Source organism: Neorhizobium sp. AL 9.2.2 (genome assembly GCF_013317225.1).
In the GTDB taxonomy this organism is placed as follows: Bacteria; Pseudomonadota; Alphaproteobacteria; order Rhizobiales; family Rhizobiaceae; genus Neorhizobium; species Neorhizobium soli.
Window position 1 is genome coordinate 1 of the sequence record NZ_JAALXU010000003.1, and the last position, 55,698, is coordinate 55,698.

At 61.3% G+C, this 55,698-nt stretch carries 55 protein-coding genes and 2 pseudogenes (1 of these 57 only partly in view); 40 read left to right on the forward strand and 17 right to left on the reverse strand.

The annotated features are described in order from the left end of the window. Positions 1–234 (reverse strand): annotated as a pseudogene (locus tag G6K99_RS06550) (endonuclease III); the annotation flags it as partial. Positions 235–255: 21 nt separating this feature from the next. Between G6K99_RS06550 and G6K99_RS06555 the strand changes: the two are divergent. From G6K99_RS06555 to G6K99_RS06575, 5 genes are all read left to right on the forward strand, one after another. Next, positions 256–753 carry a DUF2244 domain-containing protein gene (locus G6K99_RS06555; RefSeq protein ID WP_113167014.1) on the forward strand — a complete coding sequence of 166 codons (498 nt, stop codon included), beginning with the start codon at positions 256–258 and terminating at the stop codon, positions 751–753. Between the two features lie 66 nt (positions 754–819). Further along, entirely contained in the window at positions 820–1,716 is an 897-nt protein-coding gene (locus tag G6K99_RS06560; protein WP_174196071.1) for a bifunctional helix-turn-helix domain-containing protein/methylated-DNA--[protein]-cysteine S-methyltransferase, read from the forward strand. 94 nt (positions 1,717–1,810) lie between these two features. Then, entirely contained in the window at positions 1,811–2,419 is a 609-nt protein-coding gene (locus G6K99_RS06565; protein ID WP_244631401.1) for a dual specificity protein phosphatase family protein, read from the forward strand. Positions 2,420–2,509: 90 nt separating this feature from the next. After that, positions 2,510–2,668 carry a type II toxin-antitoxin system ParD family antitoxin gene (locus G6K99_RS06570; RefSeq protein ID WP_082471984.1) on the forward strand — a complete coding sequence of 53 codons (159 nt, stop codon included), beginning with the start codon at positions 2,510–2,512 and terminating at the stop codon, positions 2,666–2,668. Beyond that, a complete protein-coding gene (locus tag G6K99_RS06575) occupies positions 2,610–2,981 on the forward strand; it encodes a type II toxin-antitoxin system RelE/ParE family toxin (protein ID WP_174196072.1) in 372 nt (123 codons plus the stop codon). The genes G6K99_RS06570 and G6K99_RS06575 overlap by 59 nt, the downstream gene beginning before the upstream one ends. Here G6K99_RS06575 and G6K99_RS06580 read toward each other — a convergent pair. Continuing rightward, positions 2,978–3,961 (reverse strand): sugar-binding transcriptional regulator, encoded by a 984-nt coding sequence (locus tag G6K99_RS06580; RefSeq protein WP_174196073.1) that lies wholly within the window; start codon positions 3,959–3,961, stop codon positions 2,978–2,980. The two genes, G6K99_RS06575 and G6K99_RS06580, sit on opposite strands and share 4 nt — an antisense overlap. Before the next feature lie 173 nt (positions 3,962–4,134). Between G6K99_RS06580 and tal the strand changes: the two genes are divergently transcribed. The 3 genes from tal to G6K99_RS06595 all read left to right on the forward strand — a co-directional run bounded on the left by tal (position 4,135) and on the right by G6K99_RS06595 (position 8,654). After that, positions 4,135–5,100: a transaldolase gene (gene tal, locus G6K99_RS06585; protein WP_062461231.1), complete on the forward strand. Its 966-nt coding sequence runs from the start codon at positions 4,135–4,137 to the stop codon at positions 5,098–5,100. Positions 5,101–5,252: 152 nt separating this feature from the next. After that, positions 5,253–6,959 carry a PAS domain-containing methyl-accepting chemotaxis protein gene (locus G6K99_RS06590; protein ID WP_174196074.1) on the forward strand — a complete coding sequence of 569 codons (1,707 nt, stop codon included), beginning with the start codon at positions 5,253–5,255 and terminating at the stop codon, positions 6,957–6,959. A gap of 246 nt (positions 6,960–7,205) precedes the next feature. Beyond that, complete coding sequence (locus G6K99_RS06595) at positions 7,206–8,654, forward strand: hypothetical protein (RefSeq protein WP_174196075.1); 1,449 nt, start codon at positions 7,206–7,208, stop codon at positions 8,652–8,654. 442 nt (positions 8,655–9,096) lie between these two features. Here the strand turns inward: G6K99_RS06595 and lysS are convergent, their stop codons facing one another. From lysS to G6K99_RS06610, 3 genes are all read right to left on the reverse strand, one after another. After that, positions 9,097–10,596: a lysine--tRNA ligase gene (gene lysS / locus G6K99_RS06600; RefSeq protein WP_174196076.1), complete on the reverse strand. Its 1,500-nt coding sequence runs from the start codon at positions 10,594–10,596 to the stop codon at positions 9,097–9,099. Positions 10,597–10,771: 175 nt separating this feature from the next. Then, entirely contained in the window at positions 10,772–12,229 is a 1,458-nt protein-coding gene (gene gltX, locus G6K99_RS06605; RefSeq protein ID WP_174196077.1) for a glutamate--tRNA ligase, read from the reverse strand. Positions 12,230–12,406: 177 nt separating this feature from the next. Then, the gene (locus tag G6K99_RS06610) at positions 12,407–14,179 is read right to left on the reverse strand and encodes an SLC13 family permease (RefSeq protein ID WP_113111912.1); all 1,773 of its coding nucleotides are present in this window, start codon (positions 14,177–14,179) and stop codon (positions 12,407–12,409) included. A gap of 240 nt (positions 14,180–14,419) precedes the next feature. Between G6K99_RS06610 and G6K99_RS06615 the strand changes: the two genes are divergently transcribed. After that, on the forward strand, positions 14,420–14,962 hold the full coding sequence (locus tag G6K99_RS06615) for a glutathione peroxidase (protein ID WP_174196078.1): 543 nt from the start codon (positions 14,420–14,422) through the stop codon (positions 14,960–14,962). An 82-nt stretch (positions 14,963–15,044) separates the two neighbouring features. Here G6K99_RS06615 and G6K99_RS06620 read toward each other — a convergent pair whose 3' ends face one another. Both G6K99_RS06620 and G6K99_RS06625 read right to left on the reverse strand, forming a co-directional pair. Next, on the reverse strand, positions 15,045–15,806 hold the full coding sequence (locus G6K99_RS06620; RefSeq protein ID WP_062461215.1) for a TerC family protein: 762 nt from the start codon (positions 15,804–15,806) through the stop codon (positions 15,045–15,047). Positions 15,807–15,904: 98 nt separating this feature from the next. Then, complete coding sequence (locus tag G6K99_RS06625) at positions 15,905–16,609, reverse strand: TetR/AcrR family transcriptional regulator (RefSeq protein ID WP_062461212.1); 705 nt, start codon at positions 16,607–16,609, stop codon at positions 15,905–15,907. A gap of 134 nt (positions 16,610–16,743) precedes the next feature. Here G6K99_RS06625 and G6K99_RS06630 point away from each other — a divergent pair, with 134 nt between their 5' ends. From G6K99_RS06630 to G6K99_RS06735, 22 genes are all read left to right on the forward strand, one after another. Then, positions 16,744–17,943 carry an HlyD family secretion protein gene (locus tag G6K99_RS06630; protein ID WP_174196079.1) on the forward strand — a complete coding sequence of 400 codons (1,200 nt, stop codon included), beginning with the start codon at positions 16,744–16,746 and terminating at the stop codon, positions 17,941–17,943. A 43-nt stretch (positions 17,944–17,986) separates the two neighbouring features. After that, positions 17,987–19,600 carry a DHA2 family efflux MFS transporter permease subunit gene (locus G6K99_RS06635; protein WP_174196080.1) on the forward strand — a complete coding sequence of 538 codons (1,614 nt, stop codon included), beginning with the start codon at positions 17,987–17,989 and terminating at the stop codon, positions 19,598–19,600. Between the two features lie 158 nt (positions 19,601–19,758). Next, positions 19,759–20,784: a LacI family DNA-binding transcriptional regulator gene (locus G6K99_RS06640; protein ID WP_062582080.1), complete on the forward strand. Its 1,026-nt coding sequence runs from the start codon at positions 19,759–19,761 to the stop codon at positions 20,782–20,784. 97 nt (positions 20,785–20,881) lie between these two features. After that, a complete protein-coding gene (gene xylB, locus G6K99_RS06645) occupies positions 20,882–22,336 on the forward strand; it encodes a xylulokinase (RefSeq protein ID WP_174196081.1) in 1,455 nt (484 codons plus the stop codon). A gap of 133 nt (positions 22,337–22,469) precedes the next feature. After that, the gene (gene xylA, locus G6K99_RS06650; RefSeq protein ID WP_174196082.1) at positions 22,470–23,780 is read left to right on the forward strand and encodes a xylose isomerase; all 1,311 of its coding nucleotides are present in this window, start codon (positions 22,470–22,472) and stop codon (positions 23,778–23,780) included. A 216-nt stretch (positions 23,781–23,996) separates the two neighbouring features. Then, the gene (gene pqqA / locus G6K99_RS06655) at positions 23,997–24,092 is read left to right on the forward strand and encodes a pyrroloquinoline quinone precursor peptide PqqA (protein WP_062461193.1); all 96 of its coding nucleotides are present in this window, start codon (positions 23,997–23,999) and stop codon (positions 24,090–24,092) included. A 20-nt stretch (positions 24,093–24,112) separates the two neighbouring features. Continuing rightward, entirely contained in the window at positions 24,113–25,030 is a 918-nt protein-coding gene (pqqB, locus tag G6K99_RS06660) for a pyrroloquinoline quinone biosynthesis protein PqqB (RefSeq protein ID WP_244631402.1), read from the forward strand. Next, positions 25,002–25,826, forward strand: a complete 825-nt coding sequence (pqqC, locus tag G6K99_RS06665; RefSeq protein WP_371816141.1) for a pyrroloquinoline-quinone synthase PqqC — start codon at positions 25,002–25,004, stop codon at positions 25,824–25,826. The genes pqqB and pqqC overlap by 29 nt, the downstream gene beginning before the upstream one ends. Further along, positions 25,823–26,122, forward strand: coding sequence for a pyrroloquinoline quinone biosynthesis peptide chaperone PqqD (gene pqqD, locus G6K99_RS06670; RefSeq protein WP_062582089.1), 300 nt, complete (start codon positions 25,823–25,825; stop codon positions 26,120–26,122). Before pqqC ends, pqqD begins: the two co-directional genes overlap by 4 nt. A 74-nt stretch (positions 26,123–26,196) precedes the next feature. After that, positions 26,197–27,288: a pyrroloquinoline quinone biosynthesis protein PqqE gene (pqqE, locus tag G6K99_RS06675; RefSeq protein ID WP_325263582.1), complete on the forward strand. Its 1,092-nt coding sequence runs from the start codon at positions 26,197–26,199 to the stop codon at positions 27,286–27,288. A gap of 191 nt (positions 27,289–27,479) precedes the next feature. Then, complete coding sequence (locus G6K99_RS06680) at positions 27,480–29,009, forward strand: sugar ABC transporter ATP-binding protein (protein WP_174196084.1); 1,530 nt, start codon at positions 27,480–27,482, stop codon at positions 29,007–29,009. Further along, a complete protein-coding gene (locus tag G6K99_RS06685; protein WP_062461179.1) occupies positions 29,006–30,004 on the forward strand; it encodes an ABC transporter permease in 999 nt (332 codons plus the stop codon). The genes G6K99_RS06680 and G6K99_RS06685 overlap by 4 nt, the downstream gene beginning before the upstream one ends. A 234-nt stretch (positions 30,005–30,238) precedes the next feature. Continuing rightward, on the forward strand, positions 30,239–31,204 hold the full coding sequence (locus G6K99_RS06690; RefSeq protein ID WP_062582095.1) for a substrate-binding domain-containing protein: 966 nt from the start codon (positions 30,239–30,241) through the stop codon (positions 31,202–31,204). A 229-nt stretch (positions 31,205–31,433) separates the two neighbouring features. Beyond that, positions 31,434–32,489: a sugar phosphate isomerase/epimerase gene (locus G6K99_RS06695; RefSeq protein ID WP_174196085.1), complete on the forward strand. Its 1,056-nt coding sequence runs from the start codon at positions 31,434–31,436 to the stop codon at positions 32,487–32,489. A 151-nt stretch (positions 32,490–32,640) separates the two neighbouring features. Beyond that, complete coding sequence (locus tag G6K99_RS06700) at positions 32,641–33,828, forward strand: Gfo/Idh/MocA family protein (RefSeq protein ID WP_174196086.1); 1,188 nt, start codon at positions 32,641–32,643, stop codon at positions 33,826–33,828. 290 nt (positions 33,829–34,118) lie between these two features. Then, positions 34,119–34,370: a type II toxin-antitoxin system Phd/YefM family antitoxin gene (locus G6K99_RS06705; RefSeq protein ID WP_174196087.1), complete on the forward strand. Its 252-nt coding sequence runs from the start codon at positions 34,119–34,121 to the stop codon at positions 34,368–34,370. Between the two features lies 1 nt (position 34,371). Next, positions 34,372–34,644, forward strand: coding sequence for a Txe/YoeB family addiction module toxin (locus tag G6K99_RS06710; protein ID WP_062461172.1), 273 nt, complete (start codon positions 34,372–34,374; stop codon positions 34,642–34,644). 159 nt (positions 34,645–34,803) lie between these two features. Beyond that, a complete protein-coding gene (locus G6K99_RS06715) occupies positions 34,804–36,180 on the forward strand; it encodes a GH1 family beta-glucosidase (protein WP_174196088.1) in 1,377 nt (458 codons plus the stop codon). A gap of 296 nt (positions 36,181–36,476) precedes the next feature. Further along, entirely contained in the window at positions 36,477–37,511 is a 1,035-nt protein-coding gene (locus G6K99_RS06720; RefSeq protein ID WP_062583085.1) for a methionine ABC transporter ATP-binding protein, read from the forward strand. Then, complete coding sequence (locus G6K99_RS06725; protein ID WP_062461169.1) at positions 37,501–38,169, forward strand: methionine ABC transporter permease; 669 nt, start codon at positions 37,501–37,503, stop codon at positions 38,167–38,169. Before G6K99_RS06720 ends, G6K99_RS06725 begins: the two co-directional genes overlap by 11 nt. Before the next feature lie 43 nt (positions 38,170–38,212). Next, positions 38,213–38,989, forward strand: a complete 777-nt coding sequence (locus G6K99_RS06730; protein ID WP_174196089.1) for a MetQ/NlpA family ABC transporter substrate-binding protein — start codon at positions 38,213–38,215, stop codon at positions 38,987–38,989. Between the two features lie 150 nt (positions 38,990–39,139). Continuing rightward, entirely contained in the window at positions 39,140–41,329 is a 2,190-nt protein-coding gene (locus G6K99_RS06735) for an EAL domain-containing protein (protein ID WP_244631403.1), read from the forward strand. 12 nt (positions 41,330–41,341) lie between these two features. Here the strand turns inward: G6K99_RS06735 and G6K99_RS06740 are convergent, their stop codons facing one another. From G6K99_RS06740 to G6K99_RS06755, 4 genes are read right to left on the reverse strand one after another with little or no spacing between them, the layout of a single operon-like run. Then, the gene (locus tag G6K99_RS06740) at positions 41,342–41,662 is read right to left on the reverse strand and encodes a low molecular weight protein tyrosine phosphatase family protein (protein WP_174196782.1); all 321 of its coding nucleotides are present in this window, start codon (positions 41,660–41,662) and stop codon (positions 41,342–41,344) included. A gap of 26 nt (positions 41,663–41,688) precedes the next feature. Further along, a complete protein-coding gene (locus G6K99_RS06745; protein WP_062461160.1) occupies positions 41,689–42,633 on the reverse strand; it encodes a rhodanese-related sulfurtransferase in 945 nt (314 codons plus the stop codon). 55 nt (positions 42,634–42,688) lie between these two features. Continuing rightward, the gene (locus tag G6K99_RS06750) at positions 42,689–43,597 is read right to left on the reverse strand and encodes a CHAD domain-containing protein (protein ID WP_062461157.1); all 909 of its coding nucleotides are present in this window, start codon (positions 43,595–43,597) and stop codon (positions 42,689–42,691) included. Beyond that, a complete protein-coding gene (locus G6K99_RS06755) occupies positions 43,572–44,069 on the reverse strand; it encodes a CYTH domain-containing protein (RefSeq protein ID WP_113109712.1) in 498 nt (165 codons plus the stop codon). The genes G6K99_RS06750 and G6K99_RS06755 overlap by 26 nt, the downstream gene beginning before the upstream one ends. Positions 44,070–44,286: 217 nt before the next feature. Here G6K99_RS06755 and G6K99_RS06760 point away from each other — a divergent pair, with 217 nt between their 5' ends. The 5 genes from G6K99_RS06760 to G6K99_RS06780 all read left to right on the forward strand — a co-directional run bounded on the left by G6K99_RS06760 (position 44,287) and on the right by G6K99_RS06780 (position 47,162). Further along, on the forward strand, positions 44,287–44,949 hold the full coding sequence (locus G6K99_RS06760; RefSeq protein ID WP_113109713.1) for a 2-dehydro-3-deoxy-phosphogluconate aldolase: 663 nt from the start codon (positions 44,287–44,289) through the stop codon (positions 44,947–44,949). Between the two features lie 98 nt (positions 44,950–45,047). Next, a complete protein-coding gene (locus tag G6K99_RS06765) occupies positions 45,048–45,761 on the forward strand; it encodes a tellurite resistance TerB family protein (RefSeq protein ID WP_113167542.1) in 714 nt (237 codons plus the stop codon). 11 nt (positions 45,762–45,772) lie between these two features. Further along, positions 45,773–46,156 carry an ester cyclase gene (locus G6K99_RS06770; protein ID WP_174196091.1) on the forward strand — a complete coding sequence of 128 codons (384 nt, stop codon included), beginning with the start codon at positions 45,773–45,775 and terminating at the stop codon, positions 46,154–46,156. Between the two features lie 113 nt (positions 46,157–46,269). Further along, on the forward strand, positions 46,270–46,965 hold the full coding sequence (locus G6K99_RS06775; protein ID WP_174196092.1) for a GNAT family N-acetyltransferase: 696 nt from the start codon (positions 46,270–46,272) through the stop codon (positions 46,963–46,965). Further along, positions 46,962–47,162, forward strand: a complete 201-nt coding sequence (locus tag G6K99_RS06780) for a hypothetical protein (RefSeq protein ID WP_062582124.1) — start codon at positions 46,962–46,964, stop codon at positions 47,160–47,162. Before G6K99_RS06775 ends, G6K99_RS06780 begins: the two co-directional genes overlap by 4 nt. An 88-nt stretch (positions 47,163–47,250) precedes the next feature. On the opposite strand, the gene G6K99_RS06785 is transcribed toward G6K99_RS06780, so the two are convergent. Further along, a complete protein-coding gene (locus tag G6K99_RS06785) occupies positions 47,251–48,126 on the reverse strand; it encodes an aldo/keto reductase family oxidoreductase (protein WP_174196093.1) in 876 nt (291 codons plus the stop codon). A gap of 94 nt (positions 48,127–48,220) precedes the next feature. Between G6K99_RS06785 and G6K99_RS06790 the strand changes: the two genes are divergently transcribed. Beyond that, positions 48,221–49,129, forward strand: coding sequence for a LysR family transcriptional regulator (locus G6K99_RS06790; RefSeq protein WP_092659729.1), 909 nt, complete (start codon positions 48,221–48,223; stop codon positions 49,127–49,129). Between the two features lie 4 nt (positions 49,130–49,133). Here G6K99_RS06790 and G6K99_RS06795 read toward each other — a convergent pair whose 3' ends face one another. The 5 genes and pseudogenes from G6K99_RS06795 to G6K99_RS06815 form a co-directional block, all read right to left on the reverse strand. Next, positions 49,134–50,219, reverse strand: a complete 1,086-nt coding sequence (locus G6K99_RS06795; protein WP_174196094.1) for a nickel/cobalt transporter — start codon at positions 50,217–50,219, stop codon at positions 49,134–49,136. Then, on the reverse strand, positions 50,213–50,869 hold the full coding sequence (locus G6K99_RS06800) for a DUF1007 family protein (RefSeq protein WP_174196095.1): 657 nt from the start codon (positions 50,867–50,869) through the stop codon (positions 50,213–50,215). The genes G6K99_RS06795 and G6K99_RS06800 overlap by 7 nt, the downstream gene beginning before the upstream one ends. A 141-nt stretch (positions 50,870–51,010) precedes the next feature. Then, positions 51,011–51,904 (reverse strand): LysR family transcriptional regulator, encoded by an 894-nt coding sequence (locus G6K99_RS06805; protein WP_174196096.1) that lies wholly within the window; start codon positions 51,902–51,904, stop codon positions 51,011–51,013. Positions 51,905–52,094: 190 nt separating this feature from the next. Continuing rightward, positions 52,095–52,262: pseudogene (locus G6K99_RS23250) on the reverse strand (type II toxin-antitoxin system PemK/MazF family toxin); the annotation flags it as partial. Next, positions 52,259–52,483 (reverse strand): hypothetical protein, encoded by a 225-nt coding sequence (locus G6K99_RS06815; RefSeq protein ID WP_062461120.1) that lies wholly within the window; start codon positions 52,481–52,483, stop codon positions 52,259–52,261. The pseudogene G6K99_RS23250 and the gene G6K99_RS06815, both read right to left, overlap by 4 nt. A gap of 553 nt (positions 52,484–53,036) precedes the next feature. On the opposite strand from G6K99_RS06815, the gene odc2 reads away from it, so the two are divergent. The 3 genes from odc2 to G6K99_RS06830 all read left to right on the forward strand — a co-directional run. Continuing rightward, positions 53,037–54,170: an ornithine/lysine decarboxylase gene (gene odc2, locus G6K99_RS06820; RefSeq protein ID WP_174196097.1), complete on the forward strand. Its 1,134-nt coding sequence runs from the start codon at positions 53,037–53,039 to the stop codon at positions 54,168–54,170. Positions 54,171–54,280: 110 nt separating this feature from the next. Beyond that, a complete protein-coding gene (locus G6K99_RS06825; protein ID WP_174196098.1) occupies positions 54,281–54,850 on the forward strand; it encodes a GNAT family N-acetyltransferase in 570 nt (189 codons plus the stop codon). A 172-nt stretch (positions 54,851–55,022) separates the two neighbouring features. Continuing rightward, a protein-coding gene (locus G6K99_RS06830) for a serine hydrolase (protein ID WP_174196099.1) crosses the window boundary here: on the forward strand, positions 55,023–55,698 show its 5' portion. It continues 356 nt past the right edge of the window; 676 of the gene's 1,032 nt are visible here — the first part of the coding sequence; it begins with the start codon at positions 55,023–55,025; its stop codon lies beyond the right edge, outside the window.

The window sequence follows — 55,698 nt, forward strand, 5'->3', positions numbered from 1 at the left end:
GTTGACGCCGATATCGGTTGCCTGCGCCGACAGCGCCACGGCAACGACGAGCGTAAACGGGTTCACGTGCTCGAGCTCGCCCTTCGGCTCCGGCCGCTGCACCGAGAAGCGGCGGAAGATCTCCACCATTTCGTCAGGCGTATAGGCCGGCTTGAAGCGTTTCGGCTTCTGGCTTTTGGCGGTGCTGCTTTTTGTCGCCGGGGTTTTCGTGGATTTGATTTTCGCAAGGGCCATGACACTGTATAGTCTCGCCCCATGACGGAAATCAACGCGCAGCCGATCGATGAGAAACCGGTCTTTGCAGCCGAACTGACGCCCTATCGGTCGCTTGGCCGACGCGGGTTTTTCGTCGTGCTGTCGATATCGGGTGCCGTCTGCCTGTTCTACGGCCTTTTCTTCCTGGCGACCGGCGCCTGGCCGATCGGCTTGTTTCTCGGTTTCGATTTCCTGCTTCTCTATGGCGCGCTGAAACTCAGCTACCGTTCCGGCCGGCAGCGCGAGGAAGTCACGGTGTCGAGGACCAATCTGTCGATCCGGAAATTTTCTCCAACGGGGCGGATGGTGGAGCATCGCTACAACCCGTTTTGGGCGCGATTCAATGTCAGCAGGCACGAGGAATTCGGGATTACGGCGATGCAGGTCTCGGGTGAGGGACGGCAGACCGAAATCGGTTCGTTTCTGAACCCGGACGATCGTGAGAGCTTTGCGAGGGCATTTCGCGGAGCGCTTGCGACCGTCACGAGACGGTTGTGATCCTGTCAAGAAACGGGTGGCTCTGATGGGATCGAGCGTGCATCTATAGGGCACAGGGAGATTGCCATGAACGCTCTTGCTTCGCTTTCCAGGCCCGACATGTCCGCACCCGGCATCGACGTGACGCCTGATGGCTCCGACTACGAGACGGTGCGGCGTGTCATCGAGATGCTGACGCTCGATTATCGCGCGCAGCCTTCGCTCGAAACGATCGCTGCCGAACTTGGCCAGTCGCCGACACAGTTGCAAAAGGTGTTCACCCGCTGGGCGGGTCTGTCGCCCAAGGCCTTCCTGCAGGCGGTGACGCTCGATCATGCCAAGCGGCTGCTCGGCCAGGAAGGTCTGCCGCTTCTGGAGACGTCCTATGAACTCGGTCTCTCGGGACCCGGCCGCCTGCACGATCTGTTCGTGACCCATGAGGCGATGTCGCCGGGCGAATGGAAGGGAAGGGGCGCGGGTCTGACGATCCGCTACGGGTTCCACCCGTCGCCATTCGGCATGGCGCTTGTCATGGCGACGGAGCGTGGGCTTTCTGGCCTGGCGTTTTCCGATCTCGGCGGCGAAAAGCCGGCCTTCGAGGACATGGTGCGGCGCTGGCCGAATGCGGCCTATGTCGAGGACAGTGAAGCGACGGCGCCTTATATCGGCCGCATCTTCGACCGGGGCCAATGGACGGCCGACCGGCCGCTCAATGTCGTTCTGATCGGCACTGATTTTCAGCTCAAGGTGTGGCAAAGCCTGTTGAAGATCCCGTTCGGCAAGGCGGTCACCTATTCCGCCGTCGCCTCCGATATCGGCCAGCCGACGGCAAGCCGGGCAGTGGGTGCCGCAATCGGCGCCAACCCGATCTCCTTCGTCGTGCCCTGCCACCGGGCTGTGGCGAAGAACGGGGCTTTGACCGGGTATCACTGGGGTCTGACCCGCAAGCGGGCGATCCTGGGCTGGGAGACAGGCAACGCCTGAGCCGCACAGTCCGCCCGACAACCTGCCGTCCTTCAGGTGCGTGTCAGCAAACAGGCCGAAATGATTGCCATCCTGCACTTCAACGGACGGCAGCATGGAACAGTCACGCGTCAGAAGCTGGTTTCGCATGGGAGCCTCGGCGATTTTCGCTGCCGCTCTGGGTTTGGGGGCCTATCTCGGGTATCTGCAGCTCAGCGGCAATTTCCATACGGTGATCGACGGCGAGCTCTACCGGTCTGCCCAGCCGGGTGCCGCCGATATCGAGACCTATGCAAAGACCTACGGCATCCGCACCATCGTCAACTTGCGCGGTGAGGACGACAAGGCCGGATGGTATGCCGAGGAGGTCTCTGCCGCAAAAAGGCTTGGCCTGATGCATCTCGATTTCCGGATGTCGGCTTCCAGGCAGTTGAGCGAAGCGGAGGCGGACCGGCTTGTCACGATGATGCGGGACGCACCGAAGCCGATCCTGATCCATTGCCGCTCGGGTTCCGACCGCACCGGCCTTGCCGCCGGACTTTACAGCAGCGAGATCGCCGGCATGTCCGAAGAGATCGCCGAGCGCCAGCTTTCCCTCTACTTCGGCCATATCGGTATTCCGGTCATCTCGTCGGCCTATGCCATGGATAGGACATGGGAGCGGCTCGAGCACCATTCCTGGCGCGACAGGATTGCATTGCTGACAACGGATATCGATCTCTGACGTCGTTGCGGCCGAGGCTGGGAAACTCTGCCGGCAGTTGGCGGGTCGTGCCCAATGCGCTGGGATCTCGGCCAGTTCCAAGGAGCCAACATGCCAACATGCAACGTCGTTCTGACAGAGCACCACCAGCAGGTGATCGCGCGGCTTCTGGAAACGGGACGCTATCAGAACGCCAGCGAAATCGTGGGCGATGCACTGCGGCTTATCTGCCCAGGCCGACATCACCAAGATCATTGCCTATACGGATGAGAACTTCGGACGCGGCGCAAGGCGCCGTGACGAACAGCTTCTCGTGACTGCCTTTCGCGATTTGTCGCAAGACCCGACCCGGCCGGACTCAATCGATAGGGCGGAGCTTGGGGCAGGCATACGCAGCTTCCATCTCAGGCATAGCCGGACGAGGGCTAAGCACGCAAGCGGACCGGTCGTGCAGCCTCGCCACTTCATTCTCTATCGGTATCTTGAACCGTCGCTTGCCGGGATCGGTCGCGTGCTTCATGACGCTGTCGATCTCGAAAGGCACCTCACGTCAGCATTCGGCGATGAAAGCGAGCGGTCCTAATCCACATCCGCCAGCCGCAGCAGCTCCACTGCGGCGGTTTCGTCGGTGATGAGGGTGTTGCAGCCGATGCGTCGGATGGTGGCGCGGATGGCGATGGCGCGGTGTGTGCCGCCGGAGGAGAGGACGATGTGCTTTGCCTTGGCGAGCGTATCGAGATCGACAGACATCACCCGCTCGTTGAGCTTCTGATCGACGGACCGGCCTTCCTCGTCGAGGAAATTGAACATCGTGTCGCAGACACAGCCGGCGGCGATCAGCCGCTCGAGTTCGGTGGCTGAAATGAAGCCTTCCGACAGCGAGGTCGAATGCGGGCCGATATCACCGCAGCTGACGACGGCGAGATCGAGGCTCTCGGCGAGGTCATAGACGGCATCGAGGCCGCATTTCTCGATCAGCGCCCGTTTGGTGGCGACGCTGTCGACCAGAAGCGGGGCAAGGAACATGAAGCATTCGGCGCCCAGCTGACCGGCAAAGCGCCAGGTGAAGTCGATCGGGTTGGTCTGGTGGACGGCGACGATGCCGCCGAGCAGCGAGACGACCTTGCAGCGTTCGCGACGGGGCGGGCGGAAGCTCGAAAGCGCCGCGGTCATCGTGCGGCCCCAGCCGACGCCGATCGTCATGTCGTTCTGGATCGCTTCCGACAGGAACTGGCCAAGCGCCAGACCGACGGCGCCGGCCAGCGCATCGGCGCTGTTGTCACGCGGGGCAGGCACCACGACTGCCTCGTCCAGTCCGTAGGCGCGTTCCAGCTTGGTCGCCAGCTCGACACAGGTGTCGATGCCTTCCGAGATCCAGATCTGTACTTCGGAGCGTTTCATTGCCTCGTCGAGCAGGCGGATGACGGTCGAGCGACTGATGCCGAGCCGCTCGGCTACCTCCTTCTGCGTCAGGCCCTGGTTGTAGTAGAGCCAGGCAGCGCGAAGCCGCAGGGAGGACGCTTCCGAATATGCGGTGTGGGTATCGCGTCTCAGCTTGGCCAAATTCTGATGTCCTTTTTCATTCAGGACCATAGGGCTGACGTGAAACATATGTCAATTGTGAAGGACAAATGTCTTGACTTCTTTACCCTGAAGGGTTGTTATCCGGTCAACAGCGATCCAGAAACCATACGACGCCCCGAGCGTTTGTATTCGCTTAACAAGGATTTATTCGGATGACGTCGAAACTAGAGCAGCTTCGTTCCATGACAACGGTCGTCGCCGACACGGGCGACATCGAGGCGGTGACCCGCCTCAAGCCGGTCGATTGCACCACCAACCCGTCGATCGTTCTGAAGGCGATCGGTTCGCCGGCATTTGCCGACACGTTCCAGGAAACGGTTGCCTGGGGCCGCAAACAGGGCGGCAGCGACGACGCGATCACGGTTGCCATAGCTGACAAGCTCGCCATCGACGTGGGCGCGGCGCTTGCTGGAATTGTCCCCGGCCGCGTTTCGACCGAAGTGGATGCCGACCTTTCCTTCGATACCGAAGGTTCGATTACCAAGGCGCACAAGATCATTGCAGCCTACAAGGATCGCGGCATCGAGCGCGAACGCATCCTGATCAAGCTTGCCTCCACCTGGGAAGGCATCAAGGCTGCCGAAGTCCTGCAGGCCGAAGGCATCGACTGCAATCTGACGCTTCTGTTCAGCCATGCCCAGGCCGTTGCCTGCGCGGACGCCAAGGCGTTCCTGATCTCACCTTTCGTTGGGCGCATTCTCGATTGGTACAAGAAGTCGACCGGTGAAGACTACACGTCCGAGACCGATCCGGGCGTCGTCTCGGTGCGTTCGATCTACAATTACTACAAGGCGAACGGCATCTCGACGATCGTCATGGGCGCCTCGTTCCGCAATGTCGGCGAGATCGAAGCTCTTGCCGGTTGCGACCGCCTGACGATTTCGCCGAACCTGCTCGACGAGCTCGACAAGGCTGAAGGCACGCTCGAGCGCAAGCTTTCGCCTGAAAAGTTCGAGCCGGCCGCGCCGATCAAGATGGACGAAAAGACCTTCCGCTGGATGCTCAACGAAGACCAGATGGCGACCGAAAAGCTTTCGGACGGCATCCGGGCGTTCAACAAGGATCTCGGCGCGCTCCGCGAGCTCGTGAAGAAGGAACTGGTCCGCGCCGCGGCCTGATTTCCTCAACGTTTTCCAATGACAAGGCCCGCCTCGTGCGGGTCTTTTTCGTTTTCCTAATGTGCACGGCCGAGGCACAGGGTTAACCGAACGTTTAGCCGGAACTCCTAGATCTTTCAGCCTACAAATCACTTTGAAGCTGGAGCGCATCGATGGCTGGGATTTCTTTTGGCCGTATCTTGTCCAACGCCGCCGTGATCAAGGCCCTCAACCGGTCGCAGGCGATCATCGAATTCGACCTGAAGGGCATCATACTCGATGCCAACGAAAACTTCTGCAATGCGCTCGGCTACCGCCTGGACGAAATCGTCGGCAGGCATCACAGCATGTTCGTCGATCCGGCCGATGCAGCTTCCTCAGATTACTCGGCGTTCTGGGCACGGCTTTCCACAGGCGCGTTCGATCAGGGCAAATACAAACGCGTGGGCAAAGGCGGCCGCGAGATCTGGATCGAAGCCACCTACAATCCGATTCTGAAAGGCGGCAAGCCTTACAAGGTCGTGAAGTTTGCGACCGACATCACGGAAGCGCGCAAGCGGGCGCTCGAGGACCGGGGCAAGCTTGAGGCACTGTCGCGGGCGCAGGCGATCATCGAATTTTCGCCGACAGGCGAGATCCTCAACGCCAACGACAATTTCTGTGCCGCCGTCGGCTACCGTCTCGATGAGATCGTAGGCAAGCACCATTCTATCTTCTGCGAACCCGACTATGCGCGCTCGTCGGACTATCAGGAGTTCTGGAGGAAGCTCGGACGCGGCACCTTTTCGGCCGATCAGTTCACCCGCATCACCAAGACCGGCGAGAAGATCTATATCCAGGCATCCTACAACCCGATCATCGACGACAGCGGACGGGTGTTCAAGGTCGTCAAGTTCGCAACGGATGTGAGCGAACGGGTAAGGGTGGTCAACGATCTCGGCACCGGACTTGCACGTCTCGCCGATTGCAATATCCAGCAGACGCTGGATACGCCCTTCATCGTGGAATTCGAGCCGCTGCGCCGGGACTTCAACGCCTCGATCGGGGCGTTCCAACAGACGCTGATGGGGGTCCTGCAGCAGACTTCCAGCCTCAACGACAGCAGCCAGGACATGCAGGTGGCGGCCGACCAGCTGTCCGCCCGCACCAAGGAGCAGGCAGCGTCGCTTCGAGAAACGACGGCGGCGCTGGAGCAGGTGACGGAGACGGTAAGGTCCTCCAACACCAATGCGGAGGAAACCCGCAAGCTGGTCAAGGGCGCGCTGCAATCTGCGACCACGTCCTCCTGCGTGGTGCAGGAAACCATCACGGCGATGAAGCGGATCGAAGGCGCATCGTCCGAGATTACCAAGATCATCAGCGTGATCGACGAGATCGCGTTCCAGACCAATCTTCTGGCGCTCAATGCCGGCGTCGAGGCGGCCCGTGCGGGCGAGGCGGGCAAGGGCTTTGCGGTTGTGGCACAGGAGGTGCGTGAACTGGCGCAGCGTTCCGCCAAAGCCGCCAAGGAGATCAAGGGACTGATCGAGAATTCCGGCCGGCAGGTCACGGAGGGCGTGCGCCTTGTCGACGCGACGGGCGCCGCGCTGCACGAGATCGAACGGTTTGTCGCCTCGATCGACCAGAATGTCCAGTCGCTGGCCACTGCGGCGCAGGAACAGTCGGGTGGCCTGTCCGACATCAACCAGACGGTTTCGCAGCTGGACCGGATGACGCAGCAGAACGCGGCGATGGTGGAGCACACGACCGGCATCAGCCGCCAGCTTGCAAGCGGCGCGGCTCTGTTGTCGGAACTGGTCGGACATTTCAAGCTCAACAGGCGCGGCGAAATGCGCGAAACGGGTTCACCGCGTGCCGGCGGCGGCCGCAGGGCCGCCTGACGCAACAGCGAGCGGACCGGTGGAGAGGCCCGCGTCATGCGGGCCTTTTGTCGTCTGAAGGTCAAGCATGATGGGCGATGGGCCGGCCGGAGCGTGGATGCGCCTCGTGAGCCTCATTCCGGGACAGGCGTTGGGCGAAGGAAAAGCCCAGGCTTAAAGCTTCTTCAATCAGAGTAGCGCAGACTGCGGCTTGAGTATTCCATGTCTTGTTGTGCGTGATGGGGTGAAGATGCCGGAGTTCGGCGCGTGAAGATACGGCTATCGAAGAAGCTGCTCGCGGTCGTCGGCGGTGTTTCCGTGCTCTGCGCCGGCAGCGGCGCGGCGGCCGTGTTCGTGGGCAAGGAAAAGTTTTTCGGCCCGTCCTACGCCGATCTCAACGGCCTGACCTGTTCTGTGTTGCAGACGTTCACGACCAAGCGCGACGGACGCACCTGGGTGCGCCGCTATGTGAATGCCGACGAGGTTGCCTCGGCGGATGGCGCCGGTGACGGCATGGCCCGCATCCGCACCGCGTTGCGCGTGGCAAAATCCATCCAGGAAAAGGAAAAGGCCGACATCGTCCAGGTGGCGATGGTCTCCAAGGCAGGTCCGAAGGACCGTGCCGAAATGCGCGGCCGCATGATTGGCGCGCAGGTCGTCTACATTCCAGATGTTTCCAAGGCACCTGATGGCGCAGCGCGGGAACCCTATTCCGCATTTTATGTCGAGGGTGCTGCGACATCCAAGGGCGAGTATTACGGCCAGCGCATCGACATGCCGCTCGCCGATATCGAGCATCTCGAAGCAAGTCTCACCGACAAGACCGATTGTATCGACCCCGTGGCGATCGCCGCGGCCGAGGCTGCAGCCGCAGGGGGACACGGCGCCACCAAGGGGCATGACAAGAAGCCTGCCAAGGGTCATGAACCTGCCGGACATGGCGAAGCCTCCGGTGGGCATGACGCACCTGCAGCTGACGGAGAGGCGTCGGCAGCCGAGCACGGCAGCGCGCCTGCCGAAGGACATGGCGAGGCAGCGGCCTCGGGCCATGGCGAGGGCGGGGAACCTGCCGCCAAGGAAAGCGGCGGTCTCCTGAGTTCGGTTACTGGCATGCTCTTCGGTTCGAAAGAGGAAGCAGCGCCTGCCGCCGCCGCGCATGCGCCGGACGGCGAGGGGCACGCTGCACCGCAAGGCGGCGAGCATCCAATCGACGCGAAGTCGGATGGTCATGCACCAGCTCCAGCCGCAGCGGGGGATGACACAGCCGACGGTTCGAAAGAGCATGCCGCAAAGGTTGAGCCTATCTCTGCGCCGGCAGAAACACCTGCACCGACCGAACAGAAGAGTTTTGTCTCTTCCATGAAGGAGATGCTCTTCGGTTCCAGTGACAAGGCTCCGGACGCGGCGCCGGATGCCACACATGACGAAGCCTCGGCTGAGCCGGCTTCGCCAAAGACCGAGCCCGCGCCAGAGCCCCGCACCTCTGCCGAGGGCGGCAAGCGCTGGTCGAAGCAGGATGGCAACGACGAGATCCGTTCCGGCCGGCCTTCGGCTGCCGACGCCGTGCATGACGACAAGGCCGCCGAGCCAGCCGCTACGGTCGCGTCGGATCAGCCGGGCGCGGCAGCAGGCGGGTCCAATGCCGCGGATGCGGCCGGTGCCGCGTGGCTTGAGAAGCTGCGGGCGCAACAGGCTGGTTCGGCCAGCAAGCCCTAGTCAAAAAACAACCTATCGGTTGCTCCATCGTCCAGAGAGGCCCTTGCCATCGAGCCCCGTTGGCGCGGCGGGGCGGGGACAGCATGTTGGCTGTTGCTGCGTATGGTCGGAACTTGCGAGAAGATCCACTAATCCTCTGCCCGTTTCAGGGAGAGGAGTCAGGCTGCTGACAAAGGTTTTATCAAACAACTCTTGATGTCACTTTGGAACCGATGCGGTTCGCAACCTCCCCTCATCCTCGCCCTTTTGGCGGGGATCCCGTCAGCTCAAGTCCTTGAGCTAAGAGAGTCTTTGACCCGACGGACGTCGTGTCGCTGGCTCCCCGCCACAAGGGCGGGGATGAGGGAGAGTGTGGTGTCCCTCTCGCCAAACAAGCTTATTCAGCGTTTGTCGGCAGTCTGACCCTCTCCCTGTTTCAGGGGAGAGGAGCAGGTCTGTCTGATCAATCCGCCTTGGCGCGGCGCGCCGGGAAGAGGATGACGTCGCGGATGGACGGGGCGTTGGTGAGCAGCATGATCAGGCGGTCGACGCCGATGCCGAGGCCGCCGGCGGGGGGCATGCCCTGGTCGATGGCGTCGAGGAATTCGTCGTCGAGCTGCTTGTCCTTCTCGCCGCGGGCATGGGCCTGCTCGAGCTGCTCGACCATGCGCTTGCGCTGCTCTTCAGGGTCGTTCAGTTCCGAGAAGGCATTGCCCAGTTCCCAGGCGTTGCAATAGGTCTCGAAACGCTCGACCAGACGCGGTTCGCCCGGAACTTCCTTGGCAAAGGGCGAGATGTCCTTCGGGAAGTGGGTGACGTGGCTCGGCTGGATCAGCGTGGCCTCGACCTTTTCCTCGAAGATGAAGGCGAGGCATTCGCCCCAGGTCCAGTCCTTCTCGACTTCGAAGCCGGCGGCCTTGGCTGCAGTGCGGGCTTCCTCGTCGGTCTTCATGGCGAGGAAGTCGATGCCGGTGACTTCCTTGACGGCGTCTGGCATCGGCACGCGCTTGAACGGGCCCTTGAACGACAGTTGCTTGTCGCCATAGGCGAACTCGGTCGAGCCGTGGATCTTCATGGCAAGGTCGGCGAACAGGCGTTCGACGAGGTCCATGATGTCCTCGTAGTCGGCATAGGCCCAGTAGCATTCCATCATCGTGAATTCAGGATTGTGCCGGGTGGAGACGCCTTCGTTGCGGAAGTTGCGGTTGATCTCGAACACCTTGTCGGTCAGGCCCGACACAAGCGTGCGCTTCAAGAACAGTTCCGGCGCGATGCGCAGGTACATGTCGAGCTTCAGCGTGTTGTGGTGGGTCTTGAAGGGTTCGGCCGTGGCGCCGCCATAGACGGAATGCAGCATCGGCGTTTCGACTTCCATGAAGCCGTCGTCTTCCATGAAGCGGCGGATGCCCGACACGATCTTCGAGCGCTGCTGGAAGCGCAGCTTGCTTTCCTCGTTGCTGAGGATGTCGAGGTGGCGCTTGCGGTAGCGGATCTCGACATCGGCAATGCCGTTCCACTTTTCCGGCATCGGCAAAAGCGACTTGGTCAGCATGGTGATTTCGCGGGCGCTGATCGACAGCTCGCCGCGCTTGGTGCGGCGCACGATGCCGGTGACGCCGATGATGTCGCCGATGTCGATCAACGCCAGCATCGCCCGGGCTTCCTCGGGCGTCACGTCCTTGTGGGAGAAGATCTGAATCTTGCCGCCGGCGTCATGGATGTCCATGAACATGCCGGAATTGCGCGAGGAAAAGACGCGGCCGGCAACCGTGACGACATCGGTGGTTTCGACGTCAGCCTCGAGATCCTTGTACTTTTCCGCCAGTTCCGCATTGGTCATCGTGCGGTGGAAATGGGCCGGATAGACGTCGCCGACGGTTTCGCGCAGCTTTGCCAGTTTCTGGGCGCGCACTTCTGTCGCGTCGGAGGAGAGGGCGGTTTCGGTCTTGGTGTTCTCGGTCATGGTTTTTGCCTTCGAGGCTGGTTGTTCTGGTTCGCCGATGCGGCGGGCTCGGCTAACCCTCCCCCTTGTGGGGAGGGTCGGAGCGCAGCGACGGGGAGGGGTATCCCGGCTTGCGTAAGAAAAGGCCCCTCCCTAACCCTCCCCACAAGGGGGAGGGAAGCTGTCGCCGCAGGTATTACTTCTGCGCACCCACCATGGATGACACCACGGCGGCGGCGATTTTCAGGCGCTGGCGTACGACCGAGCGGCCGAGGATTGCCATGCTGTCGAACAACGGCAGCGAGCGCTGCGAGCCGGACATGGCGATGAACAGCGGCGGGGTGACGACGCGCAGCTTCTTTTCGAGCTTGTCGGCGACGGCGCGCAGTTCGGCATCGATCGCCTCGACGTTCCATTCGATCATCTTTTCGATGTCGGCCTGGACCATGGTGATGATCGCGAGCGTGTCTTCCGGCGAGGTCTTGAGGCCAGCGAACGAGGCAGGCGTCAGGTTGACGTCGGCGGCGAGCAGGAAGCCTGCGAGGTTCGGCAGGTCGCCGAGCTTGGAAACGCGGCTCTGCGAGTGCTTCAAACCCTCGATCAGGCGCTGGTTTTCCATCGCCCATTCCAGCGTGCGTGACACGAACTCTTCCGGCGACAGCTTTTCGCGCAGCCAGCGGCCGTTCACCCAGTCCAGCTTCTGCAGGTCGAAGATGGCGCCGGCCTTGGACAGGGCTTCCGGATCGAAGCTGCTGATCATCTCATCCATGGTCAGAAGCTCTTCGCCTTCGGCGATCTGCACGAAGAACAGGCCGAGGAAGTTCATCAGGGCTTCCGGCAGGTAGCCGAGCGCCGAGTAATAGCTGATCGAGGTCGGGTTCTTGCGCTTGGACAGTTTCGACTTGTCGGCATTTCTCATGAGGGAGAGATGCATGAAGACAGGCGCTTCCCAGCCGAAATAGCGATAGAGAAGAATGTGCTTGGGCACCGATGCCAGCCACTCTTCGCCGCGAGCGACGTGGGTGATCTTCATCAGATGGTCGTCGATGACGTTGGCCATGTGATAGGTTGGCATGCCGTCGCCCTTGATCAGGACCTGCATGTCGACCGAATCCCACGGGATCGAGACATCGCCATAGACGCCGTCGGTAAAATCGCACGAGCCTTCGGTCGGGATCTTCATGCGCACGACCGACTGTTCGCCGGCCGCCATCTTTTCGGTGACTTCCTCGGCCGAGTATTTCAGGCAGAGACCGTCATACTTCGGCGGCTTGCCGGCGGCGCGCTGGCCTTCGCGCATCTGCTCCAGACGCTCCGGCGTGCAGAAGCAGCGGAAGGCGTGGCCCTTGTCGAGCAGATCCTGCGCGTGCGGCCAGTACATGTCCTTGCGGTCGGACTGGCGATAGGGGCCGTAGGGGCCGCCGATATCAGGTCCTTCCGCCCAGGTAAGCCCGGTCCATTTCAGCGCGTCCAGCACCTTCTGCTCGTATTCGAGCGTCGAGCGGGTCGCGTCGGTATCTTCGATGCGCAGGATGAATTCGCCGCCGTGCTTTTTCGCGAAGAGGTAGTTGAAGAGGGCGATGTAAGCGGTGCCGACATGGGGCTCGCCGGTGGGCGATGGAGCGATGCGGACGCGAGGGGTCGGATTGATCATGGATGCTGCTCTTTCCACGGCGCGCATGGCTGCGCAAAGCCTGTGCCTTTGAATAGGGATTGGCGCAGGCTTAGGCCATATTCAGGCGGGAGCGTCAAGGTTTTTGGCGAAAACGGCTGCCCCGATCCCCTCGTTGAAGGGACGGGGTCAGCCTGGGTGGGTCGAGCTCGGGGAGGACTAGTTTACCGGCCAGATATAGAGGAGGGCCGGGACGCTGACGACGATGATCAGGAACGACAAGGGCAGGCCTAGCCGCGGATAATCGGAGAACTTGTAGCCGCCGGGGCCGAACACCAGTGTGTTGCACTGGTGGCCGACGGGGGTGAGGAAATCGCAGCCTGCGCCGATTGCCACCGCCATCAGGAAGGGCTCGGGGCGAAAGCCGAGATTGGTGGCAAAGCTTGCGGCGATCGGCCCCATGACCAGCACGGTTGCTGCGTTGTTGAGGAAGGGCGTGACGGCCATGGCGGTGACGAGGATCAGGCCGATCGCGCCCCAGGCGGGCAAGGTCGCCGCCGCTTGGCCGAGCCATCCGGCGATCAGTTCGCTACCGCCGGAGGTTCGCAGAGAATCCGAAACCGGGATGAGCGCCGCCAGCATGACGAGGATCGGGCCATCAACGGATTTGTAGAAATCGGTCAGCGGAATGGCGCGGAAAACCACCATACCGAGAGCGGCCGCGAAGAAAGCGACCGGCACAGGGGCAAGCCCGACGGCCGTCGTGCCCATCGCCAGTGCCAGGATGATCAGTGGAATGAAGGCCTGCCTCCGCGTGCCGAGCAGCACTTCGCGCTGAGCGAGCGGCAAAAGCGAGAAGTCCTGCATCACCGTCGGCATGTTCTTGCGGCTGCCCTGCAACACGATCACGTCGCCCGCCATCAGGGTAATGGTGCCAAGACGCTGCTTGAGGCGTTCGCCATGCCGGCTGATTGCCAGAAGATTGACGCCACGGGTGTAGGAGAGCGCCAGTTCCTTGGCGGAAAGCCCCTTCAGCGGTGAATCCTGGGTGATGATCGCCTCGATGGAGATGACATCGGCCTGGGCCTGTCCGTTTTCCATCAGCGGCTTGCCGGAGAGCTGCAGCCTGCCGCCGGATACCATCCGGTCGAGCGCCTTTGACGGGCCTTCGAGCAGCACGACATCGTTTTCACGCAGGATGAGGTCCGGGAACGGTGCCATGCGCGACGGACCGCGCAGGACGGCATTGGCAATCACCTCGCCATCGCCGATCTTCAACAGCTCGGCGACCGTTTTTTCAAGAACAGTCGACAGCGGGGTAATCATTACCTCGGACGTATAGTTAGTGATCTCGACTGCTTCCTCGAGGGAATCGTTCTGCTTTGTGCGGCTGGGCACCAGCCAGTGGAAGAACAGAAGAAAGGTGATGCCGACAAAGGCGAGAATCGCACCCATCGGGGTGAAGTCGAACATCGTGAAGGATTCGCCGGTCAGTTCCTGGCGGATCCGCGACACGACGATATTGGGCGAGGTGCCGATCTGCGTCATCAGGCCACCGAGCAGAGCGGCGAAAGCCATCGGCATCAGGTATTTCGACGGCGAGGCACCGGATTTGCGGGCGAACTGGAACGCTACCGGCATCATGATGGCAAGCGCGCCGATATTCTTGATGAAGGCCGACAGCACGGCGACGACGATCATCAGCAGTGCCAGCTGGGTATGCAGCGTGTTGAGGTTGGGGAAGAACTTCTTGATCGCCATGTCGACGATGCCGGAGCGGGCAACGCCTGCCGAAACGACCAGCGCGCTGCCGACGATGATGACGATATCATCCGAGAAGCCGGAAAACGCCTGGTCGACCGGAACGATCCCCACCGTCACCGCCACGACGAGCGCACAGCAGGCGACCACATCGTAGCGGAAGCGATCCCAGATGAAGACGGCCATCATCACAGCGATGACGGAAAAGGCAAGGATCTGCTGGGTTGTCATGTGGCTCCGGGGGCGCTGGAAATGGGATGCAGCGATAGGCGATGATCGGCGTGGTGATAAGATCGTGCCCTAGAATGCCCCAGTGCCACAAATGTTGCAAAGTCTGATGACGTTTCGCAAAAGGCGTCTATCGCCGCTCAGGGCGTGTCTGCTGGACAAACCGTGGTGGACGCATAAGTAGACAATATCAACTGCAGTTGTTTGCGCCAAATCCCCTGCGCCAAAGCCCCCGGAGCCGTCATGACCGATATCCTTGCCATCCCCGTCAAGCTTGCCGACGGCCGGAACACGACGCTTGCCGAATACCGTGGAAAAGTCATGCTGGTGGTCAACGTCGCGTCCAAATGCGGCCTGACCACGCAGTATGAAGGGTTGGAAAAACTCTATGAACAAAAGCGGGACAGGGGCTTTGTCATCGCAGCCTTTCCGGCCAACGACTTCATGGGGCAGGAGCCCGGCTCGGATACGGAAATCGTCGAATTCTGCCAGCTGACCTATGACGTGAAGTTTCCGATCTTCTCAAAGATTTCCGTCAAGGGCGATGCCAAGCATCCGCTCTACAAGGCGCTGACCGCAGATCCGGTGCCCACCACCGGCGACGGTCCGATGAAGGCGCGCCTGCGCGGCCGCGGCATGGACATCAAAGATGGCGAGATCGTCTGGAATTTCGAAAAGTTTCTGATCGGACGCGATGGTCGGATCAAGGCACGCTTCGCGCCTGACGTGACCGCAGACGATAACCGGCTGCTCGAAGCGCTGGACCGGGAACTGTCCGAGCGGTGATCCGCCGGGACCAGGCGTTTGGACTGAACACAAAAAAGGGCGCCTCGCGGGCGCCCTTTGCGTGTCGATGTTTGTGGCAACGTCAATGCAGCGTACCGGAGGCCTTTTTCTTGGCGCGGGCGCCCTTCGCGAACATGTTGAGGGCCTCGACGCCGGCCGAGAAGGCCATGGCGGCGTAGATATAGCCCTTCGGAACGTGCACGCCAAAACCTTCGACGATCAAGGTGCCGCCGATCATCAGCAGGAAGGCGAGAGCCAGCATGACGATGGTCGGGTTTCTCTCGATGAAGTTGGCGAGCGGGGTTGCTGCCAGAAGCATCACGGTGACAGCGGCGACGACGGCCACGATCATGATCGGCAGATGCGGCGTCATGCCGACTGCGGTGATGATGCTGTCGATCGAGAAAACCAGGTCGAGGATCAGGATCTGCACGATGGCGGCGCTGAAGCTCATCTGCACGACTTCCTTGCCGGCGCCGACCATGTCTTCCTTGTTGTCGACCACATCCACGGAATGGTGGATTTCCTTGGTCGCCTTGTAAACGAGGAACAGACCACCGGCGATCAGGATCATGTCCTTCCAGGAGAAGGGGTGACCGAAGGCTTCAAAGACCGGATTGGTAAGCTGAACGATCCAGGCAACGGTGCCGAGCAGACCAAGACGCATGACCAGCGCCAGGCCGATACCGATCTTGCGTGCCTTTTCCCGATGCTCAGGTGGCAGCTTGTTGGTGAGGATGGAGATGAAGATCAGGTTGTCGATGCCAAGCACCACTTCCATGACCACAAGTGTAACGAGCGCTACCCAGGCCGTCGGGTCTGCTACCAGCGCTGCAATGTCCATCCATCTCTCCTGTTTTCAATCAAAGGGCGCAATTTCCCGCCGCATTTGGGGATCGACCCATTAAAAACAAGAGTAGGTTGAATATGGACCGACCAGAATCAGGCGGAATCAGCCCCATTATCGATCACGGGTTTGTTATGACAACCATAGGCCGCCATGAAAACGCGGACTGCACCTTGGATGGTCCGGTGGATTTCCTCGTCTGACGGGGCGTCTTCCATCGACCCGAACAGACGAACCTTGAAATAGCCGCCGCTGACGAGGTCGATATACTGGCCTGCGGCAAGTTCGATATCGTCGATATTCAGCCTGCCGGCCTCGACGTGGAGGGCGAGAAAGTCGCGCATCACGGTGCGCAGATTTTCGGGTCCGCGGAAAAAGCGCCGACACAGGTCCGGCATACGCTCGCGGACGCCAAGCACGGTGCGCATCGCGGTGATGATTTTCTCTTCCGTCATGTGGCTGAGGAACGAGACGCCAAAATCGTAGAGGCTCTTTTCCACATTGCCGTTGGTCGACAGAACGGACCGAACAGTGGCGAGGAAGGCGGCGCGCTCCTGTTCCACCATGGCGACGAACAAATCTTCCTTGTTCTGGAAGTAGACGTAGATCGTTCCCTTCGAAACGCCGGCCTCGCGCGTGATGTCGTTCATGCTTGCGGCTTCGAAACCAAGCTTCATGAAAACCCGCGTCGCGCCTTCCATAATCTGGCTGCGCTTGGCTGGATCCTCGCCCGCAGCAAAACGCCCTGCAGTGCGGGGGGACGTGTCTCGCGGCGCGGATCTCTTTAACGGTTTCGGCATTATAATTCAGCATTCCGGTTTTTTTCGAACCGATTGGTTCGATGTGGTCTTGATATGTGTGATCGAAGGCTTTATGTCAACGCTCCGAACTGATCGGTTCGATCGGTTTTCGCTTTTCAAAGATGGTTACGACAATGACGGCCTCCAAGAATGCCGGCGCGCTGCGCACCGTAAAAAACGAAGATGTGAATGCCGATGACACGGCGCGCGACGACGCGTCGCCGGCTGCCGAGAAACCTGCGGCACCTGTTGCAACGCCATCGCCCGAAGCCAAGGCCGACGCGCCGGCAAAGAAGGGCAAGCGTGGCCTTATCCTGCCGATCATCGTGCTGGCGCTGCTCGCCGGTGGCGGCTGGTATGGATATCAGTGGTGGACGACGGGCCGGTTCATGGTGTCGACGGACGATGCCTATATCGAAGGCGATATTGCCACGATTTCCCCAAAGGTCACGGCTTTCGTTTCGAAAGTGAATGTCGCCGCCAACCAGCAGGTCAAGGCCGGCGATGTGCTGGCGACGCTCGACAATGGCGATTACCAGAACGCGCTTGATCAGGCCAATGCCGCCATCGAAACCGGAAAGCTGTCGCTGACTCGCATCGATGCACAGGTCGAAGGTGCGCAGGCAACCCTTGCCCAGGCGCAGGCCTCCAAGGTTGCACTGCAGGCAGCGGTCCGCGGTGCCGAGATCACGCTCAAGCGCCAGACCGAGCTTGCCGCCAAGTCGGTCGGCACGACCGCCGATCTCGACAGCGCCACGATTGCGCTCGATCAGGCCAAGGCCAACCTTGTCGGCGGCGATGCGTCGATCAAGTCGGCAGAAGCCAACATCACCATTCTTGAAGCGCAGCGCAAGGAAGCCGAAGGCCAGGTCCGGACGCTGGAACTGCAGCGCGACAAAGCGGCCCGCGACTTGTCCTTTACCGTTCTGAAGGCGCCCTATGACGGGATTGTCGGCAATCGCTCGGTGCAGGAAGGCGATCTCGTTTCGCCGGGACAGCGGCTGATGGCGCTGGTGCCGACGCGCCAGCTCTATATCGACGCCAATTTCAAGGAAACGCAGATCCAGCATCTGGAGATCGGCTCCAAGGTGGAAGTGCATGTAGATGCCTATAGCGAGGAGCCGATCATCGGGACGGTAGAATCGCTTGCGCCGGCTTCCGGCTCGGTATTCTCGCTGCTGCCGCCGGAAAACGCGACGGGCAACTTTACCAAGATCATCCAGCGCGTTCCGGTCAGGATCGCCCTGCCGCAGGATGCGCTCGACAGCGGTCGTCTCAGGGCGGGTCTGAGCGTTGTCGTCGACGTGGACATCCGCACCGCACCCAAGACGTAACTGGGCTTTGGCCTAACAGCCCCATCGGGGCGGAGGTGGTCCCATGGCTGGGAGCGCAACGACAACTGCAGGATCGATATCGTCCGCGGCACAGGCATCGTCTGCTCCCAAGGTGGACGAGAAGATGCCGACCGGCCGGCTGATCGCGTTTTTCGCGATGGTCGTCGGCATGTTCATGTCGATCCTCGACATCCAGATCGTGTCGGCGTCGCTGTCTGAAATTCAGGCGGGTCTTTCGGCCGGTTCGGACGAAATTGGCTGGGTGCAGACGTCGTATCTGATCGCCGAAGTCATCATGATCCCGCTTTCTGGCACCTTGGCGCGTATCGTCTCGACGCGCTATCTGTTTGCGTTCTCGGCTGCCGGCTTTACGGCTGCGAGCGCGCTTGCGGCGACGGCATCCAATATCGACCAGATGATCGTCTACCGCGCGATCCAGGGTTTTATCGGCGGCGGCATGATTCCGTCTGTGTTTGCGGCAGCCTTCACCATTTTCCCGCCGTCGAAGCGGGCGTTCGTCTCGCCGATCATCGGGCTCATCGCGACGCTTGCGCCCACGATCGGACCAACGGTCGGCGGTTATCTCTCGAACGCGTTTTCGTGGCACTGGCTGTTTCTGGTCAACATCATTCCCGGCATCTTCGTGACGATCCTGACCTGGCGGTTCATCGACTTCGACAAGCCGGAACTGTCGCTGTTCAAGAAGTTCGACTGGTGGGGTCTTGTAGCGATGGGCGTGTTCCTCGGCGGTCTCGAGTATGTGCTGGAAGAGGGCAATTCCAACGACTGGTTCAACGACCACATGATCGTCATCGGTGCCATCGCATCGGGGCTTGGCTGCCTGGTCTTCTTCTATCGCGCCTTTACCTCGGAATTTCCCGTCGTGGACCTGACGGCGTTTACGAACCGGAACTTCGCGTTCGGCTCGATCTTCTCCTTCGTGATGGGTATCGGGCTCTACGGGCTCACCTATATCTACCCGGTCTATCTCAGCCGCATCCGCGGTTACGACAGCCAGATGATCGGCGAGACGATGTTCGTCTCGGGTCTTGCCATGTTCGTCACGGCGCCGATCGCAGGCAAGCTGTCGACCAAGATGGACCTGAGAGCGATGATGGTGATCGGTTTCATCAGCTTTGCCTCCGGCACGTATATCATGACCGGCATCACCGCCGATTGGGACTTCTACGAGCTTCTGATCCCGCAGATCCTGCGCGGTTTTGGCCTGATGATGTGCATGGTGCCGATCAATAATATCGCGCTTGGCACTTTGTCTCCGGCCCGCATCCGAGGGGCGTCCGGCCTGTTCAACCTGACCCGCAACCTCGGCGGCGCGGTGGGGCTTGCGATCATCAGCACGCTTTTGTCCAACCGCCAGGACGTGCATTACGAGCGGCTGCGCGAGCATCTCGACTGGGGCAACCGGATCGCCTCCGACCAGCTCGACTCGATGGCATCCAACCTGAATACCTACGGGCTGGATGGTGCGACCGGCGCGATCCGGCAGATGGTGCAACTGGTGACCAAGCAGGCCGTGGTGATGTCGTTCTCGGACGTTTTTCTGATCCTGACCGTGCTGTTTGCGATGATGATCCTCGGCGTTGCCGCGATCGAAAAGCCGGCGCCCCAAAGCGGCGGCGGTGGCAGCGGCCACTGATCGCGGATTTAGCGCTTAACATTTCAAAGAACCACCGCCTGCAGAGGGGTCGTCGCAAACCGCGGCGGCCCCTTTGCGATTCGTAAGGCGGAGCGTGATGAAATAAATCTGATTTACGTACCTCAAAAACTTCGTTACGAAGATCGGCGGAGGACCGCATGAAGCCAACCGTACACGATATCGCGCGTAGCGCCGGCGTCAGCCTGGCGACCGTCGACCGTGTGCTGAACGGTCGGCCGGGCGTGCGGCGCATCACCCAGGAGAAGGTCGAGGAGGCGATCGCCGTCCTCGGCTACGTGCGCGACGTGGCGGCGGCGAACCTTGCCAAGGGACGGACTTACGCCTTCACCTTCGTGCTGCCTGAGAACGACAACTCGTTTATGATCGGCTTGCGCGAAGAGGTGGAGCAGGCGGTTGGTCGCTCCGGTGCCGAGCGAACTCGTATCCGCGTCGTCGACGTGCCGCCTTTCGACGGGCAGGCCTTGTCGACCATGCTGGACGGCGTGCTTGCCGACAGGCCTGACGGCGTCGCGTTCGTGGCGGTGGAAAGTAGCGACGTGCAGGCCGCAGTCGCAAGGCTGCGGGAGGCGGGCATCGCCGTCGTGACGCTGGTGTCGGACCTGCCGGGCTCGCAGCGGCACCATTTCGCCGGGATCGACAACCACGCGGCCGGGCGCACCGCTGCCAATCTCCTCGGAAGGTTTCTCAGCGGTCGCGACGGGCGGGTGGCGATGGTTGCCGGATCGATGCTGGTGCGCGATCACCGCGAGCGGCTGGAAGGGTTTCTGTCCGTGCTATCGGAGGATTTTCCGCGGCTTGCCATCCTGCCGGTGATCGAAGCGCGCGACGATCCTGCAATTGCCGAGGAATTGGTGACGGGCCTGTTTCGCCGCTATCCGGATGTGATCGGGCTCTACAGCCTCGGCGCCGGCAATCGCGGGATCCTCAAGGCTGTGCGCAGCCTGCCGGAAGCACGCAGACCTGTGATTATCGCGCATGAGCTGACGCGATCGACGCGCGCAGCCTTGGCCGACGGTGTCGTCGATGCGGTGCTGAACCAGGATGCGGGCCATGAAGTGCGCAGCGCCATAAGGGTTCTGAAGGCGAAGGCGGACGGGCTTCCCGTGATCGCCGCGCAGGAGCGCATTCGTATCGACATATTCTTGAAGGATAACCTGCCCTGACGGGCAATCGTGCTCCGGATCGTATCAAGCGGACCGGACACGACGCGTGATGAAACAAAGATCTGCCGAAACGCGGCAGCAACAGGAGAAGTCAAGCATGTATCTCGGTCTCGATCTGGGCACTTCCGGCGTCAAGGCGATGCTGATCGACGGCGATCAGACGATCATCGGCTCGGGGAACGGGACGCTCGACGTATCGCGCCCGCATTCGGGTTGGTCGGAACAGGAGCCGGCTCACTGGATCCGCGCCTGCGAAGAGGCGATCGACGGGCTGAAGGCGAAGTTTCCCAAGGAGCTTGCCGCAGTCAAGGGCATCGGCCTTTCCGGCCAGATGCATGGCGCGACGCTGCTCGACGCCGACGACAAGGTGCTGCGGCCCTGCATTCTGTGGAACGACACGCGCTCGTTTAAGGAGGCGGCAGCGCTCGATGCGGATCCGCGTTTCAGGGCCATCACCGGCAATATCGTATTTCCGGGCTTTACGGCGCCGAAGCTTGCCTGGGTGAAGAACAACGAGCCCGAGATCTTTGCCAAGGTCGCCAAGGTTCTGTTGCCGAAGGATTACCTGCGGCTATGGCTGACCGGTGAGCACATTTCGGAAATGTCCGATTCGGCCGGTACGTCCTGGCTCGATACGGGCGCCCGCAAGTGGTCCTCCGAACTCTTGGCAGCGACCGATCTTACCGAGGATCAGATGCCGTCGCTGGTCGAGGGCACCGAGGAAGCCGGTCGCCTGCGGGGCGAGCTGAAGTCGAAATGGGGGATTGCCGGCGATGTGGTCGTGGCCGGCGGTGCCGGCGACAATGCGGCATCGGCCTGCGGCATGGGGACGGTCGCCGAGGGAAATGCGTTCGTCTCGCTGGGAACATCCGGCGTGCTGTTTGCCGCCAACGCCTCCTATCTGCCGAAGCCGGAAAGTGCCGTACATGCGTTCTGCCACGCGCTGCCGAAGACCTGGCACCAGATGGGCGTCATCCTGTCAGCCACGGATGCGCTCAACTGGCATTCGAAAGTGTCCGGCAAGCCTGCTGCCGATCTGGTTGCCGAACTCGGTGAAGGCCTCAAGGCCCCGACCGGCGTCACCTTCTTGCCCTACCTTTCCGGCGAGCGCACGCCGCATAACGATGCCGTCATCCGCGGCGCATTTCTCGGGCTCGAACATGAGAGCAGCCGTGCGGTGCTGACCCAGGCGGTGCTGGAAGGGGTGACCTTTGCGATCCGCGACAATCTCGAAGCGCTGAAAGCCGCGGGAACCTCGATCTCCCGCGTCACTGCAATCGGCGGCGGTTCGCGCTCGCGTTACTGGCTGTCGTCGATTGCCACTTCGCTCGGCGTTCCCGTGGATATTCCGGCCGACGGCGATTTCGGTGCGGCGTTTGGCGCGGCCCGGCTCGGACTGATCGCGGCAACCGGTGCCGATCCGGTTGCCGTTTGCTCCGCTCCCAAAACGGAAGCGGTGATCGAGCCGGAGGCTGGGCTTCACGATGCCTATGAGGCTGCATACCAGCGCTACCGGGCTGCCTATCCAGCAATTCGCGGCTTGCTGAACTAACCGGCAAAGGGGAGGAGAAATCTCCTCCCCCCAAGTCGGGCAACTCGAACCACGCTTTACCGGCTACAGTGAGGTACGTACCTCACCTTGACGCACTTACCAGAACCAAGTTTCTACCAAGGAGGAAACCACCATGAGCACAGGCTTTTTCGGCGATATCACCAAGATCAAGTACGAAGGTCCTGACAGCACCAATCCGCTGGCATTCCGGCACTACAACCCGGATGAAATGGTCGGCGGCAAGCGGATGGAAGAGCATCTGCGGTTTGCCGTTGCCTATTGGCACACATTCACATGGCCGGGCGGCGATCCCTTCGGCGGTCAGACATTCGAGCGTCCGTGGTTCGACGACAGCATGCAGGCGGCCAAGCTGAAGGCGGACGTCGCGTTCGAATTCTTCCAGCTGCTCGGCTCGCCTTACTACTGCTTCCACGATGCGGATGTGCGTCCGGAAGGCGCAAACTTTGCGGAAAACACGAAGAACCTCAACGAGATCGTCGACTACTTTGAGAAGAAGCAGGCGGACACCGGCGTCAAGCTTCTGTGGGGCACGGCGAACCTGTTTTCGCATCGTCGTTACATGTCCGGCGCTGCTACCAATCCCGATCCCGACGTTTTCGCCTTCTCGGCGGCGACCGTCAAAACCTGCCTGGACGCCACCAAGCGTCTCGGCGGTGCGAACTATGTCCTGTGGGGCGGCCGCGAGGGGTACGAGACGATCCTCAACACCGATTTCACCCGCGAACTCGACCAGATGGGGCGCTTCCTCAACCTGGTGGTCGAATACAAGTACAAGATCGGCTTTGAAGGCACGATCCTGATCGAGCCGAAGCCGCAGGAGCCGACCAAGCACCAGTACGACTACGACGTTTCCACCGTCTATGCCTTCCTGCAGAAACACGGGCTAGACAAGGAAGTGAAGGTCAATATCGAACAGGGCCACGCGGTTCTCGCCGGCCATTCCTTCGAGCATGAAATCGCCATGGCGAACACGTTCGGCATTTTCGGCTCGATCGACATGAACCGCAACGACTACCAGTCGGGCTGGGATACGGACCAGTTCCCGAACAACGTGCCGGAAATGGCGCTGGCCTATTATCACGTGCTCGCCGGCGGCGGGTTCAAGAACGGCGGCACCAACTTCGACTCCAAGCTGCGCCGCCAGTCGCTCGATCCGGCAGATCTGCTGATCGGTCATATCGGCGGTATGGATTGCTGCGCCCGTGGCCTGAAGGCTGCAGCGAAGATGATCGATGACGGCGCACTGAAGACGCCGCTCGATGCGCGCTACGAAAAGTGGGACAGCCCGGAGGCGCAGAAGATGTTGCGCGGCGAGTACAAGCTCGACGAAATCGCTGCTCGCGTGGAGAAGGAAGGGATCAATCCCGAGCCGAAGTCCGGACGCCAGGAATATCTCGAAAACGTGATAAACCGCTACGTCTGAGACAAGCAGCCTCGTCCCCCTGTGACAAAGGCGTGAACGGCCCCGGAATGGCGAGAAATCGCGCAACATTTCGGGGCTGGAAACGTTTGATCCTGTGCTTATGTTATGGCTTGGCGAACGGGATTATCCTGCGACCCTTTCAAACGTGAGTTCTGCCGGGGCCTCGGTCGCGAAAGCGGCTGGCTTAAGGCCTCCAACGACACGAAGGAGAATGACATGAAGTGGACTGCACCTAAGTTTGTTGAAGTAAGCTGCGGCATGGAAATCAACCGTTACGCACCTGCAGACGGCAGCGAGCCGGTTCTGTTTTAATTATGAAGAGCACGGGACCCATGACCGGTCTCCGGTTTCTGGTGCTCGGCTCTGCAGCCGGCGGCGGATTACCGCAGTGGAACTGCAATTGTTCCAACTGCGCCGCCGCCCGCGATCCGTCTTCGGGGATTTTGCCGCAGACGCAGTCGTCGCTCGCTGTCAGTGTTGACGGAGAGACCTGGGCGATCTTCAACGCCTCGCCGGACATTCGCCAGCAAATCCAGCAGACGCCGCAGCTTCATCCGAAAGTCCTCCGCCACAGCCCGATCGCAAGCGTCGTCATTACCAATGCCGATGTGGACCATATCGGCGGTCTTCTGACGATCCGCGAGAAGCAGGCGTTTTCACTGTTTTCGACCGCCGCGATTGGGTCCGTGCTCGATGCCAGCCCGGTCTTCAGAGTGCTTGATCCCGATTTCGTGGCGCGCAAGACGATCCGTCTCGACGAGGATTTTTCACCGCTCGACGGGCTGGAGGCACGCATCTTTGCCGTGCCCGGCAAGGTTGCGCTGTTTCTTGAGGATGGCGAGCCCGAGCTTGGTCTCGAAGGCGAGCAGACAATCGGCGTCGAATTCGTGGCGAACGGCAAGCGTGCCTACTATATTCCGGGCTGCGCGACGCTTCCGGACTGGCTTTGCGACCGCATAAGCGGAGCCGACCTCGTGTTCTTCGATGGCACCGTGTTTACCGATGACGAGATGATCCGCGTCGGTACCGGCATCAAGACCGGCCAGCGCATGGGCCACATGCCGATTACTGGCGACGACGCCGGGGGCGGCGGTAGCCTCGAAGCCCTGTCCAAGCTTGGCATAGGCCGCATGGTCTATGTCCATATCAACAATACGAACCCGATCTGGCGCCAAGGCCCGGAGCGGGACGCTGTTACCGAAGCCGGCTTCGAAGTCGGCCATGACGGCATGGAGATCGAACTTGCCTGACGCCCTGAAGCCTGCCCTGAACAGAACCGATTTTGAAGCCCGGCTGCGCGCCATCGGTGCTGCGCGCTATCACGACAAGCATCCGTTTCACGGCATGCTGCATGGCGGCGGATGCTCGATGACGCAGGTTCGCGCCTGGGTGATCAACCGCTTCTATTACCAGAGCCGCATTCCGCTGAAGGATGCCGCCTTCATGTCGCGCTGCGAGGATATCTCTATCCGGCGCGCCTGGCGCAAGCGGATCGAGGACCATGACGGCGGGCGGGAAGAGGGAGGCGGTATCCGGCGCTGGCTGAAGCTTGCCGAAGCGGTCGGGCTCGATCCGGATTACGTCGAATCCACCCGGGGCGTTCTGCCGGGCACGCGGTTTGCCTGCGACGCCTATGTGCGCTTCGTGCGCGACATGCCGATGCTCGATGCGGTTGCCGCTTCGCTGACCGAGCTGTTCGCGCCGACCATCCACAAGAACCGCATCGCTGGACTGCTCGAGCACTACGCGTTTGCCAATGAAGACGCGCTCTCCTATTTCCGCAAGCGTCTGGACGAGGCGCCGGTCGATGTCGCCTTCGGGCTCAACTACGTGCTCGACCATGCCGACACGCTGGAAAAGCAGGATGCGGCTGCCGCAGCGCTGACCTTCAAGACCGACGTTTTGTGGGCGCAGCTGGATGCGTTGCAGAGCGCTTACGTATCGCCGGCCTTGTTGCCGCCGGGTGGCTGGGATGGCAAGGAGGGCGTCATCGGCGCTCTCGACCAGCCGGCTCTGAGAGAACCTGTGCGGGGAGCTGCCGAATGAGCGAACCTTCCGCAGTCACCGTGACGGCGCAGACGATTGCGAAGCTTGCCCGCGGTGTGCGGCTTCGGGAAGACCCGGTGCGCGGTCAGACGGTGCTGCTTGCGCCAGAACGGGCGCTTGCGCTCGACGAGATCGCCGTGATGATCGTCAACGCGCTCGACGGTGTGCGTGATCTCGATGCGATCGCGCAGGAGTTCTCCGTAAAATTCGAAGCGCCCAAGGAGCAGATCCTGGTCGACGTGATTGCCTTCGTCGACGAGTTTTCCAAGCGGCGCATGCTGGAGTTGAAATCGTGAACGAGCATGTCAGCATTGCGCGGACAAGCGCCAAGACCAGCGACAGAACGAGCGAATGGACCGGCAGGGACGGGGTGACGGGTCGTATCCGCATTCCCGCACCGATCGCCATGCTCGCGGAGCTGACGCATCGCTGTCCGCTGGCTTGCCCCTATTGCTCCAATCCGCTGGAGCTGGAAGGCATCAGCACCGAGCTTTCCACGCAGGAATGGATCCGGGTGTTTCAGGAAGCAGCAGCACTTGGCGTTCTGCACCTGCATCTCTCCGGCGGCGAACCGGCGTCAAGGCGCGATCTGGTGGAACTGACGGCGGCGGCCGCCAAGGCCGGGCTTTACACCAATCTGATCACGTCCGGCATCGGCCTCAACGAAAAGCGCATCGCCGAGCTGTCCGCAGCCGGGCTCGACCATCTGCAGCTCTCGATCCAGGGCGCGACGCCTGTTCTGGCCGACAAGGTGGGTGGTTACAAAGGCGGTTACGATCGCAAGATCGCGGTGGCCGAGTGGACGCATGCGGCCGGCATTCCGCTGACCGTCAACGCCGTTTGCCACAAGCAGAACATGGACGAGCTGGGCGCCATGCTGGATCTTGCCGTCGAACTCGGTGCGCGCCGCATCGAGATCGCCACCGTGCAGTTTCACGGCTGGGCCGAGAAGAACCGCAAGGCGCTGATGCCGACCAAGGAACAGGTGCTGCACGCCAATGCCTTTGTCGAAGAAGCCCGCAAACGGCTGGAAGGCATCATCGTCATCGATTATGTGCCGGCCGATCACCATTCGACCTTTCCGAAGGCCTGCATGGGCGGCTGGGGACGCACCGGCCTCAATGTGACGCCATCGGGCAAGGTTCTGCCCTGCCATGCGGCCGAAAGCATTCCGTCGCTCAACTTCGAGACTGTGCGCGACATGTCGCTGACCGACATCTGGTATGACAGCCAGGCCTTCAACGCCTACAGAGGCGATAGCTGGATGCCGGATCTCTGCCGGTCCTGCGATCGCAAGGGCGTGGATTTTGGCGGTTGCCGTTGCCAGGCGATGGCGCTGGCCGGCGACGCTGCGACCACCGACCCGGTCTGCATCCTGTCGCCGATGCGCCACCTCCTGGTCGAGCAGGCAGAGATCGACAGCCGCGCCGAGCCGCCTGAATTCGTCTATCGCGGCCGCTAACGCCACTTCCGGTGGTGTCGCGAATGTGAACGAAGCTCATGAGCTGAAACTGCTTTACGTACCTCAAATTCTTCGATAGCCTGAAATTCAGGGAGGAATTTCAGTGCATCACACCACTTGCGAGGAGGCAGGTGTTGTGGGCGTGCCGCGTTGCGGCTGCTTCACGACGCTTCTGATTTTGAGGCCGGTGCATGGTTGATGCGCCCGGGCAAACGGCTGCGCCTCTGCTCGATGCGCGCGGCCTTTCAAAGACGTTCGGCATTGTCGAAGTCCTCAAGGATATCGCGCTCACTGTTCGTGCCGGAGAGGTCCACGCCATCATCGGCGAAAACGGCGCCGGCAAATCCACCTTGATGAAGATCCTTGCCGGCAACCATCAGCCGACAAGCGGCGAACTTGCGATCGACGGACAGGTCGTGAGTTTCTCGGGCCCGGTCGATGCGGAAAAGCATGGCATCGTGCTGGTGCATCAGGAGATCCTTCTCGCACCGGATCTGACGGTGGCGCAGAACATCTATCTCGGACGCGAGGTTCGAAAGGGCATCGCGCTCGACGACCGGGCGATGAATGCGGGCGCAGCAGAGGCGATCCGCGATCTGGGCGCCGACATCGATCCCGAGACCATCGTGTCGCGACTTTCGATCGCGCAGCGCCAGCTGGTGCAGATCGCGCGCGTGCTGCTTGTGCCGCACCGCATCGTCATCTTCGACGAGCCGACGGCGTCGCTGACGCCGCACGAAACCGAAGCGCTGTTGAAGGTCATCACCGATATCCGCGCCAAGGGCGTCGGCGTGCTCTACATCTCGCACCGGCTGCCGGAGGTAAAGGAGATTGCCGACCGCGTGACGGTGCTGCGCGACGGGCGGCTGGTTGCTTCGCACCCGGTAAGCGAGCTGGAACCGGCCGACATGGCGCGGCTGATGGTGGGTCGCGACGTGGCAAAGCTCTATCCGGACCGGCAGGCGGCCATCGCGCCCGAAACGGTGCTTCAGGTGGAAGGATTCGATGTGCCGGGCTACGCGCGCGAAGCGGGGTTCACCCTGCACAAGGGCGAAATCCTCGGTTTTGCCGGGCTGATCGGCGCCGGTCGCACCGAACTGATGGAAGGGCTGGTCGGACTTCGACCGGCCAAGGGCAAGGTGACGCTACGGGGCCGGCCGGTTCAGTTTACCGACGTGCATTCGAGCCTCAAGGCGGGCGTCGCCTATCTGTCCGAGGACCGTAAGGGCAAGGGCCTGCTCTTGACCAAGGACCTGACCGTCAACCTGACGCTCGCCTCGCTCGGCAAGTTCATCCGTGGCCTGCAGATCGATCGCAAGCGAGAGGCGCAGGCGCTCGACAAGGCGATCGAGGATTTCGACATCCGCACCGGCACGAAGACGATCCTTGCGGGCCAGCTTTCCGGCGGCAACCAGCAGAAGCTGCTGCTTGCCAAGATGATGCTGCTCGATCCGCAGGTCGTCATCATCGACGAGCCGACGCGCGGCATCGATATCGGCAACAAGGAACAGATCTACAAATTCATCGCCGCTCTGGCTGCGGAAGGGCGCTCGATCATCGTCGTCTCTTCCGAAATGCCGGAGCTGATCGGCATCTGCGACCGCATTCTGGTGATGCGCGGCGGCCGGATCGTCGGCGAAGTTCAGGGAGACCACATGACGGAAAACGAGATCGTCCAGCTTGCAACCGGTGTCAATGTCGGCGCGGGGGAGGCGGCATGAGTGCGGTCGTAACCGAGACGAAGGCGCCGAAGACTTCGCGCGACTGGGACATGGCGGCCATCGCGCCGTTTGTTGCGCTGGCGCTGCTTCTGGTGCTCGGCTATTTCGCCAACCCGAATTTCGTGTCGCTGGCCAACCTCACCAACGTCATCACCCGCAGCGCCTTTATCGCCGTGATAGCGCTTGGGGCGACCTATGTGATCTCGGCGGGGGGACTGGATCTCTCGGTCGGGGCGATGGTGGCGTTTGTCGCCAGCCTGATGATCCTGTTCATGAACTCAGGCGTGATTGCCGATCCGATGCTGATGCTGATGGCCGGCATGGCGGTGGCGCTGGTTCTGGGGGCGGCCTGCGGGCTGGCGAACGGGCTTATCACCACGCTCGGGCGGATCGAGCCGTTTATCGCGACGCTCGGCACGATGGGGATCTATCGCGGCCTGACGACGTGGCTTTCCCAGGGCGGCGCGATCACGCTCAAGGACCGCCAGCTGCAGCAGCTTTACCGGCCGGTCTATTTCGGCGACGTGTTCGGCGTGCCGATCCCGATCATCGTGATCTTCGTGACGGCGGCACTCGCTGCCTTCGTGCTCTACCGCACCCGGTATGGCCGTCATGTGATCGCCGTCGGATCGAACGAGGAAGTGGCGCGCTATTCGGGCATTTCGGTCAACAAGGTGCGCACCATCGCCTATGTGGTGCAGGGGCTCTGCGTGGCTGTTGCTGTCATGATCTACGTGCCGCGGCTGGGATCGACGTCTGCGACGACAGGCATCCTGTGGGAATTGCAGGCGATCACGGCGGTCGTTGTTGGCGGGACGGCACTTCGGGGCGGGGTGGGTCGCATCTGGGGCACGATCTGCGGCGCTTTCATTCTGGAAATCGTCGGCAACATCATGATCCTGTCGAACTTCGTGTCGGAATATCTGATCGGAGCGATCCAGGGCGCGATCATCATCATCGCCATGCTGGTGCAGAGGTCGCTGATGCGAAAGTAAGAGGTTGTTACGGGACCCCTCCGGCCTGCCGGCCATCTCCCCAACAAGGGGGGGAGAAGACTTGCCGCAATCGCCTGCCTCGATCGAGTGTTGGCGATAGCTGCCGGGTTAAGCCCGCCCCCTTGTGGGCAGGGCGGGGAGGGGTTTCGGGTCGCTGAGACCAATGGTTTGGCCGGGCCTCTGGGGCGGGTCCGGTTTCGGGAGGATGACCCCTTAAACTCTGGGAGAGAGAACATGCATAGAAGAACATTCGGTCTCGGCGTTGCAGGTCTTGCAGCGTCGGTTGCCGCCGCACCAAGCCTCGGGCTTGCACAGGAGGCGAAGAAGGTCACGATCGGCGTGTCCATTCCGGCAGCCGACCATGGCTGGACGGCGGGCGTGGTGTTCCATGCCGAACGCGTCGCGAAACTTCTGATGGCCGAGCACAAGGGCCTCAATGTCATCGTGAAGACCTCGGCGGATCCGGCGAGCCAGGCAAACGCGGTGCAGGATCTGGCGGTGCAGGGCATCGATGCGCTCGTCATCCTGCCGAGCGATCCGGATCAGCTGGTCACCGCGATCCAGCAGGTGAAGGACGACGGCAAGTTCGTGGCGCTGGTCGACCGTGCACCATCGGTCAACGACAACACGATCCGTAATCTCTACGTGGCCGGCAACAACCCGGCGCTTGGCGAAGTGGCTGGAAAGTACATCGCCGAGAAGACGCCGGAAGCGCAGGTCGTCGTGATCCGCGGCCTGCCGATCCCGATCGACCAGCAGCGCCAAGACGGGTTCGACAAGGGGATCGCCGGTTCCAAGGTGAAGGTGCTGGAGCGCCAATACGGCAACTGGAGCCGCGACGACGCCTTCAAGGTGATGCAGGATTTTCTGACCAAGCATCAGAAGATCGATGTGGTCTGGTGCCAGGACGACGACATGGCCGTCGGCGTGCTGGAGGCGATCGAGCAGGCGAAGCGCACCGACATTCAGTATGTCGTTGGTGGTGCCGGCTCCAAGGACATGATCAAGCGCGTCATGGACGGCGATAAGATGATGCCGGTCGACGTGCTCTATCCGCCGGCGATGGTGGCAACCGCCATGCAGCTGACGGCGGCCAACTTCTACGATCAGGTCCCGGTCAGCGGCAACTATATCCTCGACGCCACGCTGGTGACGAAGGAGAATGCGCAGAACTTCTACTTCGCCGACTCGCCGTTCTGAGATCACCAAGGCGAGAGGGGGCGTTTGTCGCAAGACGCCCTCTTTCCTCGCGTCATCCCTGTGCTCGTGACAGGGATTCAAGCCAGCCCAAGTCGCTGGGCTGAAGAAAATTGCTCTGACCCGACGGAAATCGGGTCACTGGATTCCTGTGACAAGCACAGGAATGCCGGAGAGTTTGCGGAACGCACCGAGCCCGACATCGAGGGCGGCATATCGGAAAGGAAACACCATGAAGACGATCAAGGGTCCGGGCATTTTTCTCGGTCAGTTTGCCGGAGACAAGGCGCCGTTCGACAGCTGGGACGGCATCACCAAATGGGCGGCCGACAAGGGTTATCTCGGTGTGCAAGTGCCGACCTGGGCGAGCCAGCTGATCGACCTCAGACAAGCTGCCTCGTCGAAGGATTACTGCGACGAGTTCGCCGGTGTCGCCCGCCAGAACGGTGTCGAAGTGACCGAATTGTCCACCCATCTTCAGGGGCAGCTGGTCGCCGTGCATCCGGCCTATGATGACGCCTTCGACGGCTTCGCTGCGCCGGAAGTGCGCGGCAATCCGAAGGCACGTCAGGAATGGGCGGTCGAGCAGGTGAAGATGGCGATCACAGCCTCGAAGCATCTCGGCATCACGGCGCATGCCACCTTTTCCGGCGCGCTCGCCTGGCCCTACATCTATCCGTGGCCGCAGCGCCCGGCCGGTCTGGTCGAGACCGCCTTTGACGAGCTTGCCCGCCGCTGGACGCCGATCCTCGATCATGCGGACGAAAACGGCGTCGACGTGTGTTACGAGATCCATCCCGGTGAGGACCTGCATGACGGCGTCACGTTCGAGATGTTCCTGGAGCGGGTGAAGAACCATCCGCGCGCCAACATGCTCTACGATCCGTCGCATTACGTGCTGCAATGCCTGGATTATCTCGACAATATCGACATCTACAAAGACCGGATCAAGATGTTCCACGTCAAGGATGCGGAGTTCAATCCGACCGGGCGCCAGGGCGTCTATGGCGGCTTCCAGAGCTGGGTGAACCGAGCCGGACGGTTCCGTTCGCCGGGCGATGGTCAGGTGGATTTCGGGGCGATCTTTTCCAAGATGGCGGCCAACGATTTCGACGGCTGGGCCGTGGTCGAATGGGAATGCGCACTGAAACACCCCGAAGACGGTGCCCGCGAAGGCGCGGAATTCGTCAAGCATCACATCATCCGGGTGACGGAACATGCATTCGACGATTTCGCCGCCGGCGGAACGGACGAGGCTGCCAACCGGCGGATGTTGGGGCTTTCATAGAAACCCCTCCCCACAAGGGGAAGGGCTTAACCTGCCGCACCCTTCGGTCATGACCCGAGACGGTGCGGAGGGGTCTCTCCCCCTTGTGGGGGAGATGGCCTGCAGGACAGAGGGGACTTTCCCCGCAATGAATTTCCAAGGAGACATCATCATGACCATCGAAGCCAAGGACGAACAGACACGCGCACCCCGTATCCGGCTCGGCATGGTCGGCGGCGGATCAGGTGCCTTTATCGGCGCGGTGCACCGGATGGCGGCGCGGCTGGATGACCGGTTCGAGCTTGTCGCCGGCGCGCTTTCCTCGACGGCGGAGAAATCGGCGGCATCGGGGCGGGAACTCGGGCTTGATACGGACCGAACCTACGGCTCCTATGAGGAGATGGCGAGCCGCGAGGCGGAGCGTGAGGACGGCATCGAGGCGGTGTCGATCGTCACGCCGAACCATGTCCATTTCGATGCCGCCAAAGCTTTTCTCAAGCGCGGTATCCACGTCATCTGCGACAAGCCGCTGACCTCCAACCTTGCCGACGCGAAGGCGCTCAAGCAGGTGGCTGACGAGAGCGGTGCGCTGTTTATCCTGACGCACAATTACACCGGCTATCCGATGGTGCGCCAGGCCCGCGAGATGGTCGAGGCCGGCGTGCTCGGCGATATCCGCATCGTTCAGGCGGAATATCCGCAGGACTGGCTGACCGAGGCGGTCGAACAGACCGGCGCCAAGCAGGCGGTGTGGCGCACCGATCCGGCCCAATCGGGTGCCGGCGGCTCGACCGGCGATATCGGCACGCATGCCTATAACCTTGCCTGCTTCATCACCGGACTGACGCTGGATAGCCTTGCCGCGGATCTAGACAGTTTCGTTGAGGGCCGCCGGCTCGACGACAATGCCCATGTCATGCTGCGCTTCGCGGCAAGACACGGCGAGAAGCCGGCCAAGGGCATGCTCTGGTGCAGCCAGGTGGCGCCGGGCCACGAGAACGGCCTGAAAATCCGCGTCTACGGCACCAAGGGCGGCATCGAATGGGTGCAGGCCGATCCGAACTACCTGTGGTTCACGCCGTTCGGGCAAGAAAAGCGGCTGATCACCCGCAATGGCGCCGGTTCCGGCGCCGCTGCTGCGCGTGTCTCCCGCATTCCATCGGGTCATCCGGAAGGTTATCTCGAAGCCTTTGCAACGATCTACACGGAGGCGGCACTGGCAATTCACGCCCACCGGACGGGCGCGAAACTGGACGAGGCGGTTATCTATCCAACCGTCGACGACGGCGTGAAGGGCGTCGCCTTTGTCGAGGCCTGCGTGGAGTCGTCTCGGAACAATGGTGCTTGGGTGAAGGTGTAAAGACTTGGTGGGCGGCGTCTGCCCCTCACCCTAACCCTCTCCCCGTAGACGGGGAGAGGGGACGTGGCTCGATCGGGGCAAGGCGCGTGCGGCAAAGGACCTTCTCCCCAACTGCGGAGAGAAGGGTCCGCAGGACGCAGCCGGATGAGGGGCCTGGGGAAGAGGTGGCGGCACCCGGATAGGCGTTGGAACCCTCGCCGCGGCCGGATCTACCTCCAGTGTCAGGAGCCCAATATTGACATTTCCATTCAATCTGTACAGATATATGTACATTCTGAGAGGAGAGCATTGTGGCCCACGTTCGTCTGACCGAGTTTAGGCAGAACATTGCGACCCACTTCGACAACGTGATCGCCTCTCGCGCTCCTTTGCTGGTCACGCGTCAGGGGTCAGAGGCGTTGGTTCTGATTGCTGAGGGCGAATACGAGAGCATGCAGGAAACTCTGCACCTTCTTTCCACTCCAGCGAATTCTGATCGGCTGCGCGAGAGTATTGCGCAGCTTCGCGAAGAAGAGCTGATCGAAAAAGACCCGACTCTCTGACATGAACCTTCTCTGGACGGGAAACGCCTGGGAAGAGTACCAATACTGGCAAAGCGTCGATCAATCGATGGTCGAGAAAATCAACGAGCTGATCAGGGATACGAAGAGATCGCCCTTCAAGGGGCTTGGAAAACCGGAACCGCTGAAGGGCAGTCTCTCCGGGTTTTGGTCGAGGCGCATTCTTGGGGAGCATCGACTGGTGTATTGTGTGTCGGGTAAAGGAAGCACCCAGCAACTTCAAATCATCCAGTGCCGTTTTCACTATGAGAGATAGTATAGAGCGTACTTAAGACGATAATCGCGAACGAGCTCGTCGCGCTGAACGGGTTTTCGCGCTCCAAAACCTGTACAACGGGCGGGCATTTGGGTACACGTCGCTGCTATGACGGCCGGGGTCATTGTCTCGGTCGCACCTCCATATGGCGGCATCCTCATGACTGATCCCAAAATTCTCGCAGCCCGCTTCCCGGGTGACTTCACGTTTGGCGTTGCGACCGCCGCCTACCAGATCGAGGGATCGACCAAGGCGGATGGCAGGAAGCCGTCCATTTGGGATGCGTTTTCCAACATGCCGGGGCGGGTTCACAACCGCGACAATGGCGATATCGCCTGCGATCACTACAATCGCTGGGAAGCGGATCTCGATCTGATCGCGGACATGGGCGTTTCCGCCTACCGGTTCTCGCTGGCGTGGCCGCGGATCATTCCTGAGGGCACCGGCCGGATCAACGAGCAGGGGCTCGATTTCTATGACAAGCTGATCGACGGATTGAAGGCGCGCGGCATCAAGGCATTTGCGACGCTCTATCACTGGGACCTGCCGCTGGCGCTGATGGGCGACGGCGGATGGGCGGCGCGATCGACCGCCTACGCGTTCCAGCGCTATGCCAAGGTGGTGATGGCGCGTCTTGGGGACCGGCTGGATTCGGTTGCGACATTCAACGAACCCTGGTGCTCGGTGTGGCTGAGCCATCTCTACGGCGAGCATGCGCCGGGCGAGCGCAACATGGAGGCGGCCCTTGCCGCCATGCACCACACCAATCTTGCGCATGGACTGGCGGTGGAAGCGATCCGGCATGTGACGCCGAACGTGCCTGTTGGTCTCGTCCTCAACGCGCATTCCGTCATTGCGGGTTCCGATAGCGCGGAAGATAGCGCTGCTGCCGAGCGTGCCTTCGATTTCCACAACGGCGCCTTTTTCGGTCCGGTGTTCAAGGGCGAATATCCGGCGTCGCTGATGTCGGCGCTCGGCGATCGCATGCCGAAAGTGGAAGAGGGCGATCTTGCCGTCATCAGTCAGAAACTCGACTGGTGGGGCCTCAATTATTACACGCCGATGCGCGTTCTTGCAGATACCGCTGAGGGTGCGGAATTCCCGGCGACAAAGCCCGCGCCTTTCGTCGAAACGGCGGTGACCGATATCGGCTGGGAGATCTATGCGCCCGCCATGAAATTGCTGGTCGAGGATCTCTACCGCCGCTACGACCTGCCGGAATGCTACGTCACGGAAAATGGCGCCTGCGACAATACCGATATTGGTGCCGACGGCACGATCGATGACACGATGCGGCTCGACTACTATGTCGAACATCTCGGCGTCGTCGCGGATCTCGCCCGCGACGGTTATCCGATGAAGGGCTATTTCGCGTGGAGCCTGATGGACAATTTCGAGTGGGCCAAGGGCTATCAGATGCGGTTCGGCCTCGTCCATGTCGACTATCAGACGCAGGTTCGCACGATCAAGCAGAGCGGCAAATGGTATCGGGATCTGGCTGTAGAGTTCCCCAAGGGTAACCACGCACCGGCTTAATTTTGCGCTGCGTAGAAGATTTTTTCTCGTTTCCGCTGAATTTGAAATCTCATCCCTGTAAAATGTGGCGGAGGCGGGGCATTGATGCGCCATCAATAACGAGGCCTCCCGGCTTCCATTGAAAGCCGATCGAATGCTCCGCAAAGTCACCTGTCATCGAATGTGCCGCCCGGCTGCATGAATTGAGACGGCGACCCTTGTCGCCGGGATGACCTGACTGAACGTGTGAGCTTATCATGACACTTGTTACTGCCGTGGCCGATGCCGCTTCGCCTGACGTGGCGAATGCTGCGCCCATGGTTTCGTTCGAAAAGGTGGTGAAGCGGTTCGGCGGTGCGTCCGGACAGCCCGAATTCACCGCGCTCGACGGTATCGATTTTTCGGTCGCTCGCGGCTCCATCGCCGGTATCATCGGCCGTTCCGGGGCCGGGAAGTCGACGCTGATCCGGCTGGTCAACGGGCTTGAAAAGGCGACGTCCGGCACGGTCGTGGTCGATGGCGTCGAAGTGGGCGGGCTTAGCGAAGACGGACTGCGTTCGCTGCGCCGTCAGGTCGGCATGATTTTCCAGCATTTCAATCTGCTATCCTCGCGAACCGCGTTCGACAATGTGGCGCTGCCGCTCGAGATTGCCGGTGTGGACAAGGCGGCGATCAAGGCCAAGGTCGGGCCTCTGCTCGATCTCGTCGGTCTCGGCGACAAGGCCGGGCGTTACCCGTCCGAGCTGTCGGGCGGGCAAAAGCAGCGCGTCGGCATTGCCCGTGCGCTGGCCACAGATCCGAAGCTGCTGCTCTCAGATGAAGCCACCTCGGCGCTCGATCCGGAGACCACGCATTCGATCCTTGATCTTCTGAAGCGCATCAATGCCGAACTCGGGCTGACCGTGCTCTTGATCACCCACGAAATGGAAGTGGTGAAAACGGTCGCCAGCCATGTGGCGGTGATCGATGCCGGTCGCATCGTTGAGGCCGGGCGCACGTTTGAGGTCTATGCCGATCCCAGGCACGAGACGACGCGCACGCTGCTTGCCTCGTCACTCAACCTGCCGGAATGGCTGCGCAACGGCATCAAACGGCAACCATCGGCGGGGGACCGGGCGCTGGTGCGGCTGGTGTTCTTCGGCGATACGGCCTTCAAGCCTTTGACGGGACGTCTGGTTGCCGAACTGGGCGCCGACGTCAACATTCTGGCGGGCGCGATCGAGGAGATCGCGGGCGAGCCGTTCGGATCGCTGGTCGTTTCCTATTCCGCCGACCCGGCCGTGATGGCGCGAGCGCAACAATTCTATGCCGAGACCGGCCTGAAGACGGAGGTGCTCGGCTATGTCGCTTGAGATGCTCATCAACCTTCTCACCAAGGCGCTGACCCAGACGCTGCAGATGGTGGCGATCGCCGGCCTGATCGGCTCGGCCATCGGGCTGCCGATCGGCATTTTTCTTGCCACCAGCGGCCGTGGCGAGCTGTTTCCGGCACCGGCGGCCAACCGCGTCATCGGCCTCATCGTCAATGCCGCGCGCTCGACGCCGTTCATTATTCTGGTCGTTGCGATCATACCGTTTACCCGGTTGATCACGGGAACCTCGATCGGTACCAATGCGGCGATCGTGCCTTTGACGATCGCCACCATTCCGTTCTTTGCGCGCCTTGTGGAGGCGGCGATCCGCGAGATCGACAGCGGTCTCATCGAAGCGGCCCGCGCCATGGGTGCATCGCCGATGCAGATCGTCTTCAAGGTGCTGCTTGCCGAAGCCCGGCCCGGCCTGATCTTAGCGCTCACCATGACCATGGTCAGCCTGATCGGCTATTCGGCAATGGTCGGCGCGGTCGGCGGCGGTGGTCTCGGCGATCTCGGGATCCGCTACGGGTACCAGCGCTTCATGCCGGAAGTCATGCTTGCCGTCGTCGTGGTGCTGATCGTTCTGGTTCAGCTGGTCCAGAGCGCCGGCGACAGTCTGGCCCGCCGTTTCGACAGGCGTAACCGCAAGACCTGATCAACAACAAGCCATTCATTCTTTCAAATCCAAGGAGACAGACATGAAGAAAATCATTCTCGCGGCCGCCTTCAGTGCGCTCACTGCCGCATCGGCCTTTGCCGAAGACATCAAGATCGGCGTGACGCCCGGTCCGCACGCGCAGATCATGGAAAAGGTCAAGGAAATCGCAGCGCCCAAGGGCCTCAACATCGATATCCTGGAATTCTCGGACTATGTCGTTCCGAACCAGGCGCTGGCGGATGGCGAGCTGCAGGCGAATTCCTTCCAGCACAAGCCGTACCTCGACAATCAGGTGACTGACCGCAAGTTCGACCTGATCGCCGTCGGCACGACCGTCAACTTCCCGATGGGCGTCTATTCCAAGAAGGTGAAGACCCTCGACGAGCTCAAGGAAGGTGCGACGGTTTCCATTCCGAACGACCCGACCAATGGCGGTCGCGCGCTGCTGATCCTGGCCGACAAGGGTCTCATCAAGCTCAATGCCGAAAAGGGCCTCAAGGTAACGCCGGCCGACGTCACCGAAAACCCGAAGAAGATCGAGTTTGCCGAACTCGATGCAGCCCAGCTGCCCCGTTCGCTCGACGACGTCGATGCGGCCGTGATCAACACCAACTTCGCCGTCGAGGGTGGTCTCAACCCGGCCAAGGACACGATCGCCAAGGAAGGCGAAAAGGCACCTTACATCAACATCATCGCGATCAACGCGAAGGACAAGGATGCCGCCTGGGTGAAGACGCTGGTCGACAGCTATCACAGCCCTGAGGTGAAGCAGTTCGTGCTCGACACGTTCAAGGGCGTGGTCATTCCGTCCTGGTAACACGTCGAAAGACGATAGGATCTCAGAGTGAAGTGATCTAATCGAGGCCGGTCTCCGCGGAGACCGGCTTTTCTTATTGAAGTTAACGATATCTGAAGAGATCGCCGTCCAATGTGGCCCCCTTAATGAAGGGGCGGGCTATTGTTGTTCATGCCGTCACATTTCCGGCGTTCCGTTCCGGCCGGCCGTCGGTCTGTCGTGGCGATGCAACTTGTCCTGTTCGCAGTCGTCGTCACGCTCGTGACCGTCTTCATTCTGACGGCCGTCGGCCGCATTGCAGATTATGCCAACCGGTATGACGACAGCCGCTCGATGCAGACCACCGAAGGCGCGCTGCAGACCTTCCGAACCCAGCTTCAGGCCACCCTCAACGATTATTCGGCATGGGATGATGCTGCCCAGTTCGTCTATGCCCCGGATGGCCAGGATTGGGTTGTCAGCAATTACGGCGATATGACGTCCAACAGCGGCCTGTTCGATATCGCGATCGTGATGGACACCGAGCGCAACGTGCTGATGTCCTATCAGGAGGGACGTCCGGCGGAATGGAACCCGCGCGAGTATTTCGATACGTCGCTCTGGACCTTGTTCGATCGGGTCCTGTCCACGGGTCGCGACGGTCTGCCGGAAGCCACGGGCTTTGTTCAGACACGCGACGGCGTTGCGGCTGTCGGCGTCGCCCTGGTGCGCGAAAAATCCGGCGCGCTCGACAAGCCGCTCTCGGAGAGACGGTTTCTCGTCTTTGTCCGCCAGCTGGACGAAAGGAAGGTGGCGGAACTTGCAAGGACCTATGTTGTCGAGGGTTTGCGGTTCATCGACAAGACCGATCAGACCAGCAACAGTGTCGAACTTCGCAACCTGCACGGCAAGCTTTTGGTCAAGCTGTCGTGGCAGCCGCGGCGTCCGGGCGACCTCGGCTTCTCCCAGGTGCAGCCTCTGGTCTATGGCGCGCTTGCCATGGTCGGGCTGTTTTTCCTGCTGCTCGTGGTCAGTGGCAGCATCACCCTAAATCAGCTCAAGCGCGACGAAGCCGATGCGAGACGGCTCGCGATGTGCGACCGGTTGAGCGGGCTTTTGAACCGTTCAGGTTTCTTTACCGCTCTCGACGCCCTTGTTCTCGAAAGCCGGGCGCAGGGCGCGCATGTTTTGCTTCTCTATCTGGATCTCGATGGCTTCAAGGAAGTCAACGATGCCTATGGTCACGGGACCGGCGACAAGCTGATCCGCGGCGTGGCGGCCGGGTTGAAGACGCTTGTTGGCAGCGAGGCGATCCTGGCGCGCGTCGGCGGCGACGAATTCGCTATTGCTCTTCCGGTGATGGGGGCATCTCCGGTGGCACCTATTCTCTGCGACCGCATTCTCGGCTTCTTCGGCGAGCCCTTCGTCATCGGCGAACGGGTGGCTGTGATCGGAACCAGTATCGGTGTCGCCATCTCGCCGCGCGGCAACGTGCCGGGAGAAGAGCTTGTCCGTCGGGCCGACATGGCGATGTACCGTGCCAAGGAAACCGGCCGCGGCCGCTATGAGAATTACCGGCCGGAAATGGATGCCGAGCGCGAGGAGCGCAACCGGCTGGAAGTGGACCTGCGGATCGCCATCGAGCGGCGCGAAATCAACATCGTCTACCAGCCCGTGGTGGATGCGACGAACTGGCGGCTGATCGGCGTCGAGGCGCTGGCCCGCTGGACCCGCAAGGGTTACGGACCGGTGCCGCCGGATGTGTTCATTCCGATTGCGGAATCAAGCGGACTGATCGACCAACTGGGTCTGTTCGTCATGCACCGGGCCTGCGAGCGCATCGCCGACTGGCCCGGCATCAAGCTTGCCGTCAATATCTCGCCCGGCCAGTTCCGTGATCCCGAATTTTCGCAGCATGTGGCCTCGATGTTCCGCAAGACCGGAACCGATCCGTCGCGCATCACGCTGGAAATGACCGAGGGGTATTTTATTCAGAACCCAGACCGCGCTCGCGCAGCGATTGCCAGGCTGAAAAAGCTCGGGGTCGAGATCGCTCTCGACGATTTCGGCGCTGGTTTTTCAAGCGTCGGATATCTGCGGCAGTTCGGTTTCGACCGGATGAAGATCGATCGCTCGCTGGTGCATGCAATGTCCGAGGGTGACCACGCGGTTCAGACGTTGCAGGCGACCGTGGCGCTTGCCCGTTCGCTCGGCATGCCGGTGACGGCGGAAGGCGTCGAGAGCGAGGACCAGGCGTTGAAGTTGCGGATGACGGGCTGTGATGAATTGCAGGGCTATTTCTTCGGTCGGCCGATGGAAGCCCATGAGATCGACGTCATCTACCGCACCGACCGGGGACGGGACGGAAAGCGGATTGCATGAAAACGTCTCAGGCTAGAGATGCTGCGGCACCTTTGTCTTCAGGATTGCAATCAGGCCCGCATCCATGAAGTCGGAATCGTCAGGTATATCGAGACAGATCAGCCGCTTGCCCTTGAGCTTCGATCGGTATCTCTGCTGGATCTTTGCCCGGTGGGTCCGTTCCATGACGAACAGGATGTCGGCCCATTCGATCAATTCGGCTGAGAGAGGGTTTTCGGCATCATTGTTGGTGCCGGCGGACGACACCTCGACGCCGGGCCACTCAGCGAAAACCTGCTCCGCCGTCGGGCTCCGCAGCTTGTTCTGGCTGCAGACGAAAAGGATGTTTTTCAGGTTACTCCATCCTTCTCGTGGACGCTTTAGCTGCCGATATGCTTGACGCCGCGCTGTTTGGCGAGGGCGATCTGCAACTGCCGCTGACGGTAACGCAACCGGTCTTCCTCGGTGCGGCTGTCGTAGCAATGGGAGCAGGAGACGCCTTCCTCATACTTGGGCGAGGTGATCTCTTCGGCGGTGATCGGATTGCGGCAGGCGTGGCAGAGCTTGTGGTTGCCTTCCTTCAGTCCGTGCTCGACGGAGACGCGCTCGTCGAACACGAAACACGCGCCTTCCCAGAGGCTTTCTTCTTCCGGCACCTGTTCCAGATATTTCAGGATGCCGCCCTTCAGGTGGTAGACGTCCTCGAAACCCTGCTGCTTCATAAAGGCTGTCGCCTTTTCGCAGCGGATACCACCGGTGCAGTACATGGCGATCTTCGGCTTGTTGTGCAGGCCGGTATTGTTCTTCACCCAGTCCGGAAACTCGCGAAACGTCTTGGTGTTGGGGTCGACTGCTCCCTTGAAGATGCCGATCGCCGTCTCGTAATCGTTGCGCGTATCGATGACGATGGTCTCGGGATCCGAGATCAGCGCGTTCCAGTCCTTCGCCTCGACATAGGTGCCGACGATTCTGTTGGGATCGATATCCTCGACCCCCATCGTGACGATTTCCTTCTTGAGCTTAACCTTCATGCGCACGAAGGGCATTTTCGACGCGCGGCTTTCCTTGTGCTCCAGGCCAGAAAATTCCGGCTGGGCGCGCAGAAACGTCAGAAGCTCGGCGATATCAGTGTCGGAGCCTGCAATCGTACCGTTGATGCCTTCGCGGGCGATCAGCAGCGTTCCCTTGATGCCGCGCGCGTCGCAAAAGGCCTGCAGCGGCGTCTGGAACTCACCAAATCGTTCGAACCGCGCAAAGTGATAGAGCGCGGCAACGAGAAATGCGCCCGTGGCTTCGGGGCGGGGGAGAAGGTGGCTTTCGGTCATGCCGGTCCCATACAACCAGATGCGCTGTTGCGCAATGGATTGGGCGCTGTCGTCTTCACGACGCCGCGTGTTTCCAGAGGAGCGCGATCATCCTGCTTTCGGTGGCGGCACTATCGGAAAACACCGATTGGGCGATCGGCAGCGCTTCCTTCCGGAGCGCCTGCTGGCGGGCGATGATGGCGGCGAGTAGCCGCGCCAGCGTGTCGCTGTCGCCGAAAAGGTCGGGGCTTTCGTTGACGAGGCCCGAGAGAACGGAAAGATCGTGCTCGTGACCTAAAAGATCGACCAGTGATTTCGCCTCGGCCTGTTTGGCGCGCATCGCCGACGGCCAGATGTCGCGCAGGAGGGCAAGATGCATCCAGTAGGTCTGGCCGCTCTTGCGCAATTCGTGGAATGCCTCGGCATGGGCGTTGCCTTCGCATTCCTTGATCGCCGCCAGCGCCTGCAGGCGCTGTTTCTTCCAGACCTTGGCAAGCCGGTGGGCGGTCTTTTCCGGCTTGTCGTCCAGCGACAGGCCGTGCAGCGCGTCGATTGCCTCGTGACAGATGATCACCGCCGTCGCCATGCGGGCGGGCAGGTCTTCCTGGCTCTCGGCAATCTCGTCGCGGCGTTTGGAAAGCGCGTCGCGGGCGAATGCAAGGGCTGCCTGTTCTTCCGGCAGAGTAGATTGACCGGCGAGATAATCGACCGTTTCGACAAGTGCCGTTGCATCGCGCACGGCAGAGAGGCTGCGGGCCATGTCGCCGATACGCTTGTTTTCGCGGCTTCTGAACTCTTTGGCGTCCGGCTGGATCAGGCGGTACAGCGCCCGCACGCGCTTGAAACGCTTGCGCGCATCGTGGATCGCCGTGTGAGCCCCATCGGGCTTGTCGGCGAGATAGCGGACCGCCTTCGACAGCTGCTGCTCGGCAACCGCGACAAACTCGACGGTAAACGGCTTATCGGGTCGCAGGTGGTAGGCCATCGAGAAGCTCCCGGCTCAGATCCTGGTTGGCCATGACGGCGTTGGAATAGCGGCGATCGCCTGTGACGTCGTCGCCGATCCAGTCCGGTATCGGCGGACGTTCGGTTTCGCTTTGAAGTTCGACCTCGGCGACAACCAGGCCGTTATAGACGCCTTCATACACATCCACTTCCCAGGTGTAGCCCTGATGCTCGACATTGAAGCGGGTCTTGTCGAGGACGATGCCGGTGGCACCAGCTGCCATGTCCTTGGCATCGGCGAGCGGAATCTCGTATTCGAACTCCGAGCGCGAGAACAATTCCGAGCCGATCTTGATCGTCAGCTTGGCCTTCTCGTCATCCATGATGCGAACGCGAACCGAGCGATCAGCGGCAACGGCGATATAGGCCTGCAGGAACCGCGAGGAGGATGCGACCTCGTTCCGCCAGGCATCGTTCTTGACCAGATACTTGCGCTCGATTTCCTGTCCCATGGGCCTCGTCTTGGTTGTGGAGATGTACCGTAGCGCAAAGATGCACAAGGGCAAGAGTATCGGCAAGAGCATGGTAAAGCGGTGCTTCGGCCGGGTGCTTAAGAGAAGTCGGCAAGGGGCCCGAGGTTGCGTGGATCGGGGGATTTGTTCTCGACAATGACGTGATCGACCGTTATTTCCGGGCAAGGGATTTCAATCGTTTTAGGGAGTGTTCTTCATGGCTGACCAGAATCCGGGCCAGAACCCAAGCAAGACTGAAAAGCTGCTGACCATCCTGAAATTGCAGCCCGTCGTTCCGGTGCTGATCGTTGACGATGCGAAGTCTGCTGTCGGGCTTGCGCGGGCGCTGGTCGCCGGCGGACTGCGGGCGATCGAGATCACCATGCGCACGCCGGCAGCGCTCGACGCCGTGAAGGCTGTTGCAGCCGAAGTCGAAGGCGCCAATGTCGGAGCCGGCACGATCCTCAACGCAAAAGACTGGGAAGCCGCCGTCAAGGCCGGTTCGACCTTTATCGTGTCTCCGGGCGTTTCTCCGGGTGTTCTCGCGGCCGCCAAGGATTCGCCGGTTCCGCTTCTTCCGGGTGCAGCGACTGCCAGCGAAGTGATGACGCTCCGGGAAGCCGGTTACAACGTGATGAAGTTCTTTCCTGCCGAACAGGCCGGTGGCGCCGCCTATCTGAAGGCCCTGTCGTCGCCACTCGCAGGCACGCTGTTTTGCCCGACCGGCGGCATTTCGCTGAAGAATGCCAACGACTACCTGTCGCTCCCCAACGTCATCTGCGTCGGCGGTTCCTGGGTAGCCCCGAAGGAACTCGTCGCAGCCGGCGACTGGGCCGCGATCACCAAGCTCGCCTCCGAGGCTTTCGCGCTCAGGGCTTAAATCCGTTCTGACATTTTCGTTATCGGCAGCGCGGGAAAATTGTTTTCCTGTGTTGCCGTTCCTATCTCCGTGTTCGAATTCAACAGTAGGAGATACGGATGTTCGACGCAAAGAAGCTTCTTGACCAGTTCCTGGGCTCGCAGGTTCCCGGTCTTTCGGGAAGCGTGAAGGGCCGGGCTGGGCAGTTCGGCGATATGGCGAAGAACAATCCGTTGAAGTCTGCCGGCATTGCCGCAGCACTTCTCGGCACCAAGACCGGCCGCAAGATTGCAGGCAATGTGGTGACGGTGGGTGGCATCGCAGCTGTCGCGGGTCTCGGCTATCTCGCCTACAAGAATTACAAATCCGGCCAGTCGCCGCAGGCAGCGCTGCAGCCGGCTCCGTCTGCTGCCGAGCCTATCGCGCTGCCGCCGCCGGACAGCCCGTTTTCGCTGCAGTCGCCTGAGCTTACCAACGATTTTGCCCTGACCCTGGTGCGCGCCATGATCGCCGCCGCCAAGGCGGACGGTCATATCGATGCGGCCGAGCGGGCCAACATCATGAACAAGGTGCATGAAGTCGATCTCGGCGACGAGGCGGAAGCCTTCATCCGCGACGAGCTTGCGAACCCCGTCGATATCGACGATCTGGTCGCCGCTGCCCGCACCGAGGAGCAGAAGGTGGAGCTTTACACCGCGACCCGCATGACCATCGATCCCGATACACGGGCCGAGCGCGGTTACCTCGATCTTCTCGCGGGACGCCTGGGTCTGCCCGATGCTCTGCTCGAGCATATCGATGCGACGGTCACCGCGGCAAAAGTGCCCGCTTAAAGGGCGAGAACATGGGTAACGATCTCGGTGACATCTACCGCGATTACATCCATTGCCTGAACCGGCAGGACTGGGAGCGGCTCGGGGACTTTGTGGATGACGATGTCATCCATAACGACCGGCCGCTCGGGCTGTCCGGCTACCGCGACATGCTCGTCGGGAATTTCAGCGATATTCCCGACCTTCGCTTCAGCATTGATCTGCTGGTCGTCGATCCGCCGCATGTGGTCAGCCGGTTGCTGTTCGAGTGTTCGCCTCGGGCCGAGTTTCTGGGGCTTCCGGTCAACGGGCGCCGGGTGTCGTTTAGTGAAAACGTCTTTTACGGGTTCCGCGACGGCAAGATCGTGCAGGTCTGGTCGATTGTCGACAAGGCCGCCATCGAAGCGCAGCTGTGAGCTCCATCGATCGTCTCCGCCGGTTGCCTTTCGACAGGTGCTGGCCTAAGCCTTGATGCCTCATCTGCAGCGGTTGCGACGCAGCCGCTGCGCATCTTGCTGGACCTGCCCGAATGCGCGATCTTTTCAATTACAAAGTTGCCGCCCCCAGCCCCGTCACCCTGACCGGACGGTTCGTGACGCTCGAGCCCTATGACCGTAAAAAGCATCTGGCTGATCTCTGGGAGGCGCTGGGCGGTGCCGAGGGGATCAACGAGCTGATCCGCTATTTTCCGAACGATCAATATTCGACCGCCGAAGAGTTTGGCGCGTGGCTGGACAATGTGAATGCGAATCTCGGCTTCGTAACGCTGGTTGCGCGTGAAAACGCCTCTGGCGCGGTTGTCGGCATGGCGAGCTATATGCGGCCGGACCCGAAGAACGGTGTGATCGAGGTGGGGTCCGTGGCGCATGGGCTTGCCATGAAGCGGTCGCCGATGTCGACGGAGCTGCATTACCTGATGGCTCGCCACGTGTTCGAGACGCTGGATTATCGTCGCTACGAATGGAAATGCCACAACGAGAACGAGCCTTCCAAGGTGACCGCGCTGCGTTACGGCTTTACCTTCGAAGGCGTGTTCCGGCAGCACATCATCTCGCGCGGTGCCAACCGCGATACGGCCTGGTTCTCGATGATCGACAGCGAGTGGCCGGTGATCAAGGCCGGGTTCGAGGCCTGGCTCTCGCCCGATAATTTCGACGATGCCGGCCGGCAGAAAAAGCGGCTGGAAGATCTGAGGGCCGAATTTGCCGGCGGGAAAACCACATGACGCCAGAAGCGAAATCACAGGCGATCGCGGCTGCCGCCATTCTCTTCGGCGCGGCGGTGGTCATCTATCTCATGCCGACCATCGTGTTGTGGATCGGCAATTACTCGCCGCTGCTGGCGTTTTTCGTCGGCGCGCTGCTGGTTCTCGGCTTCTTCCTGATCTTCTGGCTGCGGGCGCGGTACCAGCGGCGGAAGTAATTGCAGGGTATGGTCGGGCGCAAGCGTGAAGACGTTCTCATCCCTGTGCCTGTCACAGGGATGAGTGTGGAAAGCTAGCCGCTCGCCCTTAAGCCGCTTTGGCGCCGATCGCTTCCAGCTCCGCCATCACATCTTCCGACAGTTCGATGTCGGCGACGGCGAGGTTTTCGCGCAGGTGCCCGCGCGACGAGGTGCCCGGGATCAGCAGGATGTTCGGCGAGCGCTTCAGCAGCCAGGCCAGTGCCACCTGCATCGGCGTTGCGTCGAGCCTTGCTGCTACATCCGACAGCGTCGAGGATTGCAGGGGCGAGAAGCCGCCGAGCGGGAAGAAGGGGACGTAGGCCGTGCCTTCTGCCGCCAGATGATCGATGAGGTCATCGTCGTCGCGGTGCGCGAGATTGTACTGGTTCTGGACGCAGACGATCTCGGTGATCTTGCGGCCATCCTCGACCTGCTTTCGCGTCACGTTCGACAGGCCGATATGCTTGATGAGGCCCTCGCGCTGGAGTTCGGCGAGGATCGTCAGCGGTTCTTCCAGTGATCCTTCGGCGGGGCCATGGACATCCAGCATGGAGCGCAGGTTGACCACCTCCATCGCATCGAGACCGAGATTCCTGAGGTTATCGTGGACGGCCTTCGTGAGTGCTTTTTTCGAAAAGGCCGGGTTCCAGGATGCGTCCTCGCCTCTGAGGGCGCCGACCTTGGTGACGATGACGAGACCTTCGCTATAGGGATGCAGCGCTTCGCGGATGATCTCGTTCGTAATATGCGGACCGTAGAAGTCGCTGGTGTCGATATGGTCGACGCCGGCTTCGATGGCCTCGCGCAGCACCGCAACGGCTTCCGCGCGGTCTTTCGGCGGGCCGAACACGCCCTTGCCGGCTAGCTGCATGGCGCCGTAGCCGAGACGTTTTACGTGTCGGTCGCCGAGTTTATAGGTGCCGGCTTTTTCGAGATTGGTCATGGTTTTACTCCCTGTAGGATGAGGCAGAGATAGGGCTATCCAGGCCGCGCGATAATCGGTTACAATTCGGACGGGCTGTACGACAGGGCGGACAATGAAATACGACGCTGGTGATCTCGGGGCATTCGTCGCGGTAGCGAGGACCAGAGGGTTTCGCGATGCGGCCCGGCTGACCGGTGGCAGCGCTTCGGGATTGAGCGACGCCGTCCGGCGTCTGGAAGAGAAGATCGGCGTCCGGCTTCTCAACCGCACGACCCGCAGCGTCACCCCGACGGAAGCGGGCAGGGCACTGCTCGACCGGCTGGGACCGGCGCTATCGGAAATGGAAGCGGCGCTCGACATGGCTGCCGGGTTTCGGGGGCGGCCGGCGGGACTGTTGACGCTGAATGTGCCGGCCAGTGCGGCGCGGATCGTCCTGCCGCAGATCGTGCCGGCGTTTCTGGCTGCCTATCCGGACATCCGTCTCGACATCATGACCGACGAGAGCTTCGTCGATATCATCGCTGCCGGCTGCGATGCCGGCATTCGCTATGACGAACGGCTGGAGCAGGACATGATCGCCGTGCCGATCGGTCCGCGCGTACAGCGTTTCGCATTGGCGGCGTCTCCCGCCTATCTTGCCGCGCGGGGCCGACCGGGCCATCCGCGGGATCTTTTGGCGCATTCCTGCATCCGGAGCCGGTTCAGGGACCGTCCGGTCACGCCCTGGGAGTTCGAACGCGATGGCGAGGAGGTGGTGGTGGATCCACCGGCGCAGCTGATCGTGCAGGCGGGTGGCGGGTCCGATCTCGGTGTGGACGCGGCGATTGCCGGCACCGGTATCGTCGCGCTGTTCGAGGACTGGCTGAAGCCGCATTTTGACAGTGGTGCGCTGGAGCAGGTGCTCGAGCCGTGGTGGCCCTCATTCTCAGGGCCGTTTCTCTACTATCCAGGGCGACGGCTGGTGCCGGCTCCGCTGCGCACCTTCATCGATTTCATCAAGGCGATGCCGCAGCCGGGTTGAGCGTTCAGCCCTGCAGCGAGGCGCCGAGCAGGGAAAGGCCGATCAGCAAGATGAACAGGGCGCCGCCGATCTCGATCGCATGGCCGATGCGTCGTCCGCTGCGCGAGCCGGGGCCTGCGAACTTGAGCGCGATATCCTTGGCGCCGACGGCTAGCGTTGCGAGGATCGTCACCGTGATCGCCGTGCCGATCGACATGGCGAGGACAGACAGCACGCCGCCGAGATAGAGGCCATTCAGAAGCGAGAAGCTCATGACGAGGATGGCGCCGGAGCAGGGGCGAAGTCCGACAGCAATGATCGCCGACCAAGCTTCCTTGAGGTTGAAGTTGCGGGCGCCGAGCGTCGACGGGTCAGGCATGTGGCTGATGCCGCAGGCCTCGCAGGTGTCGCTGTCTCCCTGAAATGCGTGGTCGTCGATCTCGACTGCCTGGAATTTGAGACCGGTCGCGCGTCGTCCGTTGGAAGAGCCGTCGAACAGCATGGCGGTCGATCCGCCGGCTGAAGTCGCCGCTGCCGCTGTCCGGCCGCGGTCTGGAGCGCGCACGACCCGCATGCGGAGTGCCCGGATCTTCTTGACCAGCAGCCAGGCGCCGAACAGGGAGACCATGGCAAAGCTTGCAACCTCCATGGTCCAGGTGGCCTGGGTCATGGTGATGCCGGTGCCGCGGAGCAGGACGAAGGCAGCGCCGACCACGAGGATCGCGACCAGGCCCTGCAAAAGCGCGGAGATGAAGGAGATCGTGACGCCGCGGCGCAGTTCGACTTCGTTGGCGATCATGTAGGAGGAAATCACCGCCTTGCCGTGGCCGGGGCCGGCGGCGTGGAAGACGCCATAGGCAAAAGACAGGCCGATCAGGCCGACAAGTGCAGACGGATCCTCGCGCATCGCCCGCAGCGCGCCGGTCAGAGAGCGGTAGAAGCCCTGCTGGTAGGCGTTGATCCACTGGAAGAAGGGGGCAAGCGGCCCGCCCACCGAGAAAGAGGGTTCCGCTGCACCGACGCCGAGCGGCGACTGGGCGTGCGCGGCGGTGGCGACCAGCGCCGCAGCGAAAGCGGCAAACAGCAGACCGGTAGACGCTTTCCTCAGCATGTCACTTCCATGCGGGTGGCAAAGAGCTTGGTCATGTCGGTCCCCGTCGGATCGTTGAAGAAGGCATCGGTGAGCGAAGCGCTGTTTTGCGAAATCACGTCGTCTGGATCGGGCCGTACGACCTTGTGCTGGCACTTCTCGAAAGCGGCACCCTTCAGCACCAGATCCTTGTCGGTGGGGAAGTCGATCGCCGTGTACATGGTGGGGTCGTAGATGCCGAAGGTGAGCTTGCCCTTGAGAGGGACCGGCTTTTCAGGCTTCACCGCAAAGATCAGCATCAATTGCTTGTCCTGCATCGTGGTGTGAAAGACGTCCGGCTTCTGGATGCCGATCTGTGCGCCATCCAGCGTCACGGTGGAGAAGTAGTGGTAGTCGGCAAGCGAGGTGCGGATGGTTTCGCCGAGTTCGGCGAGTTCATGCGGATCGAGCTTGAGATCGCCGTTCTTGTCGAAATCGAGGATGACGCTCGAGGAGAACACTTCATCGAAGCGCCAGACATTGCGCAGTTCCTGCACGGTGCCATCGGCGCCTGCGACAATTTCCAGCCGCGCCTCGGCGAAGATATGCGGATGGGCAAGAGCCGGTGCGGGAACGGCCAGGGGTGCAGCCAGGGCCGCTGCCGTCAGAATTGTCGCAAGTCTGTTTCGCATATCCGAGCAGGTCCAGCATAGTTGCGCAGCGGCATTGCGTCCGGACCTGCGCCAAATCAAAAGGGGTGTCGTTCGTCCGCAAGCTGTGGTCTGGCCCCGAAATGGGACGGAATTTCGACTGCGGCGTTACAGCATTACAGGTCAGCGCGGCTGGCGGAACCAGTTGGCGAGGAAATCCACGAAGCTTCTCACCTTGGCCGGGAGGTAACGGCGATGCGGATAGACCGCATAGATGCCGCGTTCACGGGTGATGTATTCGTCGAACAGATTGACGAGTTCGCCCGACTGGATCGAGGCCATGGCGACGAAGTCTGGGATGATCGCGACGCCGAGACCGGCGCGGGCCGCGCGCAAGGTTGCCTGCGGACTGTTGACCTCGATCGGGCCGGAGACCGCAACTGAAATCATCGAGCCATCAGGATCGACGAAGCGGATATTGTTGTGCCAGCGCGAATTGGTGTCGATAATGAACGGCACCTTGTTCAGCTGCTGCGGATGCGTCAGGGGCCCGTATTGCGCCACGACATCGGGCGTTGCCACCGCATGGACCCGGAAATCGGCGAGCTTCTTGGCGATCAGGCCGGAATCCTCCAGCCGGGTGATTCGGATCGCCAGATCGAAATTTTCCTCGATCAGGTCGACAAACCGGTCATCGGCGACGATTTCCAACTGGACGTCCGGATGCGCCTTGGCGAAATCGATGAAAGATTGGCCGACCTCCGCATCGATGAAGGTGCGCGGTACGGAGATGCGCAGTCGGCCCTTGAGATCGGCATTGTTCTCGCGAACGAGGTCGGCAAGATTGTCGATCTCCTTCAGGATGTCGGCAGCGGTGCGGTAATAGGTGTGGCCCGCCTCCGTCATCGAGAACTGGCGGGTAGTGCGGTTGAGAAGAAGCGCGCCGAGATCGTCTTCCAGTTCGCGGACATATTTCGACAGCAGCGCCTTGGAACGGCCGGTGCGACGGGCGGCGGCCGAAAAGCCCTCGGCCTCGACCACGTCGATAAAGGCGCGCATGCGGGTGAGTGTGTCCATGGGCGAAGGATGCTCCCGATCTCAGAAGTCTTCTGTCTCCGCCAGGGAAAGCAGAAATACAAGCGCTGTGCTGAGCCGACGCATGTCTTTCTGGCTGACGGCGCCGATCTGCTGCCAATTTCAAGCAAGCGACGCCGATGAACTTGTCCGTCATGACCTGTGACGGATGCCGCAGGCCATTTTCCGGATCGGGTTCGACAAGGATGCCGAAGTCGAGATCAAGACGTGTCGATGTCATCGGGCAGACGACGACCGAAGGACAGGTATCGGACAAATCGTTCGTCTGGATCACGATGGCCGGGCGCGGCTTCCCGTAGTCGCCGGAGATGGAAACGGTGACGATGTCGCCTCGTTTCATTCTTGCCGCGTCCCGCCTGGCTCGTCCTCATTCCAATCCGCAACCCTCTCCATCCATTCGAGGATCTCACGTTCCTCTTCCGGACCAAGGCTTGCGATCACGGCTGCCAGCCGAGCCTGGGCCTCGGGGCTTTTCAGCTCCAGAAGCTGCTCCCGAATTTCAGGTGAGATCACCGTTGAGGACGGTGATCCATGTGTGGTCTGCTTCTCAACCGTCGGCATCCAGTATCTCCAACGCTGGCCTGTTCCACCAGTGGAATCGTGCGCGTGCCCTCGCGGAAATTCTACCGGGGGCTGCCTTTTGATTATTTTCCCCCCGGCCCAAAATACCGCTTGATTATGACCGCGAATATTCTTATCTCCCGTGCAGCCCAAAGTCGCACGTGCCCGTGGGTGTCCGCCGACCCTCTATTTGGTGAGGTCATCGGTAAGGTACCTGGAACTAACCCCTCCAGTCGCTATTCCGGCCATCCGGGAAATGCGAGGACATCTAAAGCAACGACGGTGCGGGCCTTTTTGTTCTCTCCCGGCTTTCCAACAGCCGGGGTTACTGAAGAGGCACACCATCATTGCCGGAAGTGCGGTAGGGACCTCCCTCCAATCCATGGCAGACAAAGCCGGATTTTCGTTCTTGGCAGAACGTTGATCCACTTACCGCGCGTTTGAGCGTGTCAGGGAACCGGTGTCTCCACCGACTGGATCCTGGCGCATGTTCATCCGTCCTTTGTCCTCCGGTTCGCAAGCCGGAGCCTTTGAGATTTGGAAGGGATTGACCATGACCACTGCCCGCATCCTCGACTTCATCAAGACCCAGCGTCCCGATGGTCCCTACCTCGTGGTCGATCTCGATGTCGTGCGCGACAATTTCAACGCCTTCCGTCATGCCCTGCCGGACAGCGCGATCTACTACGCCGTGAAGGCCAATCCCGAGCCGGCAATCCTCAAGCTTCTTGCTTCGATGGGTTCCAACTTCGACTGCGCCTCCGTCGCCGAAATCCAGATGGCACTCGATGCCGGTGCAAACTCATCGCGCATCTCGTTCGGCAACACGATCAAGAAGGAACGCGACATTGCGCGTGCTTTCGCGCTCGGCGTTGGCCTCTACGCCGTCGACAGCCATGAGGAAGTCGAAAAGATTTCCCGTGCAGCTCCCGGTGCAAAGGTGTTCTGCCGCGTGCTGACCGATGGCGAAGGCGCCGAATGGCCGCTGTCGCGCAAGTTCGGCTGCGTGCCGCAGATGGCCGTCGACGTTCTCGTCTACGCACACCAGCTTGGTCTCGAAAGCTACGGCGTCTCGTTCCATGTCGGTTCGCAGATGACGAAGGTCGATGCCTGGGATGCGGCTCTGGCCGATGCCAAGCGCGTGTTCAGCCAGCTCGCAAAGCAGGGTATCGTTCTGCAGATGGTCAACATGGGCGGCGGTTTCCCGACCAAGTACCTGCGTGACGTGCCGAAGGCTGAAGAATACGGCCAGGCGATCTTTGCTTCGCTGCGCAAGCATTTCGGCAATAACCTGCCGAAGACGATCATCGAGCCGGGTCGCGGCATGGTCGGCAATGCAGGCGTCATCAAGGCTGAAGTCGTTCTCGTGTCGAAGAAGTCCGACAACGACAACCACCGTTGGGTCTTCCTCGACATCGGCAAGTTCGGTGGTCTCGCCGAAACCATGGACGAGGCTATCCGTTACCCGATCCGCACCGAGCGCGACGGCGACGCGATGGAGCCTTGCGTTCTGGCCGGCCCGACCTGCGATTCGGCCGACGTGATGTACGAGAAGAACATGTACCCGCTGCCGATCTCGCTTTCGATCGGCGACGAAGTTCTGATCGAGGGTACCGGCGCCTACACGACCACCTATTCTGCGGTCGCGTTCAACGGCTTCGATCCGCTCAAGGCCTACGTCATCTAAGGCGTTACAAGCGTCTCTACTTTCGCGGTTCCCGACCTCCAGACGGGAGCCGCAAATTCACAATGATCGTCCGATACCGTTTGAAACGGTTTTAAGTACGGGAGGCCAAGATGGCCACTGTTCTTGATTCTGTCCGTGCGCTGTTTGCGCCCGCGTCCACATTCACCATCACTGCCGAAACTCCGGCCGATGTGGTGGCGCGTGAAACTCTGCTCGATCGTGCCATGGGCGCCGACCGACGCTTGAAGTCGTCCGAAAAGATCCGCCAGAACCGCGTGCCGGCCGAAGGCCTGGCGCTGGTTGCGCGTGATGAGGACGGTCATGTGATCGGCACCGTGCGCCTGTGGAACATCGAGGCCGGCATTTCGCCAGAAGGCAACGCGATCGACGCGCTTCTGCTTGGACCGCTTGCCGTCTGCTCGTCGCATGAGGGCAAGGGCATCGGTGCGGCCCTGATGCGTGCGGCGATCGGCCAGGCGCATGAGCGTGGCCACGGCGCCGTGCTTCTGGTGGGCGACGCTGCCTATTACGAGCGCTTCGGCTTTTTCGGCGGCAAGACCCAGCATCTGGTGATGCCCGGCCCCTGCGACCGCGCGCGCTTCCTGGCGCTGGAGCTGAAATCCGGTTGGCTCGAAGGTGCAGCCGGCATGATCGTTGCGAGTGGGCGCAAGCTCGCCTGAGCTGCATTTGCTTTTGAGAGATTCATAGGACCCCGTCTTCCCACAAAGGAGGCGGGGTCTTTCATTTTTCGACGGGCGAGGGCTGGCGCAATGGTCTCACGCTCCGTCACCTTCGCGTGAATCGGTGGGCGCGGCCATAGTCGCGTGCGGGTCTCGGCCTAGATTGACGTCCATGATCACACGCCGCACAGCTTTCCTTGCCACTCCCTTCGTCCTCACATCGATGCGCGCCTTTGCGCAGCAACCCGGCGGGGCGGGCGTGGCCCAGGCGCCGCAGACGTTGAAGGCCGTGCTCGGCCGGGCGCCGGGTCTCGAACCCTTGAAGGTGGTGATGGTGTCGCGCAAGGGCGAGACGATCGCGAGGGAAGCATTCAACGGCAGCGGCCTCAACGCCTCGACCAACATCAAGTCGGCGTCGAAATCGATCATCTCCTGCCTTGTCGGCATCGCAATCGATCGAAAGCTGCTCGAAGGGCCGGACCAGAAGATTGCCTCGATCCTGAAGGCCGATCTGCCGCGCGATGCGGATCCGCGTCTCTCCGAGGTCACCATCGGCAATCTTCTCTCCATGCAGGCCGGTCTGTCTCGGATGTCCGGTCCGAATTACGGGCGCTGGGTGGCCAGTTCCAACTGGGTGCGGTTTGCGCTGTCGGAACCGTTCGACGGCGAGCCGGGCGGCCAGATGCTTTATTCGACGGCCTCGACGCATCTTCTGTCGGCTATCCTCACCCGGGTCGGCAAGCGGCCGACGCTTGCGCTGGCGCGGGACTGGCTGGAGCCGGTTGACGGGTTTCGCATCGGGGCCTGGGAGCGCGATCCGCAGGGCATCTATCTCGGCGGAAACCAGA

What these genes read in the sequence shown, in the direction of transcription:
- G6K99_RS06555 (WP_113167014.1), top strand. Translation starts at nt 256, where the DNA reads ATGACGGAAATCAACGCGCAGCCGATCGATGAGAAACCGGTCTTTGCA.
- G6K99_RS06560 (WP_174196071.1), top strand. Translation starts at nt 820, where the DNA reads ATGAACGCTCTTGCTTCGCTTTCCAGGCCCGACATGTCCGCACCCGGC.
- G6K99_RS06565 (WP_244631401.1), top strand. Translation starts at nt 1,811, where the DNA reads ATGGAACAGTCACGCGTCAGAAGCTGGTTTCGCATGGGAGCCTCGGCG.
- G6K99_RS06570 (WP_082471984.1), top strand. Translation starts at nt 2,510, where the DNA reads ATGCCAACATGCAACGTCGTTCTGACAGAGCACCACCAGCAGGTGATC.
- G6K99_RS06575 (WP_174196072.1), top strand. Translation starts at nt 2,610, where the DNA reads ATGCACTGCGGCTTATCTGCCCAGGCCGACATCACCAAGATCATTGCC.
- tal (WP_062461231.1), top strand. Translation starts at nt 4,135, where the DNA reads ATGACGTCGAAACTAGAGCAGCTTCGTTCCATGACAACGGTCGTCGCC.
- G6K99_RS06590 (WP_174196074.1), top strand. Translation starts at nt 5,253, where the DNA reads ATGGCTGGGATTTCTTTTGGCCGTATCTTGTCCAACGCCGCCGTGATC.
- lysS (WP_174196076.1), bottom strand. Translation starts at nt 10,596, where the DNA reads ATGACCGAGAACACCAAGACCGAAACCGCCCTCTCCTCCGACGCGACA.
- gltX (WP_174196077.1), bottom strand. Translation starts at nt 12,229, where the DNA reads ATGATCAATCCGACCCCTCGCGTCCGCATCGCTCCATCGCCCACCGGC.
- G6K99_RS06610 (WP_113111912.1), bottom strand. Translation starts at nt 14,179, where the DNA reads ATGACAACCCAGCAGATCCTTGCCTTTTCCGTCATCGCTGTGATGATG.
- G6K99_RS06615 (WP_174196078.1), top strand. Translation starts at nt 14,420, where the DNA reads ATGACCGATATCCTTGCCATCCCCGTCAAGCTTGCCGACGGCCGGAAC.
- G6K99_RS06620 (WP_062461215.1), bottom strand. Translation starts at nt 15,806, where the DNA reads ATGGACATTGCAGCGCTGGTAGCAGACCCGACGGCCTGGGTAGCGCTC.
- G6K99_RS06625 (WP_062461212.1), bottom strand. Translation starts at nt 16,609, where the DNA reads ATGCCGAAACCGTTAAAGAGATCCGCGCCGCGAGACACGTCCCCCCGC.
- G6K99_RS06630 (WP_174196079.1), top strand. Translation starts at nt 16,744, where the DNA reads ATGACGGCCTCCAAGAATGCCGGCGCGCTGCGCACCGTAAAAAACGAA.
- G6K99_RS06635 (WP_174196080.1), top strand. Translation starts at nt 17,987, where the DNA reads ATGGCTGGGAGCGCAACGACAACTGCAGGATCGATATCGTCCGCGGCA.
- G6K99_RS06640 (WP_062582080.1), top strand. Translation starts at nt 19,759, where the DNA reads ATGAAGCCAACCGTACACGATATCGCGCGTAGCGCCGGCGTCAGCCTG.
- xylB (WP_174196081.1), top strand. Translation starts at nt 20,882, where the DNA reads ATGTATCTCGGTCTCGATCTGGGCACTTCCGGCGTCAAGGCGATGCTG.
- xylA (WP_174196082.1), top strand. Translation starts at nt 22,470, where the DNA reads ATGAGCACAGGCTTTTTCGGCGATATCACCAAGATCAAGTACGAAGGT.
- pqqA (WP_062461193.1), top strand. Translation starts at nt 23,997, where the DNA reads ATGAAGTGGACTGCACCTAAGTTTGTTGAAGTAAGCTGCGGCATGGAA.
- pqqB (WP_244631402.1), top strand. Translation starts at nt 24,113, where the DNA reads ATGACCGGTCTCCGGTTTCTGGTGCTCGGCTCTGCAGCCGGCGGCGGA.
- pqqC (WP_371816141.1), top strand. Translation starts at nt 25,002, where the DNA reads ATGACGGCATGGAGATCGAACTTGCCTGACGCCCTGAAGCCTGCCCTG.
- pqqD (WP_062582089.1), top strand. Translation starts at nt 25,823, where the DNA reads ATGAGCGAACCTTCCGCAGTCACCGTGACGGCGCAGACGATTGCGAAG.
- G6K99_RS06680 (WP_174196084.1), top strand. Translation starts at nt 27,480, where the DNA reads ATGGTTGATGCGCCCGGGCAAACGGCTGCGCCTCTGCTCGATGCGCGC.
- G6K99_RS06685 (WP_062461179.1), top strand. Translation starts at nt 29,006, where the DNA reads ATGAGTGCGGTCGTAACCGAGACGAAGGCGCCGAAGACTTCGCGCGAC.
- G6K99_RS06690 (WP_062582095.1), top strand. Translation starts at nt 30,239, where the DNA reads ATGCATAGAAGAACATTCGGTCTCGGCGTTGCAGGTCTTGCAGCGTCG.
- G6K99_RS06695 (WP_174196085.1), top strand. Translation starts at nt 31,434, where the DNA reads ATGAAGACGATCAAGGGTCCGGGCATTTTTCTCGGTCAGTTTGCCGGA.
- G6K99_RS06700 (WP_174196086.1), top strand. Translation starts at nt 32,641, where the DNA reads ATGACCATCGAAGCCAAGGACGAACAGACACGCGCACCCCGTATCCGG.
- G6K99_RS06710 (WP_062461172.1), top strand. Translation starts at nt 34,372, where the DNA reads ATGAACCTTCTCTGGACGGGAAACGCCTGGGAAGAGTACCAATACTGG.
- G6K99_RS06715 (WP_174196088.1), top strand. Translation starts at nt 34,804, where the DNA reads ATGACTGATCCCAAAATTCTCGCAGCCCGCTTCCCGGGTGACTTCACG.
- G6K99_RS06720 (WP_062583085.1), top strand. Translation starts at nt 36,477, where the DNA reads ATGGTTTCGTTCGAAAAGGTGGTGAAGCGGTTCGGCGGTGCGTCCGGA.
- G6K99_RS06725 (WP_062461169.1), top strand. Translation starts at nt 37,501, where the DNA reads ATGTCGCTTGAGATGCTCATCAACCTTCTCACCAAGGCGCTGACCCAG.
- G6K99_RS06730 (WP_174196089.1), top strand. Translation starts at nt 38,213, where the DNA reads ATGAAGAAAATCATTCTCGCGGCCGCCTTCAGTGCGCTCACTGCCGCA.
- G6K99_RS06735 (WP_244631403.1), top strand. Translation starts at nt 39,140, where the DNA reads ATGCCGTCACATTTCCGGCGTTCCGTTCCGGCCGGCCGTCGGTCTGTC.
- G6K99_RS06745 (WP_062461160.1), bottom strand. Translation starts at nt 42,633, where the DNA reads ATGACCGAAAGCCACCTTCTCCCCCGCCCCGAAGCCACGGGCGCATTT.
- G6K99_RS06750 (WP_062461157.1), bottom strand. Translation starts at nt 43,597, where the DNA reads ATGGCCTACCACCTGCGACCCGATAAGCCGTTTACCGTCGAGTTTGTC.
- G6K99_RS06755 (WP_113109712.1), bottom strand. Translation starts at nt 44,069, where the DNA reads ATGGGACAGGAAATCGAGCGCAAGTATCTGGTCAAGAACGATGCCTGG.
- G6K99_RS06760 (WP_113109713.1), top strand. Translation starts at nt 44,287, where the DNA reads ATGGCTGACCAGAATCCGGGCCAGAACCCAAGCAAGACTGAAAAGCTG.
- G6K99_RS06765 (WP_113167542.1), top strand. Translation starts at nt 45,048, where the DNA reads ATGTTCGACGCAAAGAAGCTTCTTGACCAGTTCCTGGGCTCGCAGGTT.
- G6K99_RS06770 (WP_174196091.1), top strand. Translation starts at nt 45,773, where the DNA reads ATGGGTAACGATCTCGGTGACATCTACCGCGATTACATCCATTGCCTG.
- G6K99_RS06775 (WP_174196092.1), top strand. Translation starts at nt 46,270, where the DNA reads ATGCGCGATCTTTTCAATTACAAAGTTGCCGCCCCCAGCCCCGTCACC.
- G6K99_RS06780 (WP_062582124.1), top strand. Translation starts at nt 46,962, where the DNA reads ATGACGCCAGAAGCGAAATCACAGGCGATCGCGGCTGCCGCCATTCTC.
- G6K99_RS06785 (WP_174196093.1), bottom strand. Translation starts at nt 48,126, where the DNA reads ATGACCAATCTCGAAAAAGCCGGCACCTATAAACTCGGCGACCGACAC.
- G6K99_RS06790 (WP_092659729.1), top strand. Translation starts at nt 48,221, where the DNA reads ATGAAATACGACGCTGGTGATCTCGGGGCATTCGTCGCGGTAGCGAGG.
- G6K99_RS06795 (WP_174196094.1), bottom strand. Translation starts at nt 50,219, where the DNA reads ATGCTGAGGAAAGCGTCTACCGGTCTGCTGTTTGCCGCTTTCGCTGCG.
- G6K99_RS06800 (WP_174196095.1), bottom strand. Translation starts at nt 50,869, where the DNA reads ATGCGAAACAGACTTGCGACAATTCTGACGGCAGCGGCCCTGGCTGCA.
- G6K99_RS06805 (WP_174196096.1), bottom strand. Translation starts at nt 51,904, where the DNA reads ATGGACACACTCACCCGCATGCGCGCCTTTATCGACGTGGTCGAGGCC.
- G6K99_RS06815 (WP_062461120.1), bottom strand. Translation starts at nt 52,483, where the DNA reads ATGCCGACGGTTGAGAAGCAGACCACACATGGATCACCGTCCTCAACG.
- odc2 (WP_174196097.1), top strand. Translation starts at nt 53,037, where the DNA reads ATGACCACTGCCCGCATCCTCGACTTCATCAAGACCCAGCGTCCCGAT.
- G6K99_RS06825 (WP_174196098.1), top strand. Translation starts at nt 54,281, where the DNA reads ATGGCCACTGTTCTTGATTCTGTCCGTGCGCTGTTTGCGCCCGCGTCC.